This is a genomic window from Lentzea kristufekii (assembly GCF_033949925.1).
GTDB classification, from domain to species: domain Bacteria; phylum Actinomycetota; class Actinomycetes; order Mycobacteriales; family Pseudonocardiaceae; genus Lentzea; species Lentzea kristufekii.
In genome coordinates, this window is sequence record NZ_JAXAVV010000012.1 from 222,732 (window position 1) to 278,524 (window position 55,793).

Consider the following 55,793-nt stretch of genomic DNA (forward strand, 5'->3'; position numbering starts at 1 on the left):
CGTTGAGCAGGGCCTGGCGCGCGGTCTGCGAGCCCTTGAGGTCGGTCAGGTCGATCACGTCCGCACCGGCCGCGGACAACGCCATCTCGGCCAGGTAGCCCAGCAGGATGTTCTCGGTGAAGTCCTTGGACCCCACCGTGATCTCGACGCCCTGGAGCGACCGGTCGGGCTGGATGGAGCCCGGCAGAACCTTGTAGGGCAACGCGCTGTTGACGTCGAGTCCGCAGCCGGACAGGAACAACAGGGCTGCCAGCAACACCTTCCTCATCGGACCCCCTTGGGACCGAACCACTGCTCGATCACCGCGCCGGCCCAGTCGACCAGCAACGCGAGCCCCGCCGCCAGCACCGAACCGGTCACCAGGACCTTCGTCAGGTTCAGCTTGTAGCCGGTGTCGATCAACAACCCGAAACCGCCCGCGTTGACGAACAGGCCGAACGTCGCCGTGCCGACCGCGAGCACCAGCGAGGTGCGCAGGCCGGCCAGGATCAGCGGTGTCGCCAACGGGAACTCGACGCGCCACAGCACGCCCGACGCCGACATGCCGATGCCGCGCCCCGCGTCCACAAGGGACGGCTCGACCTGCTGGATGCCGACGATCGTGTTGCGCAACACCGGAAGCAACGAGTAGAACGCCAACGGCAGCGCGGCCACCCACAGCCCGCCCGAAGCCCCCGTGACCAGGAACCACAGCACCAGGACGCCCAGCGCGGGCGCGGCCTGGCCGACGTTCGCGACCGCCAGGAACACCGGGGCGAGGAAGCGGGCCCACGGCCTGGTCGCGACGATGCCCGCCGGCACCGCCACCACCACGACGATCGCGGTCACGACGACCGTCATCGCCAGGTGGTCGCGCAGCGCGGTCAGCAACGACGTGGCGTTCAGCGTGCTCTTCTCGGTGGCCGTCAGCTCACCGCCGAACACCCACGCCAGCACGCCGCCGACGATCAGCAGCACCGCGACGGGCTGCGCCCAGAACCGGATCCGCCCGGCCGTCACGAGTTCGCCCGCCGCTGCTGCACGACGTCGGTCACGGTCGCGAGGTCGACCGTGCCGACGTACTCGCCGCGGCCACCCGTGACGACCGCCCGGCCGCCCTCGTTCACCATCGCCTCCAGGGCGTCCCGCAACGTCGACTGCAGCGTCACGGAGTCCTGCACCGGACGTCCGGCACCGGCCAGCGAGGTCACGCGCTTCAGCTCGGTCAGCGGCACCCAGCGCGATGGTCGGTCGCGCTGGTCCAGCACCAGCAACCACTCCTCGTCACCCAGATCCACAGTGGACGGATCGGCGCCGGCGCGAGCGGTGACGGCCTGCCCCAGCTCGACATCGCGAACCCTCATGAGGGTCAACGCCTTCAGCGACGCGCCGGCGCCCACGAACCCGGCCACCGTGTCGTCCGCCGGGTTGGCCAGGACGGCGTCGGGGGTGTCGTACTGCAGGATCGTGGACCGGTCGCCGAGCACCGCGATCCGGTCGCCGAGCTTCACGGCCTCGTCGAAGTCGTGCGTGACGAACACGATCGTCTTGCGGAGTTCCTCCTGCAGCCGCAACAACTCGTCCTGCAGGTGCCCGCGCGTGATCGGGTCGACCGCGCCGAACGGTTCGTCCATCAGCAGCACCGGCGGATCGGCGGCCAGTGCCCGCGCGACGCCGACCCGTTGCTGCTGGCCGCCGGAGAGCTGACGCGGGAAGCGATCGGCGAACTCGCCGGGGTCGAGCCCGACGAGGTCCATCATCTCGTCGACGCGGTCCGCGATCTTCTTCTTGTCCCAGCCCAGCAATCCCGGCACGACCGCGATGTTCTGCGCCACGGTGAAGTGCGGGAACAGCCCGGCCTGCTGGATCGCGTACCCGACGCGCCGCCGCAGGTCGTCCGGGTCGATCTTCAGCGCGTCCTCGCCGCCGATCGTGATCGTGCCGGACGTCGGCTCGATCAACCGGTTGATCATCCGCATGGTCGTGGTCTTGCCACAGCCGGACGGCCCGACGAACACCACGATCTGCCCGGCCGGCACGACCATCGAGAAGTCGTCGACCGCCGCCGTCTTCTGCCCCGCGTACCGCTTCGTCACGTGGTCGAGCCTGATCTCGATGCCTTTTTCAGCCACGAACGCCCCTCGACACGGTGAAACGGTTGACCAGCACGTAAATTCCGTCGAGCAGCAGGGCGAGTACCACCACGCCGATCGTTCCGGTGAGGGCCTGGTTCATCGAGTTCGCACTGCCCGCGTTCGCGAGCCCCGAGAACACCTCTGATCCCAGTCCCGGTCCTTTCGCATAGGCCGCGATGACCGCGATGCCCATCAGCATCTGCGTGGCGACCCGCATTCCGGCCAGAATCGCGGGCCACGCCAACCGCAACTCGACGCGCGTGAGCACACCGAATCTGCTCATCCCGATCCCTCTTGCGGCATCGCTCACAGCCGGGTCGACACCGGCCAGTCCGACGATGGTGTTGCGCACGATCGGGAGCAACGCGTAAAGCACCAGAGCGACCACCGTCGTGTCCGCGCCCAGGCCGAACACCGGAATCAGCAACGCCAGCAGAGCGAACGACGGAATGGTGAGAATCGTGCTCGCCAACGCCGTGGCCAGCGCGGATCCGGCCGGGCTGCGGTAGACAGCGACCCCGATCAGCACTCCGAGCACCGTCGCCAGAACCGTGCACTGCACAACGGCACTGACGTGCAGAAACGCTTGCAAAGACAGCCGATCCCAGCGATCGGCTACGTACTCGAGCACATTCATCCTCGTGGCCCCGCCCTCGAAGTTGGCGTCAACCCAACACCATTGTGGACAGTGGGGCAACCATTCGCCACCGAACCATCGTCTCAGCGGGTGGAATTCCGGTGGTGTTCAAGGCGGTTCCGGTAGACCTCTGCGGCTGTCCACCAGGTCGATCGCTCCAGCGGGTTTCGAGCCGTCACTCATACGTTCTTCAACTAACCAAGAACGTCCTCGCAACGACTCACGCCTGCTGACCGCTTGGGGGATTTCTGAGATGTCGCACGAAGCTGAAGTGGACGGCGGCTGCCTTCCCGACCTGCTGCGCAAGCAGGTCGAGGAACACCCTGATCGCACGGCCGTCGTCTTCGGTGAACAGAGCATCACCTACGGCGAACTCTTCGAGCAGAGTTCCGCGCTGGCCACGCACCTGCGGCGGCTCGGCATCAGCGAGGACGACTGCGTCGGCATGTTCGTCGAGCCCTCGCTGGACCTCGTGGTCGGAGCCTGGGGAATCCTCTGCGCCGGCGGCGCCTATCTGCCGCTGAGCCCGGAGTACCCCGAGGAGCGGCTCCGGTACATGATCGAGGACTCGCGCACGAAGGTCGTCGTGACGCAGCCCGCCCTGAAGCAGCGCCTGGCCGAACTGGCGCCCGCCACCACGAGGATCGTCACGCTCGACGACTGCGACGAGGCGTTCGACGACGGCTTCTCCCCCGCCCACAACAGCCTCGCGTACATCATCTACACCTCCGGCAGCACCGGCCGGCCCAAGGGTGTGATGATCGAGCACCGCAGCATCGTCAACCAGATGCTGTGGTTGCACGACGTGCACGCCATCGACGGCACCAAGCGCGTGGTGCAGAAGACGCCGATGAGCTTCGACGCCGCGCAGTGGGAGATCCTCGCCCCCGCGGTCGGCAGCACCGTGGTGATGGGCCGGCCCGGCATCTACCGCGACCCCGAGATGCTGATCGAGACCATGCGCGAGCAGGGCGTCACCACGCTGCAGTGCGTGCCGACGCTGCTCCAGGCGTTGATCGACACCGAGGAGTTCCACACCGTCACCTCGCTGAAGCAGGTCTTCAGCGGCGGCGAGGCGTTGTCCCGCACGCTGGCCCAGGCGTTCTTCGCGGACATGCCGAACGTGGGTCTCATCAACCTCTACGGGCCGACGGAGACGACGATCAACTCGTCGTCGTTCGTGGTCGATCCCGCCGGCCTCGCCGAGGCCCCGAAGTCGATCTCGATCGGCCTGCCCGTCGCGAACACGACGTACCTGGTGCTCGACGAGAACCGCGACATGGTCACGCCCGGCGAGATCGGTGAGCTCTACATCGGCGGCGTCCAGGTCGCCCGCGGCTACCTGCACCAGCCGGAGCTGACCGAAGAACGGTTCGTCGACGGCATGTTCCGCACCGGCGACCTCGTGACGCAGAACCTCGACGGCACGGTGCAGTTCGCCGGCCGCGCGGACAGCCAGGTCAAGCTGCGCGGTTACCGGGTCGAACTGGACGAGATCCGGCTCGCGATCGAGACGCACGACTGGGTGCGCAACGCGGCCGTGATCGTCAAGGAGGACGAGCGCACCGGGTTCCAGAACCTGATCGCGTGCGTCGAGCTGAACCCCAAGGAAGCCGCCCTGATGGACCAGGGCAACGCGGGTTCGCACCACCAGTCGAAGTCCAGCCGCCTGCAGGTGCGCGCGCAGCTGTCGAACCCCGGCGTGCGCGACGACCTCGCCGGCCGGCAGAGCTTCGAGCTGCCCGGCGAGGAAGCCTCGTGCCTGCAGCGCAAGGTCGTCTTCTCGCGCAAGTCCTACCGCTTCTACGAGGGCGGCCAGGTCACCGACGCCGACCTGGCGCGGTTGCTGGAGCGCAAGGCGATCGGCGCCGGCTCCAAGGACCCGAGGTCCGTCCACGTCTCCGAACTGGGCGAGATCCTGCGCTACTTCGGCGCGCACTTCAGCGACCAGCGGCTGCTGCCGAAGTACGGCTACGCGTCACCGGGTTCGCTCTACGCGACCCAGCTCCACCTGGAGCTGCACCACATCGCGGGGCTGCCGGCCGGGTTGTACTACTACCACCCGCTGCGCCACCAGCTCGTGCTGATCAGGCCGCTCGAGGAGAGCTTCGAGGTGCAGGCGAAGCTGCACTTCATCGGGCACAAGGCCGCGATCGAGGCGGTGTACCTCAACAACATCCAGGAGGTCCTGGAGATCGAGACCGGCCACATGGTCGGGCTCTTCGAGGAGGTCCTGCCCGGCTACGGCCTCGACATCAAGGCCTCCGGTTACGCGCCGGAGACCAAGGACCTGCTCGACGTCGCCGACGAGGACTACTACCTCGGCACGTTCGAGCTGTGCGCCTACACCGGCGTCCGCGAGGACGAGGTCGACATCTACGTCCAGACGCACCCCGGCCGCGTCGCGAACCTGCCCGGCGGCCAGTACCGCTACGCGGGCGGCGAGTTCGAGCGGGTGTCGGACGAACTGGTGCTGCGCAAGCACGTCATCGCGATCAACCAGGCGGTGTACGAACGTGCGAGCTTCGGCGTCAGCGCCATCGGCCGGTCCACGGAGCTGTGGCGGCGCTACATCGACCTCGGCCGGACCATGCACCGGTTGTCCGCCAACGACGTCGACCTCGGCTTCATGTCCTCGGGCTACAGCTCGAAGTCGAACAACGACCTCCCGTCGGCCAAGCGCATCTGCGACATCCTGAAGGCCGCCGGCGAGCAGGACGGCCCGTCGTACTTCTTCCTGGGCGGCAAGGTCTCCTACGACCAGCGCCGCAGCCCCGGCATGAAGGAGGACGTCGTCCACATGAAGGGCCCGGCCGAGCTGATCCGCGACGACCTGGTCAACTTCCTGCCGGACTACATGATCCCGAACAAGGTCGTGGTGCTCGACGCGCTGCCGGTCACCGCGAACGGCAAGATCGACGTCAAGGCCCTGGAGAAGTCGGACAAGACCAACGTCGACGACCAGGACCGGCCGTTCGTCGCGCCGCGCACCACCACCGAGCGCCGCATCAGCGAGATGTGGAAGAAGCTGATGAAGCGCGAGACGGTCTCGACGCACGACGACTTCTTCGAGACCGGCGGCAACTCGCTGATCGCGGTCGGCCTGGTCAACCGCATCAACAAGGACTTCGGCACCAGCCTGCCGCTGCAGGTGCTCTTCGAGTCGCCGACCATCGAGCAGCTCTCCCGGCGCGTCGACGGCCTGCACGAGGGACCGATCTCGCGGTTGGTTCCGTTGCAGCCCAACGGTGACGGCGCTCCCGTCTTCTGCTGGCCGGGGCTCGGCGGCTACCCGATGAACCTGCGCACGCTCGCAAGTCGTTCGGAGCGACCGTTCTACGGCGTGCAGGCGCACGGCATCAACGAGGGCGAGACGCCGTACGGCACGATCCGCGAGATGGCCGCCGCCGACATCGAGGCGATCAAGAAGGTCCAGCCGGAGGGCCCGTACACGTTGTGGGGCTACTCCTTCGGCGCGCGGGTCGCGTTCGAGACGGCCTACCAGCTCGAACAAGCCGGCGAGGAGGTCGAGAACCTGTTCCTCATCGCGCCTGGCTCGCCGAAGGTGCGCTCGGAACGGGACAGCAACGAGGCCTCGTACGACAACAGCGCGTTCGTGACGATCCTCTTCTCGGTGTTCGCGGGCAGCATCACCGACGCCCGCCTCGCCCGGTGCCTGGAGGTCGCACGGGACGAGGACAGCTTCGCGGCGTTCGTCAGCGACGAGTTCCGCGACCTCGACAGCGAGCTCGTGCGGCGGATCATCAAGATCGTCACCGAGACGTTCTCCTTCAAGTACACCTTCGGCGAACTGGCCGAGCGCACGATCACCGCGCCGCTCACCATCTTCAAGGCACAGGGCGACGACTACTCGTTCATCGAGGGCAGCGAGGGCTTCTCGGTCACCGACCCGGTGGTCGTCGAGCTGAAGGCGGACCACTACAGCCTGCTGCGCGAGCCCGACATCGACGAGCTGCTGGCGTCCATGCGGCAGACCACGACCGTGCAGGACGAGGTCGCGCGGGTGCCGGTGCTGCTGTCCGACGAGCAGATGGCCGAACTGATCGCGGCCGTCACCAAGGCCGTCACCCTCGCCATCGCGGGAGGCCGGTCGTGAGGAGGCTCGCATGCCGCACGTGAACATCAAGCACTTCCCTGCACCGCTCAACGACGAGCAGGCGTCCGAGCTGATCTCGGCCATCACCGAGGCGGTGACCCGGGCCTTCGGCTGTGCCGAGGGCGTCGTGTCGATCGCCCTGGAACCGGTCGAGCAGCAGGCGTGGCAGGACCAGGTCTACGCGCCGGAGATCGTGGAACGGAACCACCTCCTGCGCAAGACCCCGAGCTACTGAGGTGCCGATGCGCATTCCCCTGGTGTACAGCGAGGAAGTGGCCGAGGCGATCACGGCGGGCCAGCCCGTCGTGGCGCTGGCGTCGGGCGTGCTCAGGTCCGGCCCGGACAACGCCGAGACCGCGCGCCGGATCGAGGACGCGGTGCGCGCGAGCGGGTCGGTCCCCGCCACGATCGGCGTCGACAAGGGCCGGATCCTCGTCGGCCTCTCCGAGACCGACATCGAGAGATTCGCTGCCACACCAGGGGTTTCCGTCCTGGACAGCCGAGACCTGCCGGTCGTCCTGGCCCGCGGGACGACGGGGGCGACGACGGTCTCGGCGGCGATGGTCGCGGCGGGGCTCGCGGGGCTGAAGTTCCTGTCCAGCGCGGAGATCGGCGGCGTGCACCGAGGCGCCCGGCGGCTGTCCCCCGACCTCGTGCAACTCACCCGCTCGCAGGTCGCGGTGGTCTGCGCGGGGGCCCGGCACACCCTCGACCTCGGGCTCACGCTGGAGTTCCTGGAAACGCACTGCGTTCCGGTCGTCGCCTACCGGTCGGACGACTTCCCCGCGTTCTACTTCGAGACCTCCGGTCTGCCCGGTCCGCACCGCGTCGACGATCCACGGGTGATGGCGCGTGCGATCGAGAGCCACTGGGCACTCGGCAACCCCGGCTCGTTCCTCGTGACCACACCGACGAAGCCCGCGGACGCGATCGACGACGACGAGATCGAGACCGTGAAGGCGACCACGGCGGTGATGGTCAGCACCGCCGAAGTCGCGGGGGAACTCGCCGCCGCCCACGCGAAGGAGTTCGCATCATGAACCGGTGCGCGATCTTCGACCTGGACGGCACGCTCGTCGACTCCCCGCGCGGCATCGTCACGACGTTCGCCGCGGTGTTCGCCCAACTCGACCTGCGCACAGCGGACTCCGCGACCATCCGCGCCACGATCGGGCTCCCGCTGCCCGCCGCGTTCGCGAAGGTGCTCGGGACGTCCGAGGACGAGCCGGTCGTCACCGCCTGCGTCGAGCTCTACCAGGCGACGTTCCGCAAGATCGTGCTGCCGATGGCGACGCAACTGGTGTTCCCGGGCGTGTACGACGGGCTGCAGTCGTTGCGGGACGACGGTTTCCGGCTCGCCGTCGCCACGAGCAAGTACATCGGGAACGCCGAGGCACTGCTCACCGCGGCCGGTCTGCGCGAGGAGTTCTCCGTCGTCGTCGGCGCGGACCAGGTCTCGAAACCCAAGCCCGATCCGGAATCCGGCCTCCTGGTGCTGCGCAGGCTCGGGGTGTCCCCGCGCAACGCGGTCATGGTCGGGGACACCACTCACGACATCAACATGGCGCACGGGGCCGGCATGGCGTCCATCGCCGTGACCTACGGCGTGCACGGCGTCGACCAGCTGCTCAGCGCGAACCCGACCTGGCTGGTCGACTCGTTCGCCGGGGTCGTGGCCGCCGTGCGCGAGTGCACCTGATCACCACGAGAACAGGGCATGACCGCTGCTCGCCTGCCACGTCACGAAGGCCAGCAGTCCGGTGCAGCCGAGCGCGGCAACGGTGATCAGTCGCGCTCGCCTGCCCTCGTCCACCCGCCGCAGCGCGAAGAACACCAGCAACAGCACCTGGACCGCGTGCAGCCCGACGAAGTGGGGCACCCGGAAGTCGCCTGCCTCTCCGACGCCGTGTCCCTGGCACATCACGATCTCCCGGCCGTTGGCGTCGACGACCGTGCGCTGGTGGACCTCGGTGGCCAGGAAGTACACCGGCACCACCATGCCGAACGTCGCCATCGCGAGACCAGCGCGCACCGCCCGCTTCAGCCCGCGGTCGCCGTCCCGTTGCAGCAGCGCCAGCGCCACGATCGCCAGTTGCACGAGGAACAACACCGCCACACCGTTGGTGAAGACCTGCGTGGCGAGCAGGGTGATCGAGTCGGTCGAGGTGTTGAAGTGGCTGAAAGTGCCGCGGGCCGCCTGCACGGTGATCGCCACGACCTCGGCGCACGCGGCGATCGCGAACGCCGTCCCCATCCACGAGCCGAACCTGCGTGCTCTCGTGAACGTGCTCAGCAACCACGAGAGCGTGCCGGAGTAGAGGGCGAACGCGAGGCCGAACTTCAACGGTTTCAGCCAGACCGGCTCACCGAGGAGTTCCCGGTCGTCGAGGAGTGTGCCGAACGCGGCGGCGAGCGCGAGTCCGAGCATGAGAACGGTGTTGACCAGGAGTGGGCGGTGCCAGTTCGTGAACATGTCGGCAATGCTCAAAGGCTGACGCACCGTCAAGGTCAAGCCCCAGAATGACGGGGTGCTGACGATCAAGCGGCTCGCCGGGTACGTCGGGGTCACGGTGCGAGCGGTGCGCCACTACCACCAGACCGGTCTGCTCCCCGAACCCGAACGCGACGCTTCGGGCTACCGGCGCTACCCCGCGCAGGCCGTGGTCGACCTGATCCGCATCAGGACCCTGACGGCGGCCGGCGTGCCGCTGACCCGCGTGCACGAGCTGATCAGGGCGACGCCGGAGCAGTTCGCCGCCGCCGTCGAGGAGATCGGCCAGGGCCTGACGCGGCAGATCGAGGAGCTGGAGCACCGCAAGGCCGGCGTCGCCGCGCTCCAGGCGGGCGACCGGATGTTCCTGCCCGCCGAGATCACGGACTACCTGGACCAGCTGCGGCTTCTGGGCGTCAGCGAACGCGGTGTGCGCTTCGAACGCGACGGCTGGATCGTGCTCGCGGCCGCCTACCCGGACCAGGCGCTGAGGTGGATCGCGCAGAAGCGGGAGCAACTGGCGGATCCGGGCTTCCGCCAGTTCTACGTCACCTACGACCAGGCCCACGACTGGGACCCGGCCGACCCGCGCCTCGGCGACCTGGCCGACGTCATGGCGGCCAGACTGCGGCAGGAGGCGGCGCAGACCGTGCACGAGGTGCTGTCCGCCGACGAGAAGTCGCTGCTCGGCGCACACGTGCAGGACTACTCGCCGGCGTGGATCCGCCTGTCCGAACTGGTGCGTCAGCGCACGACGTCGTAGACCAGCTTCTGGATGCCGTTGGAGTACGACTCGCTCTCCACGACCTTCAGCATCTGCTTGGCCTTGTCGGTCTCGCTGAACAGCCGCTTGCCCGCGCCGAGCAGCACCGGGAACACCAGCAGGTGGTAGCGGTCGATCAGGCCCGCGTCGGAGAGGTTGCGGTTGAGCGTCGCGCTGCCGTGGATGGAGATCGGCCCGCCCTCGGTCTCCTTCAGCGCGGCCACGTCGTCCAGCGAGCGCAGGATCGTGATGTCGCCCCAGTTGTCGACCAGCTGGTCTTCTTTCAGCGTGCTGGACACGACGTACTTCGGCATCACGTTGTACTGCGGGAAGTAGTCGAGCGTCGGCCACACCGGGGCGAACGCCTCGTAGCTGACCCGGCCCATCATCATCGCCGCGGCTTCTTCCTGCTCGCGGCCCTTGATCTCGTAGGCGGCCTCGTCGAACTCGATGTCCTGGAAGGTCCATCCGGCGCTGCGGTGACCGGGTTCGCCACCGGGCGCCTCGACGACGCCGTCGAGGGAGACGAAAGCGGTGGCGATCAGGGTGCGCATCTGGTTCTCCTCGGTGTTCGCGCTTGCTGTCATCAGTGCGTCGAACGGGAGACGCCGGGATCGACATCTCGCGCCAGGAGATTTTGCGCCACGCCCCACGGCGGCGCTGAACACCCCTCCGAGTCCAGCGCCGCCGGTCTGCTGAGGGAGTCTTCCCGCTGGTGAAGCCGCTCACATGGGGGTGAAGCCCCCAATTACGGGCGGGCATGGGTGATCAGGCCGCCGCGTTCGCCTTGGCGGCCTGGCCCGAGGGTGGTTCAGCTGGTCAGGAATCGAGAAGCACGGCCGGCCCGCCGCTCCTACCGTTGAGCTCGACAACGACCGGGAGGACCAGGAAAATGGCCAGCAGCAAGGGAATCCGTCAGTTCCACCGCGTGGTGAGCATGGTCTTCATGGCCACCGTCGTGTTCACGGCGGTCGCCCTGACCGTCGACAGCTCGGTGGTGTGGGTGTCGTACGTGCCGCTGCTGCCGCTGTTCGTCCTGATGGGAACGGGCATCTACATGTGGTTCCTGCCGCAGCTCGCCCGCCGCCGCGCCCGCCGGAGCGCGGTCTAGCCGCTGAGCCGGTCCTCCAGGTGCGTGAGGGTGGCCTCCAGCGCCACCCCGTACACCGCGATCCGGCAGGCCAACCGCCACAGCGTCGCGTCCGTCGGCGCCACGGCCAGGCTGATCACCAGCTCCCGCACGAGCCGCCGGGTCTGCGCGACCAGCACCCCGACGCTCTCGGTGATCTCCCCGAACGCCGCCGACACCGAGCTCAGCCCCCGGATGGCGTCGATGTTGTGGCCCATCAGCCGCACGTGCTCCTCGGCGCCGGTCCACCGCGGGGCGTCCTGCTCCAGGAGGTCTTCGAGCTCGTCGGCCATGTCCTGCTGCTCGGCCGCGATGTTGTACCAGGTCATCGCGTGCGCGGCGATGACGTCGGGCAGCCCGGTGAGGTCGTCCAGCACGTCGCGCAACGGCATGATCTGCTCCATCGCCGCCCGTGCCGAGTCCTCGACCGGCTCGACCAGCGACGGCACGGCGGCCTCGCGCACGAGGTCGGGATCAGGTGCCCGCACGCCGTACAGGTCGTACAGCCCGGCCACGATCAGGCGCAGGTTCTCCTCGACGTAGGAGACCAGCTCGTCCTGCCGGGCGTGTTTCTCCAGCACGGCGTGGATGATCCACCGGCACAGCCGCCCGTACACGGTCTCGTCGCCGACGACGACCGCGCTGGCCTTGTGCACGGCCGCGAACCGCACGCGCACGGCCTCGATCCTGCCGGCGTGACGGACGATCTGGCCGGTCACGCGCCTCCCTCGGCTCAACGAACGCTTGCCTGTCGACGTTAGTGGTGGCAGGGGGTGAGAAGTGGACGATTCACACCGCGGCGTGATCGGCCAGAGCTTCCGCCACGGCAAGCGCATCGGCTGCTCCAGCCCGTACGGCACGTTCACGAGCCACGATGGCAAGGTGACCAGACACGTTGGACAGCAGGCTCCCAGCGCACCTCGGCCGAGGCGACACGGTGCCCGCGTACGACATCGGCGAACCCCGGACCGTCTCTCCGGCCGACCAACGACAGAGCTGTCCCGGTCCCGTGTTCCTCACCCTGTGGGGCGCGAGGCTGGTCACCGTCGTGTTCGGCGGGCTTGACTCTGCACCACGGTGCAGAGTCCATCGTGATCGGCATGACACAAGATCACGTGGCCCGCTGGGGCAAAGCCGGTGCGGCGTACGACCTCGTGGCGAGCATCGCGTTCGTCACGCCCTGGACCGGCGCACTGGCGCTGGACCTGCTCGGCACGCCCCACACCGGGCAAACGCTCCTGTTCTCCACGCTGTTCGGCACGGTCGTGGTGATGTGGTCGATCGTCCGGTGGCTGCGGCCGGAACGGTTGCTGATCGCCGCCGACACCGCCGGGCGCGCTCTGTTCAGCCTCTGGTTCGCCTGGGCGTTGTGGCAGGGGCACACCCCGGCGCTGGCGGGGTTCCTGGCGCTGGAGCTGTTCTGGGGCGCGGCCCAGCTCCGCGCACTGCTGCGGAGGTAGTTTCCGGTGGTGCGCATATCCGAACTGGCCCGCGCCGCCGGTGTGGGCATCAGCACCGTGCGGTTCTACGAGCGTCGCGGCCTCGTCGTCCCCACCGCCCGGTCCCACGGCGGCTACCGCCACTACGACCAGGAAGCGCTGAAGCGGTTGAGGTTCATCCGCCGCGCGGCCCGGCTCGGCTTCACGCTCACCGAGGTCGAGCAGCTCCTCTCCGCCTCCACCACGCCCGACGTGGGTGACGTGGTCACCGGCAAGGTCGCGGAGATCGAGCAGCGGATGAACGACCTGGACCGGGTGCGGCTCGCGTTGCTCGACGTCGCCGAGAACGGTGTCCGGGACCAGTGCCCGGTGGTCGCGGCGCTGAGCGACTGAGGCGTTCCGGCTCGTAAGCTGTCGGTGGCGAACGGGAGGTCGAGCGGTGGCAGACGACACGGTGGCCGGGCTGATGGCCGAACTGGCCGCGCTCGAAGACCCGAAGGCACGCGCCGTGAACGAGAAGCACGGCGACGACCACGGCGTGAACCTCGGCAAGCTGCGCGCGATCGCGAAGCGCCTCAAGACCCAGCAGGAGCTCTCGCTCGCACTGTGGGCGACGGGCGACACCGCGGCCCGGCTGCTGGCGTTGCTGATCTGCCGGCCCAAGGCGTTCAGCCGTGACGAGCTCGACACCATGCTGCGCGAGGCACGGCGTCCCAAGGTGCACGACTGGCTCGTGAACTACGTCGTCAAGAAGAGCGCACACGCCGAGGAACTGCGCGTGCTGTGGTTCTCCGACCCGGACCCGGTGGTCGCGAGCGCGGGCTGGGCGCTCACCGTCGACCGGGTGGCGAAGAAGCCGGACGGCCTGGACCTCGACGGTCTGCTCGACATCGTCGAGAAGGACATGAAGGACGCTCCGGAGCGTCTGCAGTGGGCGATGAACCACTGCCTGGCGCAGATCGGGATCGAACACCCCGCACTGCGTGCCCGTGCGATCGAGATCGGCGAACGCCTGGAGGTCCTCAAGGACTACCCGACGCCGCCGGGCTGCACGTCGCCGTTCGCCCCGGTCTGGATCGGCGAGATGGTGCGGCGCAAGGGTTAGAGCCAGCCTCGCTCACGCGCGGTGTTCGCCGCCTCGGAACGGTTGCGCGCGCCCAGTTTCGCCATCGCGGTCGACAGGTAGTTGCGAACAGTCCCCTCGGCCAGGTTGAGCCGGGCCGCGATGTCGGCGTTGCTCGCGCCCGTCGTGACCTCCCGCAGCAGCTCGCGTTCGCGCGGTGTCAGGGGATCGGCGCTGTCCCAGGCGGCCATCGCGAGCTCGGAGGCGACGACGCGTTCGCCGGCGTGCACGCGGCGCAGTGCCGAGACGAGGTCCGCGATCGGCGCGTCCTTCAGCACGTATCCCGCGACCCCGGCGTCCATCGCGCGCCTGAGGTACCCGCTGCGGGCGAAGGTGGTGATGATCAGGACACGGGTGGGATCGCCGCGTTCGCTCAGCGCCTGGGCGACGTCCAGTCCCGTCCGGCCGGGCATCTCGATGTCGGTCAGCAGCACGTCGGGCCGGTGTTCCGCGACGGCAGCGAGTGCTTCGTCGCCGTCCCCCGCGGTGGCGACGACCGTGACGTCGGGCTGCAGGTCGAGCAGCTGGGCGAACGCGCCGCGCACCATCGCCTGGTCCTCCGCCAGCACGACCCTGATCACGTGGCCACCTTCAGCGGGACGGCGATCGTGACGGTGGTGCCGGCCGAGACCGTCCGCGCGACCAGGCCGCCCAGCGCGGCGATCCGCTCCCGCATGCCCGTCAGCCCGTTGCCCTCCGGCGCGTGCCCGCCGACGCCGTCGTCCGCGATCACCAGCCGCAGCTCACCGTCGCGCGCCTCGACGCCGATGTGACACGTCCTGGCTTGAGCGTGCCGGGCCACGTTGGTGACGGCCTCCCGCAGCGCGAGCGCCAGTTCGTGCTCGGTCGAGCCGACGATCGCCAGCCCGGGATCCCTGCGCACGGTCACCTCGACGCCGAGGCTCGACAACGCGGCACGCGCCGCCTCCAGTTCGGTCTCCAGTGACGCGCTGCGCCACCCGGTGACGGCGTCGCGGATCTCGCCCAGCGCCGCGCGGGCCGTCTGTTCGATCTCCGCCGCCTCCTCCTGTGCCCGTGCGGGGTCCGCGGCGACGAGCTGGGCGCGCAGGATGATCGCGGTCAGGGTGTGGCCGAGCAGGTCGTGCAGGTCGCGGGCGATGCGCTCGCGTTCGGCGAGGGTGGCGAGGTGCTCGATCCGCGCGGTGCGGATGCGCAGCTCAGCGCCCTCGCGGTCCCGTTCGGACCACTCGACCTGGAGGATGCCGATCAGCCACAGGAAGATCAGCGACGGCAGCAGCCCCCACAGCCGGTAAGGCATCTCCACCACCGACACCACGCCGAACAGGCAGATCAACGCGCTCAACGCGACGAACCACCGCATCGCCACCCGCCGCGACTCCGCGAGGCCCGCGAACGCCGCCGCGTAGACGAACAGCACGGCGGCGCCGGTGTTGAAGGGCGTCGTCAGGGCGCCGAGCACCACCGTCGGCACGAGGCACCACCAGCGGACGCGGTCCGGCCGGTGCCAGGCCAGCACGTACATCGGGACGAAGGCCACGGCGACGACGGCCACGAGCGCCCAGTCCACCCAGTCCGCGGCGGGGTCGAAGATCGGTGCCCACAGCAGGTTCCCGAGGTAGATCAGGTGCAACCAGCGGGAGATCCCAGCGACTTTTTTCATGACCGCGCATGACGATACGACACGGCCGCGAGCACCGCAGCCACCAGCGCGAAGCCCAGCAGCACGAGCACGTGCGTTCCCACGGGCCCACCGGTCAGCTGCGCGCGGGCGAGCTCCGACAAGTGGTAGGTCGGCAGGAACCGCGCGACGTCACCGAAGAACGCGGGCATGATCTCCAGCGGCATCCACAGTCCGGAAAGGACGGACGCCGGGATGAGGATCGCGTTGAGCACGGCGGCCGCGGCGCCCGCGCCGCCCTGGAAGCCGATCGCGAGGCTCAGCAACGCGAACGGCAGCGCGCCGAGCACCAGCACGACGAGAAGCCGCAGCAGCGCGGGCAACGGCGCCGTCAGCGAACCGGTGACGGCCGCGGTCGCCGTCATCGCGATCAGCACCCCGGCCGCATAGGGCAGTGCCGCCACCACCTTCGCCGCGAGCGTCACGCCGATCGGCACCGCCGACACCTGCTTCGCCCGCAGCCAGCCGCGTTCCCGGTCGGACGCGACGCCGATGCCGGGATTCATCAGCACGACCGAGATCACGCCGAACGCGCCGAACGTGGCGATCATCGTGGTGCCCGCGGACACCCCTCCGGCGCTGAACTTCCCGAACAGCGACACGAAGAGCGCGAAGAACCCCACCGGCATGATGATCGAGAAGAACAGGGCGGCCGGTTCGCGGACGACACCCCTCAGCTCGTCCGCGAGCTCCACACCGAAGACCCTCCCAGAAATGTGCACAGTCACGCCGCACCCCTCTCGATCAGACCAGCCACTGCTTCTTCCAGCCCGGCACCCTCGACCCGCAGATCGGTCAGGCCGGGGTCCTCCGCGAGCAGCACCCGCAACAACGCCTCCGGTGCCCGCGTGCCGAGACGGACGTGCTCGCCGTCCGCGCGCAGCGACACGACACCCGGTAACGCTTGGAGGCGCTCCAAGCCGAGGGCCGTCCGGGCGATCACCGTGCGGTCGGGCAGTCGCGCGACCAGTTCGTCCGGCGTGCCCTCGGCGAGCACCCGGCCGCGGTCGAGCACGACGACGCGGTCGGCGACGGCCGAGGACTCCTCGATGAGGTGTGTGGTGAGCAGGACGCCGGCACCGCGCTCACGCCGTTCGGCGAGGATCTGCCAGAACCGCCTGCGGGCGGGCACGTCCAGGCCGGCGGTCGGTTCGTCCAGCACCAGGAGTGCCGGGTCGGCGACCAGGGCCATGGCGAGCTGCAGCCGTTGCTTCTGGCCGCCGGAGAGCTTCGCCGCGCGCCGCCCGGCCAGCTCGGTCAGGTCGAGCTCGGCCATCACCGGTCCGGCCGCCGCACGGGGCTTGCCCGCGCGCACCGCGGCCCCGACGACCAGCTCGGACACCTTCAGCGTGGTCGGGAACCCGAGCGACTGGTGCACCACCCCGAGCTGCCGGCGGGTCGACGCGACACGGGGATCGCCACCGCACACGCGCACCGAACCGGCCTGGGCGGGCAGCAGTCCGATCACCTGGTTCACCAGCGTCGTCTTGCCCGCGCCGTTCGGCCCGAGCAGTGCCACGCACTCCCCCGCGCCGACGTCGAGATCAACGCCGTCCAGCGCCTGCACGGCACCGTAGTGGTGCCGCGCCCCTCGTACTCCGAGCACCGTTTCCATGGCGTCGAGCCTGCTCGGAACCGGCTCTCGTCAGTAGTGAGGCAGCGTCACGACCTCGGGATGACAAAAGTCATTCGGGCCGCACGGCCTGCGCCCTCGGGTACTTGCGGCCGGGCATCGGCGCGGGCGAGCCGGTGAACGACACCGGCGTGCCCGCCAGCAGCAGCGTCAGTCCGTTCGGCAGCTCGTCGCGCGAGACGAACCACGACCCGCCGCGCGTGTCCGTGATGAACCCGTGCGCCTGACCGGTCTTCCAGGTCGCCACGGTGCCCCTCCGGCGTCCGCGCGGTGCCCCGACCGGCGACGCCACCGCCTGCGACGACCGCACGAAGGCACGCCGCAGCGGATAGTCGGCCTGGTCACCGGGCGCGAACAGCTGGTCGAAACCGGGCGTGAACGGCGTCGCGGCTCGCAGCGGCGCGGCGGTGCGCGGAGTCCAGGCCGGTGGCGCGTTGACCGTCATGATGTCCACCACCGGCACGATCACGTGCACGCCCCGCGCCGTCAGCCGCTCCGCGAGAGGGGTGAAGTCCGAGTCGCCGGTCAGCAGCACGACCCACTGCAACGGCACCGTCGTCGCCCGGTCCCACGCCTCCAGCGCGAGCAGGACGTCGACGCCCTTCTCCTTGCCGTTGTGCAGCGGCAGGTCGTGCCGCGTGATGCCGGCGGAGGCCAGCACCCGGTCGAAGGACTCGGCAGGGGTGTCGATGCGACCGCGCACGTAATGCGCCTCCGCGACCACGCACTCGTCCAGCGGACGACCCGTCTCATTGTGGACGTACCAGCGCAACGCGTCGTGCAGGCCGTCGAGAGAGACGCGCGCTCCCCTGGGGTGCGCGGTCGCGTAGAAGTCGCTCAGGTAGGCGAACCACGTGCCGTCGTAGAACACTCCGATCCGGACGGTCTCACCCACACGAGAAGATTACTACTTCCGGTAGAAGTGCACGTTGCGCCACTGGTGCTCGGCGCCCGCGGTCTTCAACGTGCCGTAGACGCCGTACTTGAAGTAGTGGTCGCCCTTGGGTCCGTTGGCCGTGTGCACGTGCTTGCCGTTGATGTGGATCGAGTAGCTGCCGCCGGTCGCCGTCGCGTTGTGGGTGACGTTGATCCGCACCCACTTGCCGTTGATGCCGCTGACCAGATCCTTGCCGCCACCGCGCAGGGTGCCGCCGCCACGCGAGAACGACCTGATCATCAGCGTGGTGGCGCCGTCGCCGTCGTTGCCGAAGATCTGCATGGCGCTCTCGTCGTCCGTGCCCGCGGTGACCTTGAGCTCGCCCTCGAACTGCCGCTGGCCGGTCCGGTAGTTGTCCTGGATCCGCGCCTCGACCCGGTTGGAGCCGTTGTTGACCAGCTTGAAGGTCTGCACCCCGCCCGACCTGGTGTAGGAACCGCCGGGACCGGACGCGCTCGTCGTGCTGCTCGGATAGGACGTGATCACGCCCTTGCTCTGGATCTGCAGGTTCCACGCTGGACTGTGCTCGGTCCAGCCGCTGCCCACCGGCCCGGCGTGGGCCACGGGCTGCAGGCCGGCCACCATCAGAACGGTGACGCCGGCGATCGCGATGAGACGCATCGGTTGCTCCTGGTGTGGTCGCAGGGTTCACACAGGCGGCAGCCGGGTCCATTTCAGCGCATCGGCGGCGGCAGGTCACCCACCGGAATTCCGGTCGAACGTGGAGTGCCCCGGCGCGGCCGGTAACTCCAGCAACTGGCCCGCGACGTCCAGGAACTCACCCCCGCACTGCCACTCCGTCAGATCGGGGTCGACGACGAACGGGTCCGAGGGATTCGCGTCACCCTCCGCCACGCGATAGGCCAGGGCCTCCGACTCCGAGTACGCCAGCACCGTCTCGTTCGTGCCACGCCACACGCGCCTGAACATCACCGCATTGACGCACGTGAAGTGATCACGCACGACCGTCCGCCGGAACCCGCTGCGCAGCAACAACTTCATGCATTCTTCGACGCTGCTCACAACGCCCGATTGTGGCTGTGAACAGTGGCCGTCCTCATCGTTCATCACTCGATAGGGTCAAATCTTTGAGGCACGTGCACAACGCGAGGGTCCCTCTTTCGTGCAGGCAACCAGCCGAGAAGGACTCGATCGGGCTATCGCCTGCGACCGGCGGGTGCGCAAGCCTCTGGCGGTGGTCGACATCCCCGCCCCTGATCCCGCCTCGCCGCTCTACGACCGTGTCGCGACCCAGATCCCGCACATCGCCGAGAAGGTGCTCGAGGCGTTCTTCGCCAGATCCGCGACGTACCGGCAGCTGCCGCACCAGCTGGTCGACCGCGAGATCACCGAGGCGGTGACCCGTCACCTGCAGGTCTTCCTGCGCGCGCTGCGGGAACAGCGCCCGCCCGCGCCCGAGGAGCTGGACATGCAGATCGCCACGGCGGTGCGGCGCGCCCAGCAGGGCGTTCCGCTCGACATCGTGCTCAGCACCTACCACGTCGCGGCGACCGTGGGCTGGGAGGCGATGGCCGCCGTCGCCGAGCCGGACGAGATACCGGACCTGCTGGCGACGGTGCCGGCGCTGCTGCGGTACCTGAGCGTCGCGGTGCCGGCCGTGGCCGGGTCGTACCTCGCGGAGCAGCAGGCTCTGCACGCCGAACGCCGCGAAGCAGGTCGTGCGCTGGTCGCGGCCCTGCTGACCGGCCGGGAGGCCGAGCCGCTCGCCGAACGGATCGGGCTGGAGCTGTCCAGTCATCACGTCGTCGTCGCCGTGCGCGTCGAGACACCGTCGGTGGCCGATGGTGCCGACCCTCGCCTCGCCGTTCACGGGCTCGTGCGACGGCTACGGGCCGAACTGCCCAAGCACGCCCTCTCCGCGTTGGACCACGACGGCGGCACGGTGCTCCTGCCGACGACGGTGGAGGGCCTCGACCAGGAACTGGAGGACTCCGCCGAGCTGGTCCGCACCCTGCTCACCGCCGCCGGCACCGGCCTGATCGGCGGAATCGCGGCGGCGGAGAGCCGGGAGGACATCCCCGCGGCGGCCCGGCAGGCCGCCGACATCGCCGAGCTCGCCCAGCGACTCGGCCGGCAGCCCGGCGCGTACGTCCTCGACGACGTGCTGCTCGAGTACCAGCTCTGCCGCCCCGGCCCCGGCCGCAAGCGCTTGGCACGCGTGATGGACCGGCTCTCCGAGCACCCCGACCTGCTGCACACGCTGCGGACGTTCATCAACAGCGACCACAACCGCCACCGCACGGCCGACGAGCTGCACCTGCACCGCAACACGCTCAACTACCGCCTGCGCCGCGTCGCCGAACTCACCGGCTACAACCCGGCCGACCCCACCGACATACGGCTGCTCTCGGCGTCGTTGATCGTGCACGACCTGAGGTCCTGAAACGCCGAGAAGGCGAGCGCACGGGTGTGCGCTCGCCTTCTTCAACGACTCAGATCAGTCGCCGTGCGGGTTCTGGACCGAGACGTGGACGTGGTCGTAGTGACCACCGGTCACACCGCCACCGGCGGTGTAGTTGCGCCAGCCCTCGGACGCACGGGCAACGCTCCAGATCTTGCCCTGCCAGATCACGTAGCGGACGTCCAGCTTGGACGCGTGCTTCTGCAGCCAGTAGGCCAGCTTCCAGCCCTGGGCCTTCTGCGACTCGGTCGGGTAGGTGCCGATCGCGTTCGAGATGGTGCAGTCGAGCGCGTTGCCGGTGTTGTGGTTGCTCGTCGACGACTCGTAGCTGCGGTAGTCGCCCACCCAGCACTGCTTCTCGCCGGTCTTCGAGGCGATCTGGTCGTCGATGAACTGCGTGCGCTTGGTGGCCTGGGGCGCCCGCGCCGTAGCGGCCGGGTGCGGGTTGGTCTCCGGCGCGGGGTAGACGCCCGGCGACGGGTCCGGGTCGCCACCGGCGTCACCGATGCGGTGCGAGGCGTTCTCGTTCTTGAGCTCGGTCTTCAGGTTGCCCTTGGCGCCGGCCGCGAACGTCTGCTTCGCGCCACCGTAGTTGCTGTTGTAGAACACGGTGACGGCCTTGCTGGTCTTGTTCCAGACCGACGCGGCGTTGTTCTTGACGCACACGCCCTGGCCGTTGCCGGCGCTCTTGAACTCGTAGCAGCTGGGCTGCGAGTCGCCGTAGTCGGCGATCGAGCCCGCGAAGTCGGACACCGAGCCCGCGTTGTCGCTGTTGTAGTACAGGCAGAACTCGCCCGACTCGCAGGACCCGTTGCGGTCGGTCGCCGCGTTGGCGACACCGGCGCCGAAGGACGCGCTGACGAGCGCACCCATCAATGCCACGAAAGTGAATTTCTTCAGCACGTTTGACCCTTTTCGCTCCACAGGCTCCCCGGCCTGTGCAGGGGAAGCTTCGTTGGGTCAGACAATTCCGAGCGCCGCTGACATTCCGCTGACACCCGCAGCCACCGATCTGTCAGGGCACACCGGAGCTACCCGCGGGCCACCTCGTCGTTGTCCCGGCCGAGAGGCGCGCGGCACGACAGGACGGGCTTCACGCCGAGCCCGTCGTACGACCGTCCACAACGGAATGAAAAGTCCTCGTCACACAAGTCCATTCGACTGGGCATAAAGCGCGGCCTGCGTGCGGTCGCGCAATCCGAGCCGCCCGAGAATGCGCGAGATGTGGTTCTTCACCGTGCCTTCCGACAGGTGGAGGCGCTCGGCGATCTCCTTGTTCGTGGCCCCGGCCGCGACCAGCCGCAGCACCTCGACCTCGCGCACGGTGAGCGGTTCGCGCCGGCTGTCCGACCGGTCCAGCACCGCCGCCAGCCGGGCCGCGGCGGCCGGGTCGAACTGGGCCACGCCCGCCGCGGCCAGCTTGACCGCCGCCGCCAGCTCCTGCGACGGCAGGTCCTTGAGCAGGTACCCGGTCGCACCCGCACGCAGCGAGCGCACCACGTAGTCCTCGTCGTCGAACGTGGTCAGCATGACGACCTTGCAACCGGGCGCACGCCTGCGCAGCACCGCCACCGCCTCGACCCCGTCGAGCCCCGGCATCCGCACGTCCATCAGCACCACGTCCGGAGCCAGCGTCACGGCCTGCTCCACCGCCTCGTGCCCGTCCGCCGCGGTGCCGACGACCTCGATGCCGGGCTGCAGTCCCAGCAACGACGCGATGCCCTCCCGGATCAGCCGCTGGTCGTCGACGACCAGCACGCGCGTCACGCGAGCCCCGCGACCGGAATCGTGACGGTCAGCCGGGTGCCCGCCGGCGTGCTGACGAGGTCGACCCGCCCGCCGGCGAGCGCGACCCGTTCCCGCATCCCGAGCAACCCGAACCCCTCCGCCGCCGCACCCATGCCGCGTCCATCATCGGCCACGGTCAACCGTGCCCGCTCGGCGTCGAACTCGACCGCGACGGAGATGTGCGTGGCGGCGGCGTGCCTGCGCGCGTTCGTGATGCCCTCCTGGGCCGCCCGGTACAACGCGTGCAGCGCGCCGGTCTCGTGCTCCTCGGGCGAACCGCTGACCGTCAACGTCACATCCCCTTGCCCCGCAACCAGTTCGTCCAGCGCGGCCGGCAGGTGGAACGACCGCAGCGACCGCACCGACTCGCGCACCTCGCCCAACGCCCGCCGCGCCGACCGTTCAGCGTCCAGCACCGCGGCCTTCGCCGTACCGGGTTCGCGCTCGTGGAACGCCGCGGCCTTCTCCAGCAACACGACGATCGCCGTGAGGTGGTGCCCGAGGTCGTCGTGCAGGTCCCTGGCCACCCGAGCCCGTTCCGCGGCAGCCGACAGCTCCGCCACCGTCCGATGCGACTCCTGCAACCGAATCCGCCCGTCGCGCTCGCGCACCGCCACCGCGGCCATCGTGATCGTGAGCACCATGCCCACGACGAACATCACCAGGTCCGACACCTGCTCGACGTGGGCGTACCAGCCCGGCGTGCTCACCACGGCCACAGCGAGACACGCCACCGCCAGCACGACCGCCACCGCCCGCCCGAACGCGAAGTAGGCGGTGAACGGCACGAGCAACAACAACAGCCGAGCCAGCCCAGAACCGTCCACATAGGCCAGTCCCACGTACGCCACGGCCCGCAAAGCCAACAACACCACCGCAACGCGCTTGGGCGTGCGCACCGGATACCGCCGAAACTCGGCCAGGTCGAAAACCGCCAGCACCACCAGGCCACCGACCAGCAACGGCACGTCGGTGTCACCAAGCCCGGACACGGCGGCATACACCCCGGCGACCAGCACGGCGGCACACATCACCGGCGACACCCAGAACGCCGGCCGAGAGGTGAACATGCCGCTCAGGCTAGCGCCGGACGCGCCGACCACACCGTCACCGAAAGCCACACCAACACCACCGCGCACGCGACGTGCACCAGAGCGGACAACGGCGTGTCCGGCAACACTGCGAACACGGCCAGCAGCACAAAGCTGATCCCGTACCCCCAGGCCGGCACCGCGGGAAACACCTTCGCCCGCACCATCGACACCCCGAACAGCACAGACCCGAGCACGAACACCAACGACCCGGCCTTCAACACCACCTGGGTCAACGGCGCCACCGCCCCCGGCTCCAGGAAGAAGATCACCAGGTTCAACGCGAACGCCACCCCGGTGAACAAACCGAGCCCCAGCATGTTCGCGGCGAACGCGAACGCCCCGAACCTCCCCGACGCACGCGCCTGATGCCCGTGCAAAGCCAGCACCGCAGGCGCCCCGAACGCCGTCCCCAGCCCGATCACCGCACTGGTGAACGCCGTCTCCCCGGTGAAGGCCTCCACGGCCCCCGGCACGCCGATCGACAGGGCGAGGACAACCCCGCACACGGCACCGAACCTCGGCAAGAAAACCTCGTTGTCAGCCACGCCCCCGACGCTAGGAACACGACCACCGTGCCCCGAAGTCCCAACCGGCCACATCGGACGCCAGAGGTCACCCCGCCAGGGGTGCCGATCGGCACGTGCCCCGACCGCCCGTGAACCAGCGAGTCGCCTGCGGCGAGGAGGCGTCGGCGCAGCCGCGATCCCGAGGCCGTCGTGCTGTCCGTCAGAAGACGCGGTCGACCACCGACACCCGCCGGGCTGTCTGGAGGGCGAGTCGCAGTTCGGCAGCGGGCACGGCCCGGCCAGGTGCTTGGAGCATCCGCTCATCGGGTGTGGACGGGTCGGCGAGGTAGAGGCGGGTGTACGCCGCGGCTTCCGGCTCGAAGCGCCAGCTCTGCGCCAGCGGACCGGCGTCGACGGTGTCGAAGCCGAGCCGGTCGATCAGCGTCGCCACGGCGGCGTTCGCTTCAGCGTGGTCACCGGCGACCGGCAGCGCGGTGCGGTCGGCCGCGCCGGAGGGGCGGGCCAACTGGGGGATGTGGTGGGCCAGGATGTTGTTGAACGCTTTGACCAGACGCGCTGTGCCGAAGTGCCGGTGAACCAACTCGCTGGTGGTGAGCTCGCCCTCGTCCAACTCGGCGATCCGGCCGTCGCGGAACGGGTAGTAGTTGCTGGTGTCCAGCACGGTCTTGCCCGCGAGGGGTGCTGCCGGGACGGCGGTGTGCGCGGTGAGCGGTACGGACAGCACGACGAGGTCACCGGCCTCGGCCGCCTGCCCGACGGTGCCTGCCGTGGCCAGCGGGCCCAGCTCGGCGACGAGGCCGGCGAGGCTCTCCGGACCGCGGGAGTTCGACACCACGACAGGAACTCCAGCCGCTACCGCCAGGCGCGCGACAGCCGCGCCGATGTTTCCGCTGCCGATGATCCCGAGGGTGGGCATGTCTGATCCTGCTTCCGGGTTGATGGACCGCGTGCTGCGGGTGCGAGCACCGATCGCTTCCTCCTGCAACAATGAGGAGGCAGTCTCCGTTTTACTGCCACGACTATACGGAGAGGCTCTCCGTTTCGCCAGCGAGGGGTTTCAGGCATGGGTGCAGCAGGCGCCGGCGCGCGCAGGCCACGAACGGACAAGCAGCGGAACCGCGCGCACATCCTCGAAGTCGCGGAAGAGTTCTTCAGCGAGCGGGGCATCACCGGCTCCCTGGATGCCATCGCCAAGCAGGCCGGCGTCGGTCCGGGCACGCTCTACCGCCATTTCCCGAACCGGGAAGCCTTGCTCGCCGCCCTCCTGCAGACGCGCGATGAGGAACTGGTGTCCCGCCGCGACGCCATCCGGCGCGAAGAAGCCGACTCCGGCATCGCACTCGCCCGATGGCTCGAGGCAATGGGCGAGTGGCTGACGGCCTTCGACGGTCTCCCGGAACCCCTGCGGGCCGCGCTGTCAGAGGAGACCTCACCCTTGGCGATCACGTGCCAGGGATTCATCACGACCACCGACGAGTTCCTCCACGCGGCCCAGCGCGACGGGGCCGCCCACCCCTGGGTGCGTGGACGCGACCTGTTCCTCACCGTGCTGGCAACGGCCTGGGTGCGCAGCGCCGCCCTGGCCGACGAGTCGTCACCCCAGGCGTTGCACGCCTTGATGCAGTCAGGATGGATGACGCCCCGGACCGAGAGGGGACCGCTAACCTGAGCCGGGCGTTCAGGGTTCTCAAGCCCTCTTCGTGCGAGATCCCGCGGAACCACTACATGAACGCGCTGTGCGGTGGTGTCCACAATGGAATCACCACTCAAGCCCCACATGACCGTCGTCTCCTGGGACACCAGGACCGGCAGACTGACGGAACAGCAAGAAACCCGCCCGGTCAGCGAAATCGCTTGACCAGACGGGTTCTACCTACAAGTGGAGCTGAGGGGACTCGAACCCCTGACCCTCACACTGCCAGTGTGATGCGCTACCAGCTGCGCCACAGCCCCTTGAAGGTCCACGTTCCCGCCGGGTTTCCCCGTCGTTCTCGTGTGGCAATACCGTACAACACCCATGCCACAAGATAAAAATCGGGGGTATCCAAGGCGCATTCGGCCTGGTAGGACCCGGTGACGACCAAGCGGCACCACCCACCCCGAAGATCGAGTGCGAGCCCTCGAAACACGCCGCGAGCTGCACGAACAGCGTCTGCAACCGGAGCAGCCCGCACGCACCGAACGCGACGAAGCAGAAGTGACGCGCGGCACAAAACAAGACAACGCCCGGCCCCGAGCAGATCGGAACCGGGCGTTGCGCGAAGGGGCCTACTTGGTCAGGTCGGAAAGCCAGTTCTTGTTGTCCAGGTCGACGAGCTTGCCGCCGGACGCGACGCTGGGCGTGCCGCGGAACCGGCCCGACTCGGCGTCGCGGAGGGCGGGGTCGTTGCTGGTCTTGGACATCAGCTCGTCCAGCTGCGACTTGTAGGTCTGGTTCTGCACGCACGACTCGAAGGAGGCGGACGTGACGCCGACTTCCTTGCCCAGCTTGATGAGCTGGTCCTTGGTGTAGCCGGCTTCGCCTTCCTCGGGCTGCTTGTTGAACAGCGCCGCGTGGAACGCGTTGAACTTGCCGTCGTCGGCCACGCACAGGGCGGCGTTGGCCGAGTCGGTCGAGTAGCCCTCTGGCGACGAGAGGCGGTTGAGCATCGGCAGGATGTGGTAGCGGACCTTGACCTTGCCGTCCTCGACGGCCTTCTTGATGTCGGTGCCGTAGGTCTTCTCGAACGTGCCGCAGATCGGGCACAGGAAGTCCTCGTACACGTCGACGGTCACGGTGGCCGTGTCCTTGCCGACGAGGACGGTGTTGCCGTCGCGGACGGCGGGGGCCGAGATCGTGTGGTCCGCGGGTGCCAGCGGGATGGCGTCCGTCGTCGATGTGGACGGCTTCATCTGCTGGAAGATGACGTACCCGACGACGGCGACGGCCAGCACCGCCACGACGGCGATGCCCGCGATGATCTTGGTGCGGTCGGAACCCGACGAACGAGCCTGGACCACCGCACGCGCGGCCTGCTTCTTCTTCCGCGCACTGCGCTCTGCTCCACCCACGGCGACGAGGGTAGCGACACAAACTAAAAGAAAGCTGAGCGCGCAATCACGCTTCTGGGTGACGTGGCTTGCCGCCGACCCGTTCGCCGGTCGGGATCTCGGCGCTTTCGTCCAGGCAGCCGCACTCCGGCGCCACCGCGGCGGCCGTGTGCTCCTCTTCGTGTGTGGGCAGGGTCTCGGGGGAGACGAACCAGAAACCCACGGCCAGCAGCAGCGAGGCGCCGGTGATGGCGAACGACGCTCCGAAGCCGAACGAGTCGGCCAGCAGGCCCGCGGCCATCGGGCCGATGATCGCGCCCAGGTCCGTCACCATCTGGAAGCCCGCGAGGACGGGTCCGCCCTTGCCGCGCGCGCCGATGACGTCGGCCACCACCGCGTTCTGCGGCGGGTTCAGGAGTCCGGCGCCCGCGCCCGCGATCAGCGACGCCGCCATGAACGTCCACAGGTCGCCGGTGAAGCCCATCCAGACCGTCGCGAGGCCGCTGATGAGCAGACCGGCGATGGCGACGGGCTTGCGGCCGCGCGTGTCGGCGATCCTGCCGGACAGGAACAGCATCGCGGCGTTGCCGGCCGCGAACACCGACATCGAGATGCCCGCCACGGCCGCGCTGTGTTCCAGCGCCTCGATGACGAACACCGGCACCAGCGAGATCCGCACGCCGAACACGGCCCAGCCGTTCGCGAACCCGGACGCCAGCGCCGCACGATAAGCGGGGTGCCGCGCCGCCTCACGCACCGTCATGGGCACTTCGGTGTTGGTCTTGTCCAGCGCCACCAGCGTCGACCGCCGGAGGAAGATCCAGACCACGAACGCCGCGATGCACAACAACACGCCGTACGACACGAACGGCACCCACAGTCCGAACGGCACCAGCCCGGCGCCGACGATCGGACCGGCGATGTTGCCGACGAGGAACCCCGCCGCCCACATGCCGGAGGCCCGCCCGCGCATCGGCGCCGGCGTGATCCGGATCAGCAGCCCCAGGGCCGCAACCGTGAACATCGTCGACCCGACACCGGCCAGCGCGCGCCACGACAGCATCTCGGCGTAGCTCGTCGAGAACCCGCACATCGCGGTTCCGATCGCCACGATCAAGATCCCGACGATGTACACCCGAGGCTCGCCGAAGCGGTTGACGAGCTTGCCGCTCATCGGCGCGAACGCCAGCCGGACGAACGCGAAAGCGCTGATCAGAGCCGCGACAGCGGTATGACCGACACCGAACGTGGACGCGTACACCGGCAGAACGGGTGCCACGATCCCGAACCCCACAGCGATGATGAAACTCGCCGCGACCAGAACCCACACCTCGACCGGCAACCGCTCGCGCACAAAGCCTCCCTTAGCCCTGCTAAGGATATGTCACGCGGCAACTAAGTAACTCAGTCGAGTAGCTCATCCACCCTGCGTACATAGGCAGTCACCGGATACGCCGCAACGAACCCGCACGCCTCGGCGAACCGCTCCCCCGGACCCTCGTCCACCTGGGATGCGACCAGCATCGCGCCCGACGAACGCAGAGTCGCGACAGCGGACACCACCAGCGACCGCCCGACACCCCGGCGCCGCCGCGCCGGACGCACCACGCACTGCTCGACCAGACCCACACCGCGCTCAGCGAATCCCGACACGAATCCGCCGATCCGGTCGCCGTCGTCCATCACCAGGGTCGAACACCGCGGGTCGTCCAACCGATGCCCGAGCCAGCGGCCCAGCCGTTCACGGTTGCCGACGAGCTCGTCGGACAGCAGCTCGACGATCCCGGCGACGTCCGCGTCGACCGCCGGCCGCACTCCCTCGGCCACCGAAGCCGGCCCGCGATGGACCACGGTCAACAACTCCTCGACCGCGTACCAGCCCGAGTCGTCGGCGATGCCCTCGATCTCGTCCACCGTGGTCGGCGACGCGTACACGACGGCCTCCGCGCGCCCCACCGCGGCGAAGGTGTGTTCGAGCTGCAGCAACGTCGACGCGACCTCGACCGACGAGCCGTCCAGCGCGCACCCGAAGTTGCCCGACGGCAGCGGGTTCTCCCGGTTGATCACCACGGCGGCGCTGCCGACCTTGCCCACCTTGCCGTACCGGACGGCACCGGACGCGAGCCGCGCTCCCTCCACCAGGATCGCGAGCGATCGGGACTGGTAGGGATCGAGCAGCTCCGGGTCGTCCGGGTCGCGCAACGGGTCAACCAACGCGGCGGTCCTTCCACTGGGCACCTGGACGCAACGCGCAGTCCAAAAGGAACACCCCAATCGTCGCCCAAGACACCGGCGCCAGCACAGCCGAGATCTCCGGCTGCCCGACCCGCCGCACGAACTCGCGGTGTGACACGGCCTGGGCGAACCACGCCAGCCACGACCACGGCGACCGCCACCGCAGCACCGGGACCAGCCCGTACGCGAGGTGCAGGAGCCCCGCGACCAGCAGCAGCACGCGCCCCCACGGCCCGAACATCTCCCGGAACGCCGGCTGGATGCTCTTGCGCAACGACCGCCAGCAGGACGCGAACGTGTCGATCCCCGACGTGGTCAGCAGCATCGAGGCGTCGACGAACCGCACGACCCCGCCGGAATTCCTGATCAACGTGCCCAGCCCCACGTCGTCGGCGTGCGTGCCCGCGAGCGCCTCCCAGCCACCGGCGGCCTCGAAAGCGGCCCTGCGCACCAGCACGCAGTGCCCGACGGCGAGCGCCTTGGCCCCGCGACCGTCCGGCGGCGACCCCTCGAACACCAGTGTGTTGAACGCGGGCAGCAGGAACCACCAGGCGGACCCGGTGCCGCGCCCCGACGACGACACGAGGTCCGCGCCCAGTTCCGCTGCCGACGCCAGCAACCGTCCCACCAGGTCCGGCGTGCAGGTCACGTCGGCGTCCACGAACAGCACCCACTCCTCGTCCCGAGCGGCCTGAACACCGAGGTGCATCGCGTGCGTCTTCCCGGCCCAGCCGGGCGCAGGACCGGACGACTCGACCACCTCGGCACCGAGCGACCGGGCAACGGCGGCCGTGGCGTCCTCCGAGGCGTCGTCCACCACCACGACACGCACACCCGGCTGGCCGGCCAGTCCTGGCAACAACCGCGGCAACGTGGCTTCCTCGTTGCGTGCCGGCACCACGGCCAGCACGGATGCCGTCACCGACGAGGCCGACACATCCGGCACGTGCCGCCATTGCCGCACGGTCCTCCCGGACCGCAACACGGACAGGACCCCAGCAAGCACGCCGATCATCCCCATCCGACAACCCTGGCACACTCAGCGACGTGGACCTGCCCGATCTCCCGGTGAAATCCGTTCTCCCCCAACTCCTGGAGCAGCTCCAGGAACACGGGGCGGCCGTGCTGGTCGCGCCTCCGGGAACCGGCAAGACGACGCTCGTCCCGCTGGCCCTCGAAGGCAGGGTCGTCGTCGCCGAACCACGCAGGATCGCCGCGAGAGCCGCCGCCGCGCGCATGGCGAGCCTGCTGGGCGAACCGGTCGGCCACACCGTGGGCTATTCGGTCAGGGGCGACCGCAAGACCAGCAAGCACACCCGCATCGAGGTCGTGACCAGCGGTCTTCTCGTCCGCAGGCTGCAACACGACCAGGAACTGAAGGGCGTCGGCACGGTCCTGCTGGACGAGTGCCACGAACGCCACCTCGACGCCGATCTCCTGCTCGCGCTCCTCCTGGACGCCAAAGCCGGCCTGCGCCCGGATCTCAGGCTCCTGGCCACGTCGGCGACCGTTGCCGCGCAACGACTCTCGGACCTGCTGAACGCGCCGGTCCTGCACACCGAGTCGCGCATGTTCCCGACGCAGATCGCCTACGTCCCGCCCGCGCGCAACGAGCACATCGAGACCACGGTCGCGAGAGCCATCAACAAGGCACTGTCCGAAGTGGATGGTGACGTGCTCGCGTTCCTGCCCGGTGTCAGGGAGATCAACCGGACCGCGAGCCTGCTCAGGGCCGAGACCGTGATCCTGCACGGCCAGCTCAACGCCCAGACCCAGGACGCGGCCCTCAGGCCGGGCCCGAACCAGCGGGTCGTGCTCGCCACGAGCATCGCGGAGTCCAGCCTCACCGTCCCCGGCGTGCGAGCGGTCGTCGACGCCGGACTGGCCCGAGTCCCGCGCGTGGACCACCGCAGGGGTCTCGCGGGTCTCGCCACGATCCGCGTCTCCCAGGCCGTCGCGGAACAACGCGCCGGACGCGCGGGACGTGAGGCGCCGGGCCGCGTCTACCGCTGCTGGCCCGAACACGAGCACTCGACGCTCCCCCGCTACCCGGAACCGGAGATCAAGACCGCCGACCTGACCAGGCTCGCGCTCGAGCTGGCGGTGTGGGGCACCCCGGACGGCAGCGCCCTGAACTGGTGGGACGCCCCTCCGGAGGGCGCGCTCAAGGCGGCGCAGGAGACCCTCGACGCCATCGGCGCACTCGAACCCGGCCGCCGCGACCGCATCGCGAGCGTCGGCCTGCACCCCCGGCTCGGCCGTGCCCTCATCGACGGCAGCGCGCTCGCGGGCAACCGGACCGCCGCCGAGGTCGTGGCACTGCTCGACGACAGCACGCACACCTCCACGAGCGACCTCGCGACCGCGCTGAAGGCACCGGGCAAGTGGCGCCAGGAAGTCAAGAAGCTGGAGAAGCTGGGCAGCAACCCGGCAGGCAACGGCGATCCCGCGCTCGTCGTCGCTCTCGCCTACCCGGAACGGCTGGCGAAACGCCGGTCCAAGAACAGCAACGTCTACCTGATGGCCAACGGCACGGCCGTCGAGCACACCGACTCGCAGTTCCAGTGGCTGGCGGTCGCGATCGCCGACCGCGAACCGGGCAGCAAGCACGGCCGCGTCCGCCTCGCCGCCCCGGCCGACGAGGAACTCGCCGTCACCGCCGCGGCGGCCCTCGTGCACACGGTCGACGACATCCGGTGGAACGGCGACGTCATCGCGAACGAGGTCCGCAAGCTCGGCGCGATCACCCTCGGCGAACGTCCGCTCAACGATCTCGCCAAGTCGCAGCAGGCACTCCGCCTCGGCCTGGAAGCCGAAGGCCTGGGCCTGCTCAAGTGGACCGATGCCGCCAATCGCCTGCGCGAGCGGATGGCGTTCCTGCACAGGACCCGCGACTGGCCGAGCGTCGACGACGAGCACCTGATCCGAGCGCTCGACCTCGGCAAGGCGAAGAAGCGCTCCGACCTGGCCAAGATCGACACCGTGGCGCTGCTGAGAAGCCTGTTGCCGTGGCCCGAGGCGGCGGAGTTCGACAAACTCGCCCCGGAGCGCATCGGCCAGGGCAAGGTCGACTACACGCAGGACCAGCCCGTCCTGTCCGTCCGCATCCAGGACGCCATGAAATGGGCCGACACGCCGCAGATCGCCGGAATTCCGGTGGTGGTGCACCTGCTCTCGCCCGCCGGCCGCCCCACCGCCGTGACCAGCGACCTCAGGTCGTTCTGGCGCAACGGCTACCTGCGCGTCCGCAGTGAGCTGAAGGGCAGATATCCCAAGCACCACTGGCCGGAACGGCCTTACGACAGAAGGTAGGACAAATCCCGAACAGAATCCCGACGCAGCTCTTTGAACCATTGGGAATCGAGCAGCGTTAGTCTCTTCTATGGCGCACATCGCGATCTTCCTCATGCCCGAGCGCGGGCACGTCCTGCCCGCGCTCGGGGTGATCGCCGAACTCGTGCGCCGCGGCCACCGGGTGAGCTGCCCGGCGCCCACCCGGTTCGCCCCCGCCGTCACCGAGTGCGGCGCGACCGCGATCCCTTACGAGCCAACGCTTCCCGGTGAACTGCCGCCGTCGCTCTACGAGGCCGCGCAGCTCGCGCTCGCCGAGGCCGAGTCGGCCTTGCCCCAGTTCGAGCGCACGTTCCGCGACGACCGGCCGGACCTCGTCGTGTGGGACATCGCGGCCTGGTCCGGCGGCGTCATCGCGCACCGGCTGGACGTGCCGAACGTGCTGCTGGAAGTGCTTCTGACCAGCAACACGCACTGGTCGCTCGGCGCCGAGGTCGTGCCGCCGCGCCGGTTCGACCGGGCCGCGATCGTGTTCTTCACCAGTCTGCACGGTTTTCTCGGCTGTTCGCTGCCGGAGTTCGTCTCGGGCGCGAGCCGCCGGATCGCCCTGTTCCCCAGGGAGTTCCAGCCGGAGGGCCACACGTTCGGCGAGCGCGTCTGCTTCACCGGTCCCTGCCTGACCGAACGCGGATTCCAGGGCACGTGGGAACCTCCGCCCGACAGGCCGGTGGTGCTCGCGACGACGGGCACGCAGGTGTACGCGGACGCGGCACGGGGAATGCCGTGGCACCTGGTCACGAAGGGCAAGGTGCTGAGTCCTGCGATGAACGTCGAGACCCACGACGAGGTGCCGCAGCTCGCGGTGCTGAAGCATGCCTGCGTGTTCGTGACGCGCGGTGGCATGGGCGGGGCGATGGAGGCGCTGCACCACGGCGTCCCGATGATCGTCGTGCCGCACACGACCGACCAGCGGCTCCACGGCCAGCGGATCGAGGAACTGGGGCTCGGTGTGCTGCTCGACACCGTGACCGTGGAGGGCGTGCGCTCGTTGGTGGATCAGCTGGCGTCGGATTCCGCGATTGCCGCGCGGGTGAAGGACATGCAGCGGATGATTCACCGGGCGGGCGGCAGCGCGTCCGCCGCGGACGTGGTCGAGGAGGAACTGGCGCGGTGAGACGGATCTGGGACGACGCGGTCCGCGCGCTCGGCGGCGCGCCGGACGCGGGCGATCTGATGGAGCGCTACGCCGAGCCGCACCGGACCTACCACAACGCCTTCCACGTGGTGTCCGTCGTGCGCGACTCGTCGGCACTGGCCGACGCGTTCGCGTTCACGGTGGAGGAGCGCGCGATCCTCGCACTGGCGGCCTGTGCGCACGACGTGATCTACGACAGCAGGCCCGGCGAGGACGAACGCGCGTCGGCCGCGTGGGCCCGCGAACGCCTGGCAGGCCTGCAAGAAGCGCACATCGCACGCGTGGAGTCGTTGGTGCTGGCCACGATCACGCATTCGTCCGACGACCCGCTGGCGCACGTGCTGCTCGACGCCGACCTGGCCATCCTCGGCTCGCAGCCGGAGCACTACGACCGCTACAGCCAGGCCGTGCGCCAGGAGTACGCGCAGTACGACGACGCGACCTGGCGTGCGGGCCGGGCGAAGGTGCTGAAGACCCTGCTCGACCGCGAGGTGCTGTTCGTGACCGAACCCGCGCGGCAGCGGTGGGACGACGCCGCGCGGACCAACCTGGCCCGCGAGCTTCAGTCCTTGGCGTAGAGCACCTTCGTCGCCGTCGTGAAGCGCCTGACGGTCTCCGACGTGATCGACTCGTCGAGGCAGATCGACGTGCGGAACGGCGGCAACAGCGGAATCGCGACGTGCAGCAGCTCGACCGTTCGATCCTCACTGTGACACTTCCTCCTGGCGCACCAGCTGGTACCAACCCTCACGGGACATCGACGTCGCGACGTAGCCCTGCGCGAAGGCGTCCACGAACACCTCCCGAACCGCTTCCCGCCACTGCCTCGCGAGGTCTCGCGACTCCTTGCGCACCCGCACGACGTCGCGCGGCACCCGGCACCAGATCCGTTCGCCGTCCGTGCGCGCCAACGGTTCTCCGTCCGGCGCGGTCTTCGTGACCTCACCTGCGGGCACCGACTCGTGCGGTTCGCGGGACCCGGTGAGGTCCCACTGCGCGGTGAGCCGGTCGCTCTCGTCGCCGTCGTTCACGCCGTCGCGCATCGGCCCGTAGAAGTCCACTGCGTACTCGATGGCGATCGCCCCGAGCTTGACCAGGTTGAACCGGGCGTTGCGCGACACCAGCGGGTCGTAGGTCCACCGCATCGACTTCGCGCCGAGCTCGACCGCCCAGTCCTTCTGCGCGAGCTTCAACGCGTGCCCGGTCCCCTGCCGGGCGGCCGCGATCATCGAGTACACCGAACCGTCCGGGCAGAAGAGCCCGGTCGTGGCCCCGACCAGCGCGTCGCCGTCGAACGCCCCGATCGTCGCACCTCCGGCGTGCCGGATGCAGTGCAGCGTCTCCGAGGACAGCACGTCCTCGGTGGTGTCCCAGATCTCGGCGTAGTACCTGGCGACGCGGGCGATGCCGGCGACGTCACTGATCACCTGGAACCGCAAGGCGTGCCTTCCTGACGCTGTAGCTGAAGTAGACGACGAACCCGAGGGCCATCCAGGCGAGGAACGCGATCCACGTGTCCAGCCCGAGGCTGAACATCATGTAGACGCAGAACGCCAGGCCCAGCAACGGTGTCACGGGCGAGAACGGCACGCGGAAACTGCGCTTCCGGTACGGCTCCGTGCGCCGCAGGATGATCACTGCGACGTTGACCAGCCCGAACGCGAACAGCGTGCCGATGCTCGTCGCGTCCGCCAGCGACCCCAGCGGCACCAATGCGGCCAGCACGGCGATGAACAGCCCGACGATGACGGTGTTCGCGAAAGGCACACCGGTGCGCGGGCTGAGCTTCGCGAAGATCGACGGCACCAGCCCATCTCGGGACATGGCGTACAGGATGCGCGTCTGTCCGTAGAGGACGGTCAGCACGACCGAGGTGGTCGCCACGACAGCGCCGATCGACAGCAGGATCGGCCAGATCGCGCCGTCGACGTTGTCGGTCAGCACCCGGCTCAGCGCCGCCTCCGTGCCCTCGAACGTCTGCCACGGCATGGCGCCCACGGCGGCGAGGGCGACAGCGCAGTACAGCGCGGTGATGACGACCAGCGAGATGATGATCGCGCGAGGCAGGTCGCGCTGCGGGTTCCTGGCCTCCTCACCGGCGGTCGACGCGGCGTCGAACCCGATGTAGGAGAAGAACAACGTGGCCGCACCGGCACTCATGCCCGCCAGCCCCAGCGGGAACAACGGCTGGAAGTTGCCCGCCTTCAACGCGGTGAACGCGACCGCGCAGAACATCAGCAGCGCGCCGACCTTGATCCACACCAGGATCGTGTTCGTCCGCGCACTGCCCTTCGCGCCACCGAGCAGCACCAGCATGGAGACCACCACGACCAGCACGGCGGGGACGTTGACGATCCCGCCCGCTCCTGGCGGCTGGCTCAGCACGTCCGGAATCCGCAGCCCCACCACCAGGTGCAGCAGCTCGTTGACGTACTGCCCCCACCCGACCGCGACCGCCGCGACCGAGACCCCGTACTCCAGCACGAGGCACCAGCCGCAGACCCACGCGACGATCTCGCCGAGGGTCGCGTAGGTGTAGGAGTACGAGGAGCCGGACGCGGGGATCAGGCCCGCGAGCTCGGCGTACGACAGCGCGGAGAACAACGCGGTGATGCCCGCCAGCACGAACGACAGCACGATGGCGGGCCCGGCGAGCGGCACCGCCTCCCCCAGCACGACGAAGATGCCGGTGCCGAGCGTGGCACCGATGCTGATCATCGTGAGGTGGCCGACACCCATGGTGCGCTTGAGCTCGCTACCTGGATGGGTCAGCTGGTCGATCGGCTTGCGCCGCAACACCCGCGCCCCGATGCGCTGTTGGTTGCTCATCAGGACAACCTAACGCCCGCCTATGGATCTAGCGGCCACCAACGGGGCGGAACGTGCGGCGGTACGTGTCCGGCGGCACACCGACGGTCCGGTGGAAGTGCCGGCGCAGCGTCGTGGCGGTGCCCATCCCGGACGCCTCCGCGACCTGGTCCACGCTGTCGTCCGTCATCTCCAGCAGTTCCTGAGCGCGCCGGATCCGCTGCGTGTGCAGCCACTGCAACGGCGTGGTGCCCGTCACCGCCCGGAAGAGCCGGGCGAGGTGCCGCGAACTCATGCTGGCCTGCCGCGCCATGTCCTCGACGGTGATCGTCTGGTCGAACCGCGCCGAGACCCAGTCGAACAGCTCGGTGAGCGGATGCCCTTCCCCGGACGGCACGGGCGCCAGCACGAACTGCGCCTGCCCACCGTCCCGGTGCGGCGGCACGACGAGCCGGCGCGCCGCCGTGTTCGCCGTCGCGGTGCCGTGGTCGCTGCGGATCAGGTGCAAACTCAGGTCGATCGCCGCCGCCTTGCCCGCGCTCGTCAGCACCTGCCCGTTGTCGACGTAGAGCACGTCCGGGTCGACCTCGACGCGCGGATACCGCCTGGCCAGCTCGTCGGTGTGCGCCCAGTGCGTCGTCGCCCGGAGCCCGTCGAGCAGCCCGGCCTCAGCCAGCACGAACGCGCCCGTGCACAACGACACGATCCGCGCACCCTTGTCGTGGGCCGCTTTCACGGCCTGGACGAGCGCCGGATCGAGCGGCTCCTCCAGTTCCTCGATGGCGGGCACGATCACGGTGTCCGCCCGCTCGAGCTGGTCGAGCGGCAGGTCGGGCTCCAGCGTGAACCGGCCGACGCGCACCGGCCCGTTCCCGCAGATCACGACGCGGTAGTCGAGCTGCGGAGCGTTGAAGATCTCGTACGTGGCGGTCAGCTCGAAGTGCAGCATCCCGGTGGTGACGGCGAACGCGAGCATGTCCGAAAGTGTACGCATCATGTCGTTCCAGACACTGGCTCGGACCCTGCCCAACGGCTTGACTGGTCCACATGGGACACAAGATCGCGGTCTACGGCGCATCCGGCACCACGGGACAGTTCGTCCTGGCAGAGCTGAAGAAACGCGGCCACGAGCCACTGCCGTTCGGACGCGCGCAGGCCACCGCAGACGACCCGGCAGCCCTGGACCGCGCCCTTGAAGGCGCGGCCGCCGTGATCAACACGGCCGGTCCGTTCGCCGTCACCGCCGGCCCGCTGATCGCCGCCGCCGAGCGCGCCGGCATCCCGTACGTCGACGTGGCGGCCGAGATCGAGGCGAACGCCGACACGTTAGCCCGCGGCGCCTCGATCCCGGTGGTGCCCGCGATGGCCTTCTTCGGCGGCCTCGCCGACCTGCTGGTCACCGCCGCGATGGCCGGCTGGGACTCCGCCGACGAGGCCCACATCGCCTACGGACTGAGCGGCTGGCAGCCCACCGCGGGCACTCTCACCGCAGGTCAGGTCTCCCGTGAACGCCGTGACGGCCAGCGCGTCCGGTTCCGCGACGGAGAGCTGAGCTACCACTGCGACACCGCACCGGTCCTGGACTGGCAGTTCTCCGGCGGCACCCGCCAGGTGATCGGCGAGTTCTCCATGGCCGACGTCGTCACGGTGCCGAGCCACCTGCGGATCTCCTCGGTGACCGACTACATGTCCACGGAAGCGGCCACCGGCCTGCAGGCCGCCCAGGCCCGGCAGGAACCCGAGACGTTCGAGGTCGACGTGCGCGTGCGCAGGGCCGGCGAGGAACGACGGCTGACCGCGTCCGGCAAGGACATCTACGCCGTGAGCGCCCCTCTGGCCGTAGAAGCGGCAGAACGCCTGCTGAGCGGCCGTTTCAACGTCACCGGAGTCGCGTCAGCGGGCGCGATGTTCGACGCCCCCAACTTCCTGGCGTCCCTGAACAACGTCATTCAGACCACGCACTGTTCTTGATGACGTCCACGAAGTCCGTGCGCCGAACGCCGGGCCAAAGTGCCTGTCCTCCGACGCGTAGGAGGGCGTCAGCCTCAGGTCGTGGACCAGCCCGCGAGGGAGCCGCCCAGCCTGCCTCATGCGTGGTGGCCAGCCTGGCGCCGCGTGCCGCCAGTGGACCCCAGGACGGGCCACCGATGTCGCGAAGCGACGAGGCGGCCGGGGGTCCGGGGGCGCGCCCGCGGCGTGGGGGTCTGGGGGCTCGGCCCCCAGAGGACACCCGAGAACGAGAAAAGGTGAGTGCTGTCCACGAACAGCACTCACCCATCGAGTGGAGGTGCCGGGAATCGAACCCGGGTCCTGTGCCGGTTCATCAGGGCTTCTCCGTGCGCAGTCCGCTGTGTCTCTGCTTGGCCCCACCTGTCACGCGAACAAGCAGGTGTGACGGGCCCAGTCGCTGTGAGTTTCCCGGGCAGTCTCCGCGACCGAGACTGCTGGTAAGCCCTCTAGCTGATGCCGGGAACTAGGCCGAAGGCACTCCTAGGCCGACAACCGCTAGCTCCGCTGTCAGGCAGCGAGAGCGTACGCGGTGCGCTTGTCGTTAGACGTGGCGCTTATTGGTTTGCGATGACGCTTAACGGTGGTCTCTCGCCTGCACCGACACGCTTCCCCTGAATCAACGTCCACAGTCGAAACCGTTCACCCCCTTGTAGTGGTACGCATAGCATAACGACTGCGGCCACCGAGTTCTTCCCGAGGCAGGTAGGGCTGTCCCCACCTCTGACCGGATGGCTGGCCAGATGGTCTCTGACCAGCGAGAACGACAGCATGGACGTCATGAGGAAACCGAACGCGCTCGCAGCCGGGTTCTACCTGCTGACCAACCTGGTGACCGGCATCTTCTGGTTCACCCTCTCCGTCGTGCTCACCGTCGTCGGGTTCGCGACCTCGATCCTCTGGGTCGGTCTGCCGATCCTGTGGTCGGCCATGGCGGTCGTGCGGGGTGGCGCGACGATGGAGCGGGCGTGGGTCAGGGCGGCGTTGCGCACGGACATCCCCAGGCCTTACCGAGAGCCACCGACCGGCACGTTGTGGGTGCGGTTCAAGGCCCAGTTCACCGATCCGGCGACCTGGCGTGATTTCGGGTACCTGCTGTTGCTGTTGCCGGTCGGCATCCTGGAGTTCGTGTCCGTCGTCGTCATGTGGTCGGTCGCGGCGGCGTTCATCGCGGTGCCGTTCTGGATCGGCACGGCACCGTTCGCGGTGATCGTGGGCGACTTCTGGACCATCGACTCGTTCGCGTCGGCGTTGCCCGTCTCGCTGATCGGGCTGGCGCTGATCCCGTTCGCGGCGCTCGGCACCCGGTGGCTCGGGTCGGTGCACGGCAAGTTCGCTCGCGGCATGCTCGGGCCGACGCGTGCCGACGCGCTGGCGATCGAGGCGGAGCGGCTGTCGTCCAGCCGGGCCCGCGGTGTCGAGGCGGCTGAGGCGGAGCGCCGGCGCATCGAACGCGACCTGCACGACGGCGCGCAGCAGCGGCTCGTGGCCGTGGCGATGGGGCTGGGCCGGGCGAAGTCCAAGCTGGACACGGATCCGGTGGCCGCGGCCGAGCTCATCGCGGAGGCGCACGCGGACGCGAAGCTCGCCATCAAGGAACTGCGGGACCTGGCGCGGGGCATCTACCCGTCCGTCCTGGGCGACCGGGGGCTCGACGCCGCGCTGTCCGCGCTCGCCGCCCGTGTGCCGATCGAGGTCGACCTGCAGGTCGACGTGGAGCCGCGGCCGCCGACGTCGGTGGAGAGCGCCGCGTACTTCACCGTCGGCGAGGCGCTCACGAACATCACCAAGCACTCCAACGGCACCAAGGCGACCGTGCGGGTCAACAGGGTGGACACCGGGGTGCTGGTCGAGGTCACCGACAACGGTCAGGGTGGCGCGGAACTGCGGCCGGGCGGCGGGCTCGCCGGGCTCGCGGACCGGGCTGCCACGATCGACGGTGTGGTTGTCGTCGTCAGCCCCGCTGGTGGGCCGACCGTTATTCGAGCGGAGTTGCCGTGCGCGTGGTGATCGCCGAGGACTCGGTGCTGCTGAGGGTGGGCGTGCAGAGGTTGCTCGCCGACGAGGGCATCGAGACCGTCGCGGCGGTGGAGAACGGTGACGACCTGCTCGACGCCGTGACCGAGCACAGGCCCGACCTGTGCGTGGTGGACGTGCGGATGCCCCCGTCGTTCACCGACGAGGGACTGCGGGCCGCCATCGAGTGCCGCCGCCGCTATCCGGGGCTGCCGGTGCTGGTGCTGTCGCAGTACGTCGAGGAGCGCTACGCCGTGGAGCTCCTCGCGGGTGGCGCGAGCGGGGTCGGTTACCTGCTCAAGGAACGGGTCGCGGACGTGAAGGAGTTCGTCGACGCGGTGCGCAGGGTCGCCGACGGTGGCACGAGCATCGACCACGAGGTGATCACGCAGCTCATGGTGCGCAGCAAGAAGAGCCCCGTCGACAAGTTGACGCCCCGCGAACGCGAGGTGCTCGGGCTGATGGCCCAGGGACTGTCCAACACGGCCATCGCCGGCACGCTCGTCGTGTCCGACGGCGCCGTCGAGAAGCACGTCGGCAACATCTTCGCCAAGCTCGGCCTGGAGCCGTCGAACTCCGAGCACCGCCGCGTGCGCGCCGTGCTCGCCTATCTCGACAGCTGAAGCAGACGGACGCCGTTGTCGTGCAGGATCGCCTGCTCGGCGGCGGCGTCCAGGCCCCACGACCTGATGGCGTCGAGCTGCACCTCGTACGCGTACGGGATGTTCGGGAAGTCGGTGCCCAGCACCACCCGGTCCGCGAGCCCCGCCACGCGCGCCCGCCAGTCCGCGGGCAGCGGCACCATCTGCTCGGTGAACGGGACGCCCACCATCGTGGTGTCGACGTGCACGTCGCGGTAGCGCTCCACCAGGTCCAACGCGCCCGAGTAGTCCGGCATCCCCGCGTGCGCGATCACCGCGGTCAGCCGCGGGTGCGCCTTCAGAACCTCTTCGAAGACGCCGAGCCCGGTGAACTCGCCCGGCATCGGCCCGTCGCCGCAGTGCACGACCACGGGCACGCCGGCCTCCGCCAGCTGACCCCAGACGCCGTCCAGCAGCGCGTCACGCGGGTCGTAGCCACCGACCTGGACGTGCGACTTGAAGCAGCGCGCACCGGCCTCCAGGGCCTTGCGCACGTACGCCTCGGCGCCGGGTTCCGCGTAGAACGTGCCCGTCGGCACCGCCTCCGGGACCCGCGCCGCGAAGTCGGCCACCCACTCGTTCAGCCACGGCGCCATGCCCGGCTTGTGCGGGTAGAGCAGGGGTGCGAACGCGACGACGCCCAGCTCCCGCAGTGCGGTGAGCCGGGCGTTCTCGTCGGTGCGGTACTGGATGAACCAGTCGACCCCGGATTCGCGCACGCGGTCGAAGTAGGCCCAGACCTTGTCCAGGACGTTCTGCGGCATGAAGTGGACGTGGACGTCCACCAGTGCCATCAGTAGCGACCCTTCAGGGCGCGGCCGTGCGCCTTGGCGATCTCGCGGTTCGCGTCGCGCTTCGCCAGGTCCTGGCGCTTGTCGTAGGACTTCTTGCCCTTCGCGAGCGCGATCTCGACCTTGACGTAGCCGTCCTTGAAGTACATCTGCAGCGGCACGAGCGACAGACCGGACTCCTTGGTCTTGCCGATCAGCCGCTCGATCTCCGCCTTGTGCAGCAGGAGCTTGCGCTTGCGCCGGACCTCGTGGTTCGTCCAGGTGCCCGCGACGTACTCCGGGATGTGCAGCGCGTGCAGCCAGATCTCGCCGTCGTCGACCTGGGCGAAGGCGTCCACCAGGGACGCCCGGCCCATGCGCAGGCTCTTCACCTCGGTGCCGACGAGCTGAATGCCCGCCTCGTAGGTGTCCAGAATGGACCAGTCGTGCCGAGCCTTGCGGTTCGACGCGATGACCTTCTGCCCGCGTTCCTTGACCATGACGACCAGTCTAAATGGTCCGCAAAACTCCAAGCTCTGATTTATGGGTCTCGTTCGATGAGAGTCGCGGCTGAGGTGGTTCCTGGTGGTGCGGGCGGCTGACCTGCATACCGGTGTTGTATTCGGGTCGGCCGCCCGTGCCGCCAGGGGCCGCCTCAGCCTCGGCTATCGCGAACACGGACCCATAAATCAGAGCTAAAGCCGCACGTAGAGACGGAGTGTCACGTAGCCGGTGGTCGCCGAGATGACTATCGCGACGAGGAACAGCCAGGGCGACACGATCAGGATGTCCAGGTAGCCGATCGGCGGGATGATGCCCGACTCGGTGAGGTTCCTGGTGATCCGGTCGAGGAAGAACGCCTTGAACAGCACCAGGCCGCCGACCGCGGTGACCGAGCCGATGATGCCCGCGACGACCGCCTCGATGAGGAACGGCAGCTGCGTGTACCACCGGGTCGCGCCCACCAGTCGCATGATGCCGACCTCGACGCGACGGGTGAACGCCGACACCTGGATGGTGTTCGAGATCAGCAACAGCGCGGCGAACGCCTGGATGAGCGCCAGGATCAGGGCGACGTCGCGCATGCCGTTCAGGCCCTCGAAGAACCGCTCCAGGAACTTGCCCTGGTCGTCGACGCCCTTCACACCGGGCTTGCCCTCGAAGGCCTGCTTGATGACGTCGGTCCGCTCCGGGTCCTCGAGCTTCACGCGGAACGTGGCCGGGATGGCTTCGGGACGCGCGAGCTTGAGCAGTTCCGGCTGGGCCTCGAAGATGCGCTTGAAGCGCTCGAAGCCCTCGTCCCGGTTCTGGTACACCACGGACTCGACGCCGGAGGTCGCCTCCAGGTTGGAACGCAGGCCCGCACACGGCTGCTGGGTGCAGTCCTTGTCGTTGGCGCTGACATCGTTCGTCAGCAGCACGGAGACCTCGAGCTTGCCCGCGTAGTTGGCCTGCATCTTGTCGACCATGCGGACGACGAGCAGGCCACCGCCGAGCAGCCCGAGCGAGATGGCGGTCGTGAGGATCATCGCGATCGTCATCGTGACGTTCCGGCGAAGTCCGGTGATGACCTCGCTGAACACGAAGCTGGTACGCATCGGGGGCGGGGTTCCTTGGGGTTCGGGGGCTTAGGGACGCTTAGCGGCCAACGCCGTAAACGCCGCGCGCGTCATCACGGACGACCTTGCCGTACGAGAGCTCCACCACTCGGCGGCGCATCGAGTCGACGATGCCGTGGTCGTGGGTGGCCATGATGACGGTCGTGCCGGTGCGGTTGATCCGCTCCAGCAGCAACATGATGTCCTGGCTCGTGTCGGGGTCCAGGTTTCCGGTGGGCTCGTCGGCGATCAGCACCAGCGGGCGGTTCACGAACGCACGGGCGATCGCGACGCGCTGCTGCTCACCACCGGACAGCTCGGTCGGGAACCTGTCCTCCTTGCCGTCGAGACCCACCAGCTGCAGCACCTCCGGCACCACCTTGACGATGGTGTTGCGGGGCTTGCCGATGACCTCGAGCGCGAAGGCGACGTTCTCCGCGACCGTCTTCGTGGGCAGAAGACGGAAGTCCTGGAACACGCAGCCGATCGACTGCCGCAGGCGGGGGACCCGGCGGCGCGACATCTTGGCGACGTCGAAGTTGGAGACGTAGACGCGTCCCCTGGTCGGCACCTCTTCGCGCAGCAGCAGGCGCAGGAACGTCGACTTGCCGGACCCGGAAGGCCCGATCAGGAAGACGAACTCGCCCTTCTCCATCTCGACGGACACGTCGTCGAGCGCAGGACGCGTGGAGGTCTTGTAGACCTTGGAAACGTGTTCGAGACGAATCACGAGGCGCGAGTCTACTCATGGCCGGGGTAAAGCCCCCGTTCCGGTTAACTTCCAGCCCCGGAAGGGGTCAGTCCCACCAGTTGAAGAGGGCCTCGCCGACGGTCTGCGGACGCCAGTAGCGCACGTCACGAACGTCGAGAAGCGGCCAGTCCTCGGCCCTGAACGGCCGCCTCAGCTCCGCAGAGCCCCGCACGTGCAGGTTCAACTCGGCGAGCACGCCCGTGAGCGCCGCGTCGTCGACGAACTCCACCGGCTGCTGTTCGTGGCCGGTCGCGAGCGCCACGTCACCGGCGTGCGAGTACAGCACCGCGACCGTGGGCCGATGGTCGCTGTACTCGACGTACGCCGCGTGGAAGTTCGGGGTGACGTCCGGCTCGCACCAGCGCGTCACCGTGCCCCCAGCGCGCCGCGCGGCCTCGTGGACGAGGCCGCGGAACTCGGCTACGCCTGCTGGGACTGCTTGCGCCACCGGATGCCGGCCTCGAGGAAGTCGTCGATCTCGCCGTCGAGCACCGCGGACGGGTTGCCGACCTCGTGCTCGGTGCGCAGGTCCTTGACCATCTGGTACGGGTGCAGCACGTAGGAGCGCATCTGGTTGCCCCAGCTGGAGCCGGAGTCCTTCAGCGCGTCCATCTTGGCCTGCTCCTCCTGCCGGCGGCGCTCGAGCAGCTTCGCCTGCAGGACGTTCATGGCCGTGGCCTTGTTCTGCAGCTGCGAGCGCTCGTTCTGGCAGGACACCACGATGCCGGTCGGGATGTGCGTGAGGCGCACCGCCGAGTCCGTCGTGTTGACGCCCTGGCCGCCGGGGCCGGACGAGCGGTAGACGTCGACGCGCAGGTCCTTCTCGTCGATCTCGACGTGGTCGGTCTGCTCGACGACGGGCACGACCTCGACGCCGGCGAACGACGTCTGGCGGCGGCCCTGGTTGTCGAACGGCGAGATGCGCACGAGGCGGTGCGTGCCCTGCTCGACGCTCAGCGTGCCGTAGGCGTAGGGGGCGCTGACGCGGAAGGTCGCGGACTTGATGCCGGCCTCTTCGGCGTAGGACGTGTCGAACACGTCGACGCCGTAGTTGTGGCGCTCGGCCCAGCGCGAGTACATGCGCAGCAGCATCTCGGCGAAGTCCGCGGCGTCGACGCCACCGGCCTCGGCGCGGATGGTGATCAGCGCGTTGCGCTCGTCGTACTCGCCGGACAGCAGCGTGCGCACCTCGAGGCTCGCGATCTCCTCGCGGAGCTTGGCGCGGTCGTTGTCCGCATCGGCCGCGGCGTCCGCGTCCTCTGCCTCTTCGGCGAGTTCGTAGAGCAGCGGCAGGTCGTCGAGGCGCGAGCGCAGGCCGGTGACGCGGCGCAGCTCGCCCTGCTTGTGGGAGAGCTGGCTGGTGACCTTCTGCGCCTTCTCCTGGTCGTCCCAGAGGTCCGGGCGGGTCGCCTGCGCCTCCAGGTCCGCGACAGCGGCACGCAGAGCATCGAGGTCCAGCACCGCCTCGATGCTCGAAAGGGTGGCGGAGAGGTCCTTGATGTCTGCTTCGACGTCCGGGTTCACGCAAAAAGATTACGCCAGCACCGGTCGTCAGTCGCGACCGGTGCGTGCTGGCGCTCTCTTCTAGGCGGTCGGAATCGCGTCGAGCAGCTTGAGAACGGCCTTCGCGTGGGCGAGGCCGAACTCGGCCACCGCCTTGGCGTAGGGGTCCTCCGCCGTCTTGGCCGCGCTCTTCGCGCTCTCCTGTTCCTGACCGTACGTCGAACGTGCGGTCGTGATCAGGGACTCGCGCTGCTTCGCGGTCAGCGAACCGGCGTGCACCAGGCGCAGGATGAGCGGGCTGCGCAGGTGGTCCGGGCCAGGCTCGGACAGCAGCCAGTTCTTGAAGGCCTTCTTGCCCGCGGCAGTCAGCACGTACTGCTGGCTGGACCGCGGTCCCTGCTTGCCGAGGCGCAGCAGGCCTTGGTCAGCCAGCGCGGGCAGCTCGCGGTACACCTGGCTGCGGGTGACGCTGAAGAACGCGCCGAAGCGGTCTCCTGCCTCCGCAACCAACTGGCCACCGGTCTTGGGTCCGTCGTGCAGCAGCCCGAGCAGGGCAGCTGCGGTCGCATTCAGGTCTGACACAACGACAACGTTCCCACGTCTGGGGGAAGCTGTCCACAATGGTCAGCCGTTCTGTCCACAGTGGCTGATCACCGGGCTAGTCTGATGGGCCATGCGGAGCAACGAAAAGTCTCGCTGAGTAAGCGGCAGTTTCCGAGCCTCACGCGTTTGGCCTCTTGACCGTCTGTGTCCATCCCGGATGGAAAAGTCCTTTCGCAGAAACGAAAGTCCCCCGCCCTCACTCGATCGGCGGTACGACTCTCACCGGCCGGAGCCACCCGAATGGACGGTCGGGGGGCCGGCGTCGCACGACCTGGTGATGTCCGCTCAGACCTCTTTCCTGCGCCCGGCATTCCGGGAAAATGATCATTGCCAGGCAGGCGCGGTTGAACACGGAGGTCGGGGACCATGATGAACCTGAACTTGAAGTGGCTGGACCACAAGAAGGTGGCGGCGCACACGAGGGCGTGGGTCACGGGAGGCATCCCGGAGCAGGCCGGCAAGGACGAGTGCATGGTGTGCGGCAAACAGATCCGCAAGCACCGCACCGTCAACGGCGAGGGCCGCATCTGCTCCAGCATGCTGTGCGCCCAGTACTGGGCGGAGAACATGACCTGAAAGGCCTGGCCGAGTCGCACAGGCCGGGAAACGCAGAAGGCCGGAGCCAAGTGGCTCCGGCCTTCTGTCTAATCTAGTAGCGGGGACAGGATTTGAACCTGCGACCTCTGGGTTATGAGCCCAGCGAGCTACCGAGCTGCTCCACCCCGCGCCGCTTCTAGCTTGTCTTGCCGTGTTGCTGTCTTGCTGTTGTAAGGAGAACTCTACACCCTCCAAAAACCCATTTTCACCCACCCCCCTTAAGCACCATTCCCGCAGGTCAGCCCCCCACAACCCCCATCCGCCCGCCGCCACCCCACCGACCGCCGAGATCGCACCCGCCAACGCCGAAGGCAAAGCAAGCCGACGCGAGGCAATTCGGTCCAGCCGACGCCGAAGGCAAGGCCGGGGAAGCTGACGCGAGGGGTGGCCTGCCGATGCCGAAGGCAAGGCAGGCGGGGGTCCGGGGGCTTGCCCCCGGGGTGGGGTTTGAGGGCTCCGCCCCCAATGTAAATGCGAAAAAGCCCTGTTCGCGTTTTCCGCGAACAGGGCTCTCCCAGCTTTGTAGCGGGGACAGGATTTGAACCTGCGACCTCTGGGTTATGAGCCCAGCGAGCTACCGAGCTGCTCCACCCCGCGTCGGTAATTAGAACCTTACGCGGGGCGGAGCGGATAAAGCAAATCGGTAGGTCAGCCGGACGGTGTGGGGCTCGGCACAACCGACGACTGGCCGGTCGGCGGCGCCGCGGGCGCCCCGGTGTTGTACTGCTTGAACCTCTTCGTGGCGTCGTCCAGCTTGGCGTACGCCTGGCCGAGCTCGGTGAAGTTGCTGCTCTGCTGGGCCCTCTTGATGTCGGCCAGCGCCGCGTCGATGTCGCTGACCGCCTTCTGCAGCTCAGGGCTCAGCGCGCTGTTGGTGGGCGGTGTGGTCGACGGCGGCGTGGAGGTCTGGCCGTTGCCGTTGTTGTCGCTGGGCGGCGGCACGACCGCGCCGGCACCGCTGAGCACCTGGTCCAGCGCCTCGTTCAGCGTGGACGCGTAGCCGACCCGGTCGCCGTACCAGACGAGCACCTTGGACAGCTGCGGGTACGACGTGTTGTTCGACGCGCGCTCGATGTAGACGGGTTCGACGTAGAGCAGCGCTCCGCCCACGGGCAGTGTGAGCAGGTTGCCGTAGACGACCGTCGTCTTCTGCTGGGTCAGCAGGTTGAGCTCGCGGCTGACGTTGTCCGACGTGAGGAACTGCGTCTGGATCTGCTGCGGGCCCTTCGCGTCCTGACTGAGTTGCAGGACGCTGATCTTCCCGTAGTTGTCCGGATCGGATCCGACCGAGACGTGGGCCGCCATGAACTCCCGGTTCTCGCGGACGAGCGGGCTGGTCAGCTGGAAGCGGACCTTGCTCGGGTCGCTCGGGTCACCGGCGAGGACGTAGAACGGCGGCTGGGCGTCACGGCGCTTGCTCGCCGCGTCGCGCTGGGCGTCGGCCGTTGTCACGTTGTCGATCGTCGGGTCCTGCGGCGGTGCCCAGTAGGCGACACCGGAGTAGAAGTCCGACGGCGACGAGACGTGGTACTTCGACAGGATCTGCCGCTGCACCTTGAACAGGTCCTCGGGGTAGCGGAAGTGCTGGCGCAGCTCGTTGGAGATCTCGCTGCCCGGCTTCACCGTGTTCGGGAAGACGCCCATCCACGCCTTGAGGACCGGGTCCTTGTCGTCGATCTGGTACAGGTTCACCGTGCCGTCGTAGGCGTCCACAGTGGCCTTGACCGAGTTGCGGATGTAGTTGACGGGCTTGTTGACCTGCGAGATGACGACGCCGTCCGCAGTGAGCGAGTCGTTCGTCGCGTCACCGAGCTGCGTGCGCTGCGCGTACGGGTAGTTCTCGAGCGTGGTGTATCCGTCGACGATCCACGTGATGCGGCCGTTGACGACGGCCGGGTACGGGTCGCTGTCCACCGTGAGCCACGGGGCGACGGCCTGCACGCGGTCGCGCGGCGTGCGCTTGAACAGGATCTTCGAGTCGTCCGCGATCGACTGGTTGAAGAGGATGTTGCGCTCGCCGTAGTACGCCGCGAAGGCGAGCTTGTTGAACAGGCTGCCGATCGGGACGCCACCGGCACCGGTGTAGGTGTAGGACTTGGCGTCCGTGTCGTACTCCGCCGCCGAGCCGGCCGGACGGCCGCCGACGATCGAGTAGTCGTTCACGCCGAACAGCTCGCCGAAGTAGGTGCGGGGCTGGTCGACCTTGATGCCGTTCGGCACGTTGCCGACGTCGCCGTTGGACTTGACCTCACCGGTCTTGAAGTCCGGGTAGCCGCCGTTGGACTCGTCGGCGACCGCGTTCACCTTGTTCGCCTCGGCGTAGACGAAGCCGTTGCCGTGCGTGTAGATGAGGTGCTGGTTGATCCAGTCGCGCTGGCCCTGCGGCAGGCTGTCGAGCTTGAGCTCGCGCACCGCGACGATGTAGTCGCGGAGCTTTCCCTCCACTGTGTACCGGTCGACGTCGAGCTTGTTCGGGAAGCCGTAGAACGGCCGCAGCTGCTGGAACTGCGTGAAGGTGCGCGAGAGCACCGCCGGGTCGAGCAGGCGGATGTTGCCCAGCGTCGCCGCGTCGTTGGTCTTGACCTGGTCGTTGGTGACGTTCTGCTTGCCCTCGTAGGGCTTCGTCTCGACCTTGTCGTCTGTCAGCCCGAACGACTGCCGTGTCGCCGCGATGTTGCGGGTGATCGACTCGGCTTCCTTCTGGATGGCGTTCGGCTTGACCGAGAACTGCTCCAGCACCGCGGGCCACGCCGCACCGACGAGCACGCTCGACAGCACCAGCAGGACGGTCGCGATGGCGGGCAGCTGCACGTTGCGCATGAACGCGCCCGCGAAGAACGCGACGGCGCAGAACACCGCGATGCACAGCAGGATCAGCTTGGCCGGCAGCACCGCGTTGAGGTCGGTGTAGCTCGCGCCGACGAACTTCTCGTTCTCGTGCAGCAGCAGCGAGTACCGGTCGAAGAAGTACGCGACGGCCTTGAGCAGCACGAACGTACCGGCGACGAGCGCCAGGTGCAGCCGCGCGGGGCCCGAGAGCTGGCCGCCGCGACCGGCCAGCCGGATGCCGCCGAACAGGTAGTGCGCGATGACCGCGCCGATGAACGAGACGGCGGTCGTGATGAACAGCCACGACAGCAGCCACTCGTAGAACGGCAGCTGGAACGCGTAGAAGCCGATGTCGTGCCCGAACTGCGGGTCGGTCACGCCGAACGGCTGGGAGTTCAGGAACAGCTGGATCTGCTGCCAGTCGGCCTGCGCCGACGCGCCCGCGATCAGCCCGACGAACACGGGGATGCCGATCGCGAAGAACCGCACCCGCCCCATCACGACGGTGCGGTAGCGCGCCACCGGGTCGTCGGGCCCGGACACCGGCACGAACACCGGCCGAGCCCGGTACGCGAGGAAGAGGTTCAGCGCGACGACGCCGCCGACCACGGCCCCGACGGCCACGAACAGCGCCAGGCGGGTGAGCAGGACTGTGCTGTAGACGTCGCGGAATTTCACCTCGCCGAACCACAGCCAGTTCACGTAGGTGTCGAGCAGCCGCGATCCCGTGATGAGACCGAACAGGAGCACTACACCCACGATGAGCAGTATTCGGCTGCGCCGGGACAGTTTCGGCAGTCCGACCGGAGGCCGTGTGGCCACGAGGCACGCTCCTGGATCGCGGTAAATCGATACGTACGTTTAGTCCAACTCTACGGACGACGCCCTGGGTTCCCGTGAAGTCCGCAGTCTTACGATGACACGCGTGTCAGCGAGTGAAACGCCAGCGGTCATCCTCCCGACGGTCGCCCGCGAGGTTGAGGAGTTCGTAGCGGCAGGCGGCTGGGAGCAGCCTCCGCAACTCTTCGCCCTAGTGGCCACCTCAGACCTGCTGAAGCAGCAACCGGAGCTGCGGGACCAGCTCGACCCGGAGTCGAGCCCGCTGACCCCGATCGCCCAGGACGAGCTGTCGGGCGACCTGGGCGACGCGCTCGCGGGCATCGAGTGGCCCCCGGCCGTGACCGGGTGCGCCCTGGCCCAGGAGATCGTCGTCCTGCCGCCGGAGGCCGAGACGGAACTGAGCCACGGCGACCTGGACGACGAGGCGGCCCGCCGCTTCGCCGCCGAACACCCCGCACGCCGCGAGGCGCGCCTGGTGGCGGCGGTGCTGCGCGACGGCTCGGTCTCCTGCGTGCTGAGGCTGCGCGGGACGGTCGAGGTGCCAGAGGAGTTCGTCGAGCACCCCGAACTGGCGCCCAACCTCACCGACGCCCTGCTCGCCACGCTGCGGCCCTAGTCGTCACCTCACCAGGCTGGCACAACCCCGGCACCTGATCGCGCCGGGGTTGATGTCGTTGCCTGATGTTCGCGGCAAGCGGACAGCGAGGACCGCCGCAAGCGCGGCCGAGCCGGCCGCCCCGGCGGAACCAACGCGCGTTCGCCGATCTTGTCGGACCCTCTGAGTACGTTGAGATGTAGGGGTTCCCAGCTCAGGGGTACCCCTGCGAAAGCGCGCGCCGACGTCCGCGGCGGGCCGCCGACCACCCCGGCACCGAGGCCTCGCCGACCAGCGCGCACACCCTTCACAGGCGTGGAGCATCCGAACCGCCAGGCGGCGACCACTCCGCAGCACGCCGGTCGAGGCGTCGTCCAGACGCCGCTTCCACTCCTGCGCCGGCCGCGGCCACAGCGGGCCGCGGCCAGGACCTCAGCCGGTGCCGCCGAGCACCACCTGTCCACGGGCCGACCGGGTCAGCAGCTCGGCGTGTCCTTGCCGGCGTTGAGCGCCTCCAGCGACGACACGGCGTCCGTCAGGTTCTCGACCTTGATCAGCTTGAGGTCGGGCGGCGCCTGCTGCTTCGCGTCCGTGCAGTTGTCGGCGGGCACGAGGAACGCCGTCGCGCCCGCTTCCTTCGCGGCGACCATCTTGAACGCGATGCCGCCGATGGGCTTCACGGTGCCGTCACCGGTGATCTCGCCGGTGCCCGCGATGGACTTGCCGCCGTTGAGCTCGCCCGGCGTCAGCTTGTCGACGATCGCCAGCGCGAAGATGAGGCCGGCCGAGGGACCGCCCACGTCGGAGAGGCTGATCTTGATCTTGAACGGCACGTCGGCGCGGTCGACCGGCGAGATGCCGATGAAGCCCGCCGGGCGGCCGTCGTCGCGGGTGCCGAGGGTGAGCTGGGTCGACTGGGAGGTGCCGTCCTTCTCGAACGCCACCTCGATGCGGTCGCCGGGCTTGGTGTTCTCCAGCGCGCCGCTCACGTCGGCGGCGCTCTGCACCTGCTTGCCGTTGACCGAGATGATGCGGGCGCCGAGCGGGATGACGTTCTCCGCCGGGCTGCCCTTGGTGACCTGGTTCGCGATCACCATGCCCGGATACTTGAGGTAGTTCAGGGCCGCGACCTCGGCGGCGGTCTGCGACTCGCTGAACGCGCGCTCGTTGTTCTCCTGGACCTGCTGCTCCGACTCGCCGGGCTTGAAGAACTCCTCGCGCGGCGCCAGGGCGTAGCGGCCGGACAACCACAGGCCCAGCGCGCCGAACAGCGACACGTCGTCGGTGAGCGAGACCGTCGTCATGCGCAGGGTCCCCTTGGTGGGGAAGGTGTCCTGGCCCTCGACCGACACCACGTCGGCGTCCTTCACCTGGCCGAGCACGTCGTAGGTCGGGCCGGGGCCCAGCGCGACGTACGGGACTCTGGCGAAACCGCCGAGCAGTCCGAGTGCCGCCACCACTAGGAAGCTGACGATCAGCGTCCACGTCCGGCGGGTCAGTCCGCGTTCCCTCGGCGGGGGCGCGGGTGGGGGTGCGGTCGTGACGGTTTCACTCACGGCTGAACAGCGTACGACCATGTCTGTCCGCGTACGGTAGAGGCATGAGTGACGTGCCGTTCGGGTTCAGCCCGCACGACCCCGACGACAAGAGCGGGAAGCCGGGAGACAACCCGTTCGACTTCAGCCAGCTGGGCAACATGCTGAGCCAACTGGGCTCGATGTTGAGCAACGCGGGCTCGTCGAGCGGGCCGGTGAACTACGACCTCGCCAAGCAGATCGCGTTCCAGCAGCTGTCCTCGACGACGACCACGATCGGGTTCGCCTCCGACCAGTCGAGCGCGGTCACCGACGCCGTGCACCTGGCCGAGATGTGGCTGGACCCGGTCACGTCGCTGCCCGCCGGCACCCGCACCACGCAGGCGTGGACGGCGCGCGACTGGATCGAGCGCACGATCCCGACCTGGCAGCGCCTGTGCGACCCGGTCGCGCAGCGCATGTCCGGCGCGTGGGTCGAGGCGATGCCCGCCGAGGCCAAGCAGGCGGCCGGCCCGCTGCTGGCGATGCTCGGCCAGATGGGCGGCATGGCGTTCGGCTCGCAGCTCGGCAACGCGCTGGCACAGCTCGGCGCCGAGGTGCTGACCTCGACCGACGTCGGCCTGCCGCTCGGTCCCGAGGGCACCGCGGCCCTGCTGCCGGCGAACATCGAGAAGTTCACCGAGGGCCTGGAGCGTCCCGCGTCCGAGGTCATGGTGTTCCTCGCCGCCCGCGAGGCCGCCCACCAGCGCCTCTTCACGCACGTGCCGTGGCTGCGGCAGCGCCTGCTCGACACCGTCGAGGAGTTCGCCAAGGGCATCAAGGTCGACACCTCGGCCCTGGAGCAGCTCGCCGGCCAGATCGACCCGTCGAACCCCGCCTCCATCGAGGAGGCCATGAGCTCGGGCCTGCTCGAACCGCAGACCACCCCGGAGCAGAAGGCGGCGCTGAACCGCCTGGAGACGCTCCTCGCCCTCGTCGAGGGCTGGGTGGACGTCGTGGTCGACGCCGCCGTCTCCGACCGCCTGCCCGGTGCCGCGGCCCTGCGCGAGACGCTGCGCCGCCGCCGTGCCTCAGGTGGCCCGGCCGAACAGACGTTCGCGACGCTCGTGGGCCTGGAGCTGCGCCCGCGCAAGCTGCGGGCCGCCTCGGCCCTGTGGAAGCTGATCGGCGACCAGCACGGTGTCGAGGTGCGCGACAGCGTGTGGGAGCACGCCGAGCTCGTCCCGACCGCCGAGGACCTCGACGACCCGCTGGAGTTCGCCGAACGCCTGACGAACACCCGCAACGCGCTGGAGGACCCGATCGCCGAGCTGGAGCGCACCATGCGCGAGGGCAAGGCCGAGGACGGCGACAAGCCGGACAAGCCCGAAGAGGCCTGACCAGCACCTGAACACGTGAAGCGCCCGGCGAGCACACCCTCGCCGGGCGCTTCACGTCGTCACGGCTTCAGTCCTCGGTGATCCCCAGGCCTGCGGCGGCCGAGAGTCCCTCCAGATAGCCCATGGCCCGCTCGGTCTTCGGGTAGCGGTGCACCCACTCCCAGAAGTCCTTGCCGTGCCCTGGGACCAGCAGGTGCGCGAGCTCGTGCACCAGCACGTAGTCGAGCACCCACGGCGGCACGTCGCGCAGCCGCTCGGACACGCGGATCGTGCCCTCCGTCGGCGTGCACGACGCCCAGCGCGTGCGCATGGGCGGCACCCAGCGCACGCTCACCGGCTCCGCCAGCAAGTCCAGGTAGCGCGCCGAAAGCTCGGCGCACCGCGCCATGAGCGCCTCGTCCGATGTGCGCGCAGGGGACTTCCTGCGCGTCTCACTGCGCTGAAGGCGGCTCAACATCTCCGCCACCCAGTGCTTCTCTTCCCCCTTGGTCATCCGTGCCGGCAGAAGGACGACGACGGTGTCGCCCTCCCGGTACGCGCTGACCATGCGGCGGCGCCGGGGGCTCCGCCGCACTTCCACCCGCGGTTCGGCCATGCAGTCACCGTAAACGCCGCCACCGACAAATTTCGGCCCCCAACCGGCGGCAGGCGCGCACCCGGCGGGTGAAGTTCCACCGAACGGCGGCTGGACACGCGCGGGATCGACATGCGCGATTTCGCACGCCTGCGGAGGTACCGTCGCGCCAAGGTCCCCGAGTGTGTCCGCACTCACAACTGCAAGGGAGGGGCTGTGGCCGACACCTACAACGGCTACTGCGTCAAGTGTCGCGAGAAGCGCGACTTCGACGGCAACGTCGAGGAGACCAATGGGCGGCGCATGGCGAAGGGCACCTGCCCTGTCTGCGGTACGAAGATGACGCGGATCCTCGGCAAGGCCAAGGTCTGACGTTTGCGCTGGCAGGGGGCCACGCCCCCTGCCAGTCTTGCCGTCGTGGACACAAGACCTCGCGTGCGTGCAGGACTGGCCGTGGTGCGCAGAGCCCCCGGCGTCGTCCAGGTCGGCATCGACCCGAAGCACGCCGTCGTGATCGACTCGCTGCCCGAGGCTCTGGTCGACGAACTGATCGCCCTCGACGGCCGGCACACTGTCGCTGAACTGGGTGAAAGGCTGAAAAGCCGCGGTGAGGACCCCACCCAGCTGGGTGAAGTTCTCTCTTCACTCGAAGAGGCGGGTCTGCTCGACGACGGCCCCCTCGCGAGGGGTGGAACGGCCGCCGTGCACGGGTCCGGGCACCTCGCGCTCTCCATCACTTCGCTCCTGGTGGAATCGAGCGTTCAGCTCGCCCACAACGCCGATCTGACCGTGCTGGCGGCGACGCTCGTCCCCGATCCGAACCTCGTGGGCACGCTGATGGCGTTCCGGACGCCGCATCTGGCCGTGCGCGTGCGTGAGGGCGTGGGCATCGTGGGGCCGTTGGTCCTGCCCGGTCGTTCCTCGTGCTTGAACTGCGCGGACCTGCACCGCACCGACCAGGATCCCGCGTGGCCCGTCATCGCGGCCCAGCTCGTCGGCCGACCCGCCTCGACCGACGTGCTGTTCGCGTCGGGAACGGCGGCGCTGGCGGTGGCGCAGGTCCTGGGGTCGCTGAGCTACGTCCGCGGCCACGACCAAGTCCCTCCGCCCGTGGTGAACGCC

General features: G+C 68.9%; 58 protein-coding genes, 3 tRNA genes and 1 other RNA gene (2 of these 62 cut by a window edge). 22 read left to right on the top strand and 40 right to left on the bottom strand.

The genetic code is table 11. The features are described 5' to 3' along the window. The 4 genes in view from SK571_RS25135 to SK571_RS25150 are tightly spaced (each overlapping or abutting the next) and all read right to left on the bottom strand, a layout consistent with a single transcriptional unit that may run on beyond the window. Nucleotides 1-268, bottom strand: partial view of a glycine betaine ABC transporter substrate-binding protein gene (locus tag SK571_RS25135; protein WP_319986538.1) — the 5' end (the start) only. 686 nt of this gene lie to the left of the window's left edge; the window shows 268 of its 954 coding nt (coding positions 1-268); it begins with the start codon at nucleotides 266-268; its stop codon lies off the left edge, out of view. Further along, nucleotides 265-999, bottom strand: coding sequence for an ABC transporter permease (locus SK571_RS25140; RefSeq protein ID WP_319986539.1), 735 nt, complete (start codon nucleotides 997-999; stop codon nucleotides 265-267). The genes SK571_RS25135 and SK571_RS25140 overlap by 4 nt, the downstream gene beginning before the upstream one ends. Beyond that, nucleotides 996-2,111: an ABC transporter ATP-binding protein gene (locus SK571_RS25145; protein ID WP_319986540.1), complete on the bottom strand. Its 1,116-nt coding sequence runs from the start codon at nucleotides 2,109-2,111 to the stop codon at nucleotides 996-998. The genes SK571_RS25140 and SK571_RS25145 overlap by 4 nt, the downstream gene beginning before the upstream one ends. Continuing rightward, entirely contained in the window at nucleotides 2,104-2,751 is a 648-nt protein-coding gene (locus SK571_RS25150) for an ABC transporter permease (RefSeq protein ID WP_319986541.1), read from the bottom strand. Before SK571_RS25150 ends, SK571_RS25145 begins: the two co-directional genes overlap by 8 nt. A 253-nt stretch (nucleotides 2,752-3,004) precedes the next feature. Between SK571_RS25150 and SK571_RS25155 the strand changes: the two genes are divergently transcribed. Genes SK571_RS25155 through SK571_RS25170 form a run of 4 tightly spaced genes read left to right on the top strand, consistent with a single transcriptional unit; the run spans nucleotide 3,005 to nucleotide 8,567 of the window. Next, the gene (locus tag SK571_RS25155; RefSeq protein WP_319986542.1) at nucleotides 3,005-6,868 is read left to right on the top strand and encodes an amino acid adenylation domain-containing protein; all 3,864 of its coding nucleotides are present in this window, start codon (nucleotides 3,005-3,007) and stop codon (nucleotides 6,866-6,868) included. A gap of 10 nt (nucleotides 6,869-6,878) precedes the next feature. After that, entirely contained in the window at nucleotides 6,879-7,103 is a 225-nt protein-coding gene (locus SK571_RS25160; RefSeq protein WP_319986543.1) for a tautomerase family protein, read from the top strand. A gap of 7 nt (nucleotides 7,104-7,110) precedes the next feature. Beyond that, entirely contained in the window at nucleotides 7,111-7,908 is a 798-nt protein-coding gene (locus SK571_RS25165; RefSeq protein WP_319986544.1) for a pseudouridine-5'-phosphate glycosidase, read from the top strand. Next, nucleotides 7,905-8,567: an HAD family hydrolase gene (locus SK571_RS25170; RefSeq protein ID WP_319986545.1), complete on the top strand. Its 663-nt coding sequence runs from the start codon at nucleotides 7,905-7,907 to the stop codon at nucleotides 8,565-8,567. Before SK571_RS25165 ends, SK571_RS25170 begins: the two co-directional genes overlap by 4 nt. On the opposite strand, the gene SK571_RS25175 is transcribed toward SK571_RS25170, so the two are convergent. After that, nucleotides 8,568-9,341 carry a hypothetical protein gene (locus SK571_RS25175; protein WP_319986546.1) on the bottom strand — a complete coding sequence of 258 codons (774 nt, stop codon included), beginning with the start codon at nucleotides 9,339-9,341 and terminating at the stop codon, nucleotides 8,568-8,570. 55 nt (nucleotides 9,342-9,396) lie between these two features. Here SK571_RS25175 and SK571_RS25180 point away from each other — a divergent pair, with 55 nt between their 5' ends. Beyond that, complete coding sequence (locus SK571_RS25180; RefSeq protein ID WP_319986547.1) at nucleotides 9,397-10,122, top strand: MerR family transcriptional regulator; 726 nt, start codon at nucleotides 9,397-9,399, stop codon at nucleotides 10,120-10,122. Here SK571_RS25180 and SK571_RS25185 read toward each other — a convergent pair. Next, on the bottom strand, nucleotides 10,104-10,676 hold the full coding sequence (locus SK571_RS25185; RefSeq protein ID WP_319986548.1) for a dihydrofolate reductase family protein: 573 nt from the start codon (nucleotides 10,674-10,676) through the stop codon (nucleotides 10,104-10,106). The genes SK571_RS25180 and SK571_RS25185 overlap by 19 nt on opposite strands. A 338-nt stretch (nucleotides 10,677-11,014) precedes the next feature. On the opposite strand from SK571_RS25185, the gene SK571_RS25190 reads away from it, so the two are divergent. Continuing rightward, a complete protein-coding gene (locus tag SK571_RS25190; protein ID WP_319986549.1) occupies nucleotides 11,015-11,233 on the top strand; it encodes a hypothetical protein in 219 nt (72 codons plus the stop codon). Here SK571_RS25190 and SK571_RS25195 read toward each other — a convergent pair. Then, nucleotides 11,230-11,970: a hypothetical protein gene (locus tag SK571_RS25195; RefSeq protein WP_319986550.1), complete on the bottom strand. Its 741-nt coding sequence runs from the start codon at nucleotides 11,968-11,970 to the stop codon at nucleotides 11,230-11,232. The two genes, SK571_RS25190 and SK571_RS25195, sit on opposite strands and share 4 nt — an antisense overlap. A gap of 381 nt (nucleotides 11,971-12,351) precedes the next feature. On the opposite strand from SK571_RS25195, the gene SK571_RS25200 reads away from it, so the two are divergent. The 3 genes from SK571_RS25200 (at nucleotide 12,352) to SK571_RS25210 (ending at nucleotide 13,795) form a co-directional block, all read left to right on the top strand. Next, nucleotides 12,352-12,711, top strand: a complete 360-nt coding sequence (locus SK571_RS25200; protein WP_319986551.1) for a hypothetical protein — start codon at nucleotides 12,352-12,354, stop codon at nucleotides 12,709-12,711. 6 nt (nucleotides 12,712-12,717) lie between these two features. Further along, nucleotides 12,718-13,083 (top strand): MerR family transcriptional regulator, encoded by a 366-nt coding sequence (locus SK571_RS25205; RefSeq protein ID WP_319986552.1) that lies wholly within the window; start codon nucleotides 12,718-12,720, stop codon nucleotides 13,081-13,083. 73 nt (nucleotides 13,084-13,156) lie between these two features. Next, nucleotides 13,157-13,795, top strand: coding sequence for a DNA alkylation repair protein (locus tag SK571_RS25210; protein ID WP_319986620.1), 639 nt, complete (start codon nucleotides 13,157-13,159; stop codon nucleotides 13,793-13,795). Here SK571_RS25210 and SK571_RS25215 read toward each other — a convergent pair. The 7 genes from SK571_RS25215 to SK571_RS25245 all read right to left on the bottom strand — a co-directional run bounded on the left by SK571_RS25215 (nucleotide 13,792) and on the right by SK571_RS25245 (nucleotide 19,066). Next, the gene (locus tag SK571_RS25215; RefSeq protein ID WP_319986553.1) at nucleotides 13,792-14,394 is read right to left on the bottom strand and encodes a response regulator transcription factor; all 603 of its coding nucleotides are present in this window, start codon (nucleotides 14,392-14,394) and stop codon (nucleotides 13,792-13,794) included. The two genes, SK571_RS25210 and SK571_RS25215, sit on opposite strands and share 4 nt — an antisense overlap. Beyond that, entirely contained in the window at nucleotides 14,391-15,455 is a 1,065-nt protein-coding gene (locus tag SK571_RS25220; protein ID WP_319986554.1) for a sensor histidine kinase, read from the bottom strand. Before SK571_RS25220 ends, SK571_RS25215 begins: the two co-directional genes overlap by 4 nt. Further along, nucleotides 15,452-16,201 (bottom strand): ABC transporter permease, encoded by a 750-nt coding sequence (locus SK571_RS25225; RefSeq protein WP_319986555.1) that lies wholly within the window; start codon nucleotides 16,199-16,201, stop codon nucleotides 15,452-15,454. Before SK571_RS25225 ends, SK571_RS25220 begins: the two co-directional genes overlap by 4 nt. Continuing rightward, complete coding sequence (locus SK571_RS25230; RefSeq protein ID WP_319986556.1) at nucleotides 16,198-17,088, bottom strand: ABC transporter ATP-binding protein; 891 nt, start codon at nucleotides 17,086-17,088, stop codon at nucleotides 16,198-16,200. The genes SK571_RS25225 and SK571_RS25230 overlap by 4 nt, the downstream gene beginning before the upstream one ends. 70 nt (nucleotides 17,089-17,158) lie before the next feature. Beyond that, a complete protein-coding gene (locus SK571_RS25235; protein WP_319986557.1) occupies nucleotides 17,159-18,001 on the bottom strand; it encodes an NYN domain-containing protein in 843 nt (280 codons plus the stop codon). 12 nt (nucleotides 18,002-18,013) lie between these two features. Continuing rightward, the gene (locus SK571_RS25240) at nucleotides 18,014-18,664 is read right to left on the bottom strand and encodes a hypothetical protein (protein ID WP_319986558.1); all 651 of its coding nucleotides are present in this window, start codon (nucleotides 18,662-18,664) and stop codon (nucleotides 18,014-18,016) included. Between the two features lie 75 nt (nucleotides 18,665-18,739). Further along, on the bottom strand, nucleotides 18,740-19,066 hold the full coding sequence (locus SK571_RS25245) for a hypothetical protein (RefSeq protein WP_319986559.1): 327 nt from the start codon (nucleotides 19,064-19,066) through the stop codon (nucleotides 18,740-18,742). A gap of 154 nt (nucleotides 19,067-19,220) precedes the next feature. On the opposite strand from SK571_RS25245, the gene SK571_RS25250 reads away from it, so the two are divergent. Continuing rightward, nucleotides 19,221-20,447 carry a PucR family transcriptional regulator gene (locus SK571_RS25250; RefSeq protein WP_319986560.1) on the top strand — a complete coding sequence of 409 codons (1,227 nt, stop codon included), beginning with the start codon at nucleotides 19,221-19,223 and terminating at the stop codon, nucleotides 20,445-20,447. Between the two features lie 54 nt (nucleotides 20,448-20,501). Here the strand turns inward: SK571_RS25250 and SK571_RS25255 are convergent, their stop codons facing one another. The 5 genes from SK571_RS25255 to SK571_RS25275 form a co-directional block, all read right to left on the bottom strand. Then, nucleotides 20,502-21,338 (bottom strand): peptidase inhibitor family I36 protein, encoded by an 837-nt coding sequence (locus tag SK571_RS25255; protein WP_319986561.1) that lies wholly within the window; start codon nucleotides 21,336-21,338, stop codon nucleotides 20,502-20,504. Between the two features lie 270 nt (nucleotides 21,339-21,608). Further along, the gene (locus SK571_RS25260; protein WP_319986562.1) at nucleotides 21,609-22,232 is read right to left on the bottom strand and encodes a response regulator transcription factor; all 624 of its coding nucleotides are present in this window, start codon (nucleotides 22,230-22,232) and stop codon (nucleotides 21,609-21,611) included. Beyond that, nucleotides 22,229-23,323 carry a sensor histidine kinase gene (locus tag SK571_RS25265; protein ID WP_319986563.1) on the bottom strand — a complete coding sequence of 365 codons (1,095 nt, stop codon included), beginning with the start codon at nucleotides 23,321-23,323 and terminating at the stop codon, nucleotides 22,229-22,231. The genes SK571_RS25260 and SK571_RS25265 overlap by 4 nt, the downstream gene beginning before the upstream one ends. A 5-nt stretch (nucleotides 23,324-23,328) precedes the next feature. Beyond that, nucleotides 23,329-23,892, bottom strand: a complete 564-nt coding sequence (locus SK571_RS25270; RefSeq protein ID WP_319986564.1) for a hypothetical protein — start codon at nucleotides 23,890-23,892, stop codon at nucleotides 23,329-23,331. 181 nt (nucleotides 23,893-24,073) lie between these two features. Then, a complete protein-coding gene (locus SK571_RS25275) occupies nucleotides 24,074-24,790 on the bottom strand; it encodes an NADPH-dependent F420 reductase (RefSeq protein WP_319986565.1) in 717 nt (238 codons plus the stop codon). A 147-nt stretch (nucleotides 24,791-24,937) separates the two neighbouring features. Between SK571_RS25275 and SK571_RS25280 the strand changes: the two genes are divergently transcribed. After that, nucleotides 24,938-25,543: a TetR/AcrR family transcriptional regulator gene (locus SK571_RS25280; protein WP_319986566.1), complete on the top strand. Its 606-nt coding sequence runs from the start codon at nucleotides 24,938-24,940 to the stop codon at nucleotides 25,541-25,543. Between the two features lie 211 nt (nucleotides 25,544-25,754). On the opposite strand, the gene SK571_RS25285 is transcribed toward SK571_RS25280, so the two are convergent. From SK571_RS25285 to SK571_RS25305, 5 genes are all read right to left on the bottom strand, one after another. Further along, a tRNA-Ala gene (locus SK571_RS25285) sits at nucleotides 25,755-25,827 on the bottom strand. 315 nt (nucleotides 25,828-26,142) lie between these two features. After that, nucleotides 26,143-26,925, bottom strand: a complete 783-nt coding sequence (locus tag SK571_RS25290; RefSeq protein ID WP_319986567.1) for a DsbA family protein — start codon at nucleotides 26,923-26,925, stop codon at nucleotides 26,143-26,145. Nucleotides 26,926-26,971: 46 nt separating this feature from the next. Continuing rightward, on the bottom strand, nucleotides 26,972-28,258 hold the full coding sequence (locus SK571_RS25295) for an MFS transporter (RefSeq protein WP_319986568.1): 1,287 nt from the start codon (nucleotides 28,256-28,258) through the stop codon (nucleotides 26,972-26,974). Between the two features lie 50 nt (nucleotides 28,259-28,308). After that, on the bottom strand, nucleotides 28,309-29,118 hold the full coding sequence (locus tag SK571_RS25300; RefSeq protein WP_319986569.1) for a GNAT family N-acetyltransferase: 810 nt from the start codon (nucleotides 29,116-29,118) through the stop codon (nucleotides 28,309-28,311). Next, complete coding sequence (locus SK571_RS25305; RefSeq protein WP_319986570.1) at nucleotides 29,111-30,160, bottom strand: glycosyltransferase; 1,050 nt, start codon at nucleotides 30,158-30,160, stop codon at nucleotides 29,111-29,113. Before SK571_RS25305 ends, SK571_RS25300 begins: the two co-directional genes overlap by 8 nt. Before the next feature lie 26 nt (nucleotides 30,161-30,186). Here SK571_RS25305 and hrpB point away from each other — a divergent pair, with 26 nt between their 5' ends. The 3 genes from hrpB to SK571_RS25320 all read left to right on the top strand — a co-directional run bounded on the left by hrpB (nucleotide 30,187) and on the right by SK571_RS25320 (nucleotide 34,203). After that, entirely contained in the window at nucleotides 30,187-32,451 is a 2,265-nt protein-coding gene (gene hrpB, locus SK571_RS25310; RefSeq protein WP_319986571.1) for an ATP-dependent helicase HrpB, read from the top strand. A gap of 70 nt (nucleotides 32,452-32,521) precedes the next feature. Next, the gene (locus SK571_RS25315; RefSeq protein WP_319986572.1) at nucleotides 32,522-33,604 is read left to right on the top strand and encodes a nucleotide disphospho-sugar-binding domain-containing protein; all 1,083 of its coding nucleotides are present in this window, start codon (nucleotides 32,522-32,524) and stop codon (nucleotides 33,602-33,604) included. Continuing rightward, on the top strand, nucleotides 33,601-34,203 hold the full coding sequence (locus tag SK571_RS25320; protein ID WP_319986573.1) for an HD domain-containing protein: 603 nt from the start codon (nucleotides 33,601-33,603) through the stop codon (nucleotides 34,201-34,203). The genes SK571_RS25315 and SK571_RS25320 overlap by 4 nt, the downstream gene beginning before the upstream one ends. 126 nt (nucleotides 34,204-34,329) lie before the next feature. Here the strand turns inward: SK571_RS25320 and SK571_RS25325 are convergent, their stop codons facing one another. Genes SK571_RS25325 through SK571_RS25335 form a run of 3 tightly spaced genes read right to left on the bottom strand, consistent with a single transcriptional unit; the run spans nucleotide 34,330 to nucleotide 37,427 of the window. Next, nucleotides 34,330-35,052, bottom strand: a complete 723-nt coding sequence (locus SK571_RS25325) for a hypothetical protein (RefSeq protein ID WP_319986574.1) — start codon at nucleotides 35,050-35,052, stop codon at nucleotides 34,330-34,332. Next, nucleotides 35,042-36,454, bottom strand: a complete 1,413-nt coding sequence (locus SK571_RS25330) for an amino acid permease (protein ID WP_319986575.1) — start codon at nucleotides 36,452-36,454, stop codon at nucleotides 35,042-35,044. Before SK571_RS25330 ends, SK571_RS25325 begins: the two co-directional genes overlap by 11 nt. A 28-nt stretch (nucleotides 36,455-36,482) precedes the next feature. Then, nucleotides 36,483-37,427: a GlxA family transcriptional regulator gene (locus tag SK571_RS25335; protein ID WP_406602028.1), complete on the bottom strand. Its 945-nt coding sequence runs from the start codon at nucleotides 37,425-37,427 to the stop codon at nucleotides 36,483-36,485. Nucleotides 37,428-37,480: 53 nt separating this feature from the next. Here SK571_RS25335 and SK571_RS25340 point away from each other — a divergent pair, with 53 nt between their 5' ends. Further along, nucleotides 37,481-38,404 (top strand): saccharopine dehydrogenase family protein, encoded by a 924-nt coding sequence (locus SK571_RS25340; RefSeq protein WP_319986577.1) that lies wholly within the window; start codon nucleotides 37,481-37,483, stop codon nucleotides 38,402-38,404. 308 nt (nucleotides 38,405-38,712) lie between these two features. On the opposite strand, the gene ssrA is transcribed toward SK571_RS25340, so the two are convergent. Beyond that, nucleotides 38,713-39,090: a transfer-messenger RNA gene (gene ssrA, locus SK571_RS25345) on the bottom strand. Nucleotides 39,091-39,211: 121 nt separating this feature from the next. Here ssrA and SK571_RS25350 point away from each other — a divergent pair. After that, complete coding sequence (locus SK571_RS25350; RefSeq protein ID WP_406602029.1) at nucleotides 39,212-40,450, top strand: sensor histidine kinase; 1,239 nt, start codon at nucleotides 39,212-39,214, stop codon at nucleotides 40,448-40,450. Then, complete coding sequence (locus SK571_RS25355; protein ID WP_170176439.1) at nucleotides 40,438-41,079, top strand: response regulator transcription factor; 642 nt, start codon at nucleotides 40,438-40,440, stop codon at nucleotides 41,077-41,079. Before SK571_RS25350 ends, SK571_RS25355 begins: the two co-directional genes overlap by 13 nt. On the opposite strand, the gene SK571_RS25360 is transcribed toward SK571_RS25355, so the two are convergent. From SK571_RS25360 to SK571_RS25390, 7 genes are all read right to left on the bottom strand, one after another. Continuing rightward, on the bottom strand, nucleotides 41,064-41,891 hold the full coding sequence (locus SK571_RS25360) for an amidohydrolase family protein (RefSeq protein ID WP_319986579.1): 828 nt from the start codon (nucleotides 41,889-41,891) through the stop codon (nucleotides 41,064-41,066). The genes SK571_RS25355 and SK571_RS25360 overlap by 16 nt on opposite strands. Continuing rightward, the gene (gene smpB / locus SK571_RS25365; protein ID WP_189160483.1) at nucleotides 41,891-42,367 is read right to left on the bottom strand and encodes an SsrA-binding protein SmpB; all 477 of its coding nucleotides are present in this window, start codon (nucleotides 42,365-42,367) and stop codon (nucleotides 41,891-41,893) included. The genes SK571_RS25360 and smpB overlap by 1 nt, the downstream gene beginning before the upstream one ends. Nucleotides 42,368-42,562: 195 nt before the next feature. Beyond that, a complete protein-coding gene (ftsX, locus tag SK571_RS25370; protein WP_030481520.1) occupies nucleotides 42,563-43,465 on the bottom strand; it encodes a permease-like cell division protein FtsX in 903 nt (300 codons plus the stop codon). Nucleotides 43,466-43,505: 40 nt separating this feature from the next. Beyond that, nucleotides 43,506-44,195, bottom strand: coding sequence for a cell division ATP-binding protein FtsE (gene ftsE, locus SK571_RS25375; RefSeq protein WP_030470385.1), 690 nt, complete (start codon nucleotides 44,193-44,195; stop codon nucleotides 43,506-43,508). A 67-nt stretch (nucleotides 44,196-44,262) separates the two neighbouring features. Next, nucleotides 44,263-44,664: a hypothetical protein gene (locus SK571_RS25380; protein WP_319986580.1), complete on the bottom strand. Its 402-nt coding sequence runs from the start codon at nucleotides 44,662-44,664 to the stop codon at nucleotides 44,263-44,265. After that, nucleotides 44,637-45,740, bottom strand: coding sequence for a peptide chain release factor 2 (gene prfB / locus SK571_RS25385; RefSeq protein ID WP_319986581.1), 1,104 nt, complete (start codon nucleotides 45,738-45,740; stop codon nucleotides 44,637-44,639). The genes SK571_RS25380 and prfB overlap by 28 nt, the downstream gene beginning before the upstream one ends. A 60-nt stretch (nucleotides 45,741-45,800) precedes the next feature. Then, the gene (locus SK571_RS25390; RefSeq protein ID WP_030470382.1) at nucleotides 45,801-46,301 is read right to left on the bottom strand and encodes a PadR family transcriptional regulator; all 501 of its coding nucleotides are present in this window, start codon (nucleotides 46,299-46,301) and stop codon (nucleotides 45,801-45,803) included. A 387-nt stretch (nucleotides 46,302-46,688) separates the two neighbouring features. Here SK571_RS25390 and SK571_RS25395 point away from each other — a divergent pair, with 387 nt between their 5' ends. Next, a complete protein-coding gene (locus SK571_RS25395) occupies nucleotides 46,689-46,898 on the top strand; it encodes a hypothetical protein (RefSeq protein WP_319986582.1) in 210 nt (69 codons plus the stop codon). Between the two features lie 77 nt (nucleotides 46,899-46,975). On the opposite strand, the gene SK571_RS25400 is transcribed toward SK571_RS25395, so the two are convergent. The 3 genes from SK571_RS25400 to SK571_RS25410 form a co-directional block, all read right to left on the bottom strand. Next, nucleotides 46,976-47,049: transfer RNA gene (locus tag SK571_RS25400), tRNA-Met, on the bottom strand. Nucleotides 47,050-47,442: 393 nt separating this feature from the next. After that, nucleotides 47,443-47,516: transfer RNA gene (locus SK571_RS25405), tRNA-Met, on the bottom strand. Between the two features lie 51 nt (nucleotides 47,517-47,567). Beyond that, complete coding sequence (locus tag SK571_RS25410) at nucleotides 47,568-50,570, bottom strand: UPF0182 family protein (protein ID WP_319986583.1); 3,003 nt, start codon at nucleotides 50,568-50,570, stop codon at nucleotides 47,568-47,570. 94 nt (nucleotides 50,571-50,664) lie between these two features. On the opposite strand from SK571_RS25410, the gene SK571_RS25415 reads away from it, so the two are divergent. After that, nucleotides 50,665-51,204 carry a PPA1309 family protein gene (locus tag SK571_RS25415; RefSeq protein WP_319986584.1) on the top strand — a complete coding sequence of 180 codons (540 nt, stop codon included), beginning with the start codon at nucleotides 50,665-50,667 and terminating at the stop codon, nucleotides 51,202-51,204. 455 nt (nucleotides 51,205-51,659) lie between these two features. On the opposite strand, the gene SK571_RS25420 is transcribed toward SK571_RS25415, so the two are convergent. Further along, a complete protein-coding gene (locus SK571_RS25420) occupies nucleotides 51,660-52,739 on the bottom strand; it encodes a YlbL family protein (protein WP_319986585.1) in 1,080 nt (359 codons plus the stop codon). Nucleotides 52,740-52,783: 44 nt separating this feature from the next. Between SK571_RS25420 and SK571_RS25425 the strand changes: the two genes are divergently transcribed. Then, complete coding sequence (locus SK571_RS25425; RefSeq protein ID WP_319986586.1) at nucleotides 52,784-54,097, top strand: zinc-dependent metalloprotease; 1,314 nt, start codon at nucleotides 52,784-52,786, stop codon at nucleotides 54,095-54,097. A 67-nt stretch (nucleotides 54,098-54,164) separates the two neighbouring features. On the opposite strand, the gene SK571_RS25430 is transcribed toward SK571_RS25425, so the two are convergent. Next, nucleotides 54,165-54,692: a M48 metallopeptidase family protein gene (locus SK571_RS25430; protein WP_319986587.1), complete on the bottom strand. Its 528-nt coding sequence runs from the start codon at nucleotides 54,690-54,692 to the stop codon at nucleotides 54,165-54,167. Nucleotides 54,693-54,887: 195 nt separating this feature from the next. Here SK571_RS25430 and SK571_RS25435 point away from each other — a divergent pair, with 195 nt between their 5' ends. After that, nucleotides 54,888-55,043: a DUF5679 domain-containing protein gene (locus SK571_RS25435; protein ID WP_169746029.1), complete on the top strand. Its 156-nt coding sequence runs from the start codon at nucleotides 54,888-54,890 to the stop codon at nucleotides 55,041-55,043. A gap of 45 nt (nucleotides 55,044-55,088) precedes the next feature. Further along, a protein-coding gene (locus SK571_RS25440; RefSeq protein WP_319986588.1) for a TOMM precursor leader peptide-binding protein crosses the window boundary here: on the top strand, nucleotides 55,089-55,793 show its 5' portion. It continues 96 nt past the right edge of the window; the window shows 705 of its 801 coding nt (coding positions 1-705); the start codon lies at nucleotides 55,089-55,091; the stop codon falls past the right edge of the window.

Excerpts from the sequence above, each read along its gene's own strand:
- SK571_RS25170 (WP_319986545.1), top strand. The coding sequence starts at position 7,905 with ATGAACCGGTGCGCGATCTTCGACCTGGACGGCACGCTCGTCGACTCC.
- SK571_RS25335 (WP_406602028.1), bottom strand. The coding sequence starts at position 37,427 with ATGCGTACACTTTCGGACATGCTCGCGTTCGCCGTCACCACCGGGATG.
- SK571_RS25430 (WP_319986587.1), bottom strand. The coding sequence starts at position 54,692 with ATGGCCGAACCGCGGGTGGAAGTGCGGCGGAGCCCCCGGCGCCGCCGC.
- SK571_RS25330 (WP_319986575.1), bottom strand. The coding sequence starts at position 36,454 with ATGAGCAACCAACAGCGCATCGGGGCGCGGGTGTTGCGGCGCAAGCCG.
- SK571_RS25200 (WP_319986551.1), top strand. The coding sequence starts at position 12,352 with ATGACACAAGATCACGTGGCCCGCTGGGGCAAAGCCGGTGCGGCGTAC.
- SK571_RS25350 (WP_406602029.1), top strand. The coding sequence starts at position 39,212 with ATGGACGTCATGAGGAAACCGAACGCGCTCGCAGCCGGGTTCTACCTG.
- SK571_RS25255 (WP_319986561.1), bottom strand. The coding sequence starts at position 21,338 with ATGGGTGCGCTCGTCAGCGCGTCCTTCGGCGCCGGTGTCGCCAACGCG.
- SK571_RS25315 (WP_319986572.1), top strand. The coding sequence starts at position 32,522 with ATGGCGCACATCGCGATCTTCCTCATGCCCGAGCGCGGGCACGTCCTG.
- SK571_RS25185 (WP_319986548.1), bottom strand. The coding sequence starts at position 10,676 with ATGCGCACCCTGATCGCCACCGCTTTCGTCTCCCTCGACGGCGTCGTC.
- SK571_RS25395 (WP_319986582.1), top strand. The coding sequence starts at position 46,689 with ATGATGAACCTGAACTTGAAGTGGCTGGACCACAAGAAGGTGGCGGCG.
- SK571_RS25340 (WP_319986577.1), top strand. The coding sequence starts at position 37,481 with ATGGGACACAAGATCGCGGTCTACGGCGCATCCGGCACCACGGGACAG.
- SK571_RS25230 (WP_319986556.1), bottom strand. The coding sequence starts at position 17,088 with ATGGAAACGGTGCTCGGAGTACGAGGGGCGCGGCACCACTACGGTGCC.
- SK571_RS25160 (WP_319986543.1), top strand. The coding sequence starts at position 6,879 with ATGCCGCACGTGAACATCAAGCACTTCCCTGCACCGCTCAACGACGAG.
- SK571_RS25280 (WP_319986566.1), top strand. The coding sequence starts at position 24,938 with ATGGGTGCAGCAGGCGCCGGCGCGCGCAGGCCACGAACGGACAAGCAG.
- SK571_RS25165 (WP_319986544.1), top strand. The coding sequence starts at position 7,111 with ATGCGCATTCCCCTGGTGTACAGCGAGGAAGTGGCCGAGGCGATCACG.
- SK571_RS25220 (WP_319986554.1), bottom strand. The coding sequence starts at position 15,455 with ATGAAAAAAGTCGCTGGGATCTCCCGCTGGTTGCACCTGATCTACCTC.
- SK571_RS25150 (WP_319986541.1), bottom strand. The coding sequence starts at position 2,751 with ATGAATGTGCTCGAGTACGTAGCCGATCGCTGGGATCGGCTGTCTTTG.
- SK571_RS25265 (WP_319986563.1), bottom strand. The coding sequence starts at position 23,323 with ATGTTCACCTCTCGGCCGGCGTTCTGGGTGTCGCCGGTGATGTGTGCC.
- ftsX (WP_030481520.1), bottom strand. The coding sequence starts at position 43,465 with ATGCGTACCAGCTTCGTGTTCAGCGAGGTCATCACCGGACTTCGCCGG.
- smpB (WP_189160483.1), bottom strand. The coding sequence starts at position 42,367 with ATGGTCAAGGAACGCGGGCAGAAGGTCATCGCGTCGAACCGCAAGGCT.
- SK571_RS25155 (WP_319986542.1), top strand. The coding sequence starts at position 3,005 with ATGTCGCACGAAGCTGAAGTGGACGGCGGCTGCCTTCCCGACCTGCTG.
- SK571_RS25415 (WP_319986584.1), top strand. The coding sequence starts at position 50,665 with ATGACACGCGTGTCAGCGAGTGAAACGCCAGCGGTCATCCTCCCGACG.
- SK571_RS25175 (WP_319986546.1), bottom strand. The coding sequence starts at position 9,341 with ATGTTCACGAACTGGCACCGCCCACTCCTGGTCAACACCGTTCTCATG.
- SK571_RS25425 (WP_319986586.1), top strand. The coding sequence starts at position 52,784 with ATGAGTGACGTGCCGTTCGGGTTCAGCCCGCACGACCCCGACGACAAG.
- SK571_RS25240 (WP_319986558.1), bottom strand. The coding sequence starts at position 18,664 with ATGCGTCTCATCGCGATCGCCGGCGTCACCGTTCTGATGGTGGCCGGC.
- SK571_RS25305 (WP_319986570.1), bottom strand. The coding sequence starts at position 30,160 with ATGGGGATGATCGGCGTGCTTGCTGGGGTCCTGTCCGTGTTGCGGTCC.
- SK571_RS25360 (WP_319986579.1), bottom strand. The coding sequence starts at position 41,891 with ATGGCACTGGTGGACGTCCACGTCCACTTCATGCCGCAGAACGTCCTG.
- SK571_RS25210 (WP_319986620.1), top strand. The coding sequence starts at position 13,157 with ATGGCCGAACTGGCCGCGCTCGAAGACCCGAAGGCACGCGCCGTGAAC.
- SK571_RS25190 (WP_319986549.1), top strand. The coding sequence starts at position 11,015 with ATGGCCAGCAGCAAGGGAATCCGTCAGTTCCACCGCGTGGTGAGCATG.
- SK571_RS25275 (WP_319986565.1), bottom strand. The coding sequence starts at position 24,790 with ATGCCCACCCTCGGGATCATCGGCAGCGGAAACATCGGCGCGGCTGTC.